This window comes from Chloroflexota bacterium, assembly GCA_026710945.1.
Lineage (GTDB): Bacteria > Chloroflexota > UBA11872 > VXOZ01 > VXOZ01 > VXOZ01.
In genome coordinates, this window is record JAPOQA010000013.1 from 1 (window position 1) to 57671 (window position 57671).

General features: G+C 59.1%; 40 protein-coding genes (1 of these 40 running past the window's edge). 21 read left to right on the plus strand and 19 right to left on the minus strand.

Translation table 11 applies throughout. The features are described 5' to 3' along the window. Window positions 1-433: 433 nt before the first annotated feature. The 3 genes from OXE05_01520 to OXE05_01530 all read left to right on the plus strand — a co-directional run bounded on the left by OXE05_01520 (window position 434) and on the right by OXE05_01530 (window position 6099). Window positions 434-1708: a DegT/DnrJ/EryC1/StrS family aminotransferase gene (locus tag OXE05_01520; GenBank protein MCY4435995.1), complete on the plus strand. Its 1275-nt coding sequence runs from the start codon at window positions 434-436 to the stop codon at window positions 1706-1708. 171 nt (window positions 1709-1879) lie between these two features. Continuing rightward, a complete protein-coding gene (locus OXE05_01525; protein ID MCY4435996.1) occupies window positions 1880-2854 on the plus strand; it encodes a homocysteine S-methyltransferase family protein in 975 nt (324 codons plus the stop codon). Between the two features lie 794 nt (window positions 2855-3648). Next, a complete protein-coding gene (locus tag OXE05_01530) occupies window positions 3649-6099 on the plus strand; it encodes an FAD-dependent oxidoreductase (protein MCY4435997.1) in 2451 nt (816 codons plus the stop codon). A 416-nt stretch (window positions 6100-6515) separates the two neighbouring features. Here OXE05_01530 and groL read toward each other — a convergent pair whose 3' ends face one another. Beyond that, a complete protein-coding gene (gene groL, locus OXE05_01535) occupies window positions 6516-8147 on the minus strand; it encodes a chaperonin GroEL (protein MCY4435998.1) in 1632 nt (543 codons plus the stop codon). A gap of 368 nt (window positions 8148-8515) precedes the next feature. On the opposite strand from groL, the gene OXE05_01540 reads away from it, so the two are divergent. Then, on the plus strand, window positions 8516-9406 hold the full coding sequence (locus OXE05_01540; GenBank protein ID MCY4435999.1) for an MBL fold metallo-hydrolase: 891 nt from the start codon (window positions 8516-8518) through the stop codon (window positions 9404-9406). Between the two features lie 180 nt (window positions 9407-9586). Then, entirely contained in the window at window positions 9587-10720 is a 1134-nt protein-coding gene (gene solA / locus OXE05_01545; protein ID MCY4436000.1) for an N-methyl-L-tryptophan oxidase, read from the plus strand. Between the two features lie 296 nt (window positions 10721-11016). Here solA and OXE05_01550 read toward each other — a convergent pair whose 3' ends face one another. Next, on the minus strand, window positions 11017-12204 hold the full coding sequence (locus OXE05_01550; GenBank protein MCY4436001.1) for a mandelate racemase/muconate lactonizing enzyme family protein: 1188 nt from the start codon (window positions 12202-12204) through the stop codon (window positions 11017-11019). 399 nt (window positions 12205-12603) lie between these two features. Between OXE05_01550 and OXE05_01555 the strand changes: the two genes are divergently transcribed. Then, window positions 12604-13839, plus strand: coding sequence for a hypothetical protein (locus OXE05_01555; protein ID MCY4436002.1), 1236 nt, complete (start codon window positions 12604-12606; stop codon window positions 13837-13839). A 71-nt stretch (window positions 13840-13910) separates the two neighbouring features. Here OXE05_01555 and OXE05_01560 read toward each other — a convergent pair whose 3' ends face one another. Next, window positions 13911-14276: a cupin domain-containing protein gene (locus OXE05_01560; protein MCY4436003.1), complete on the minus strand. Its 366-nt coding sequence runs from the start codon at window positions 14274-14276 to the stop codon at window positions 13911-13913. A 391-nt stretch (window positions 14277-14667) separates the two neighbouring features. Between OXE05_01560 and OXE05_01565 the strand changes: the two genes are divergently transcribed. The 3 genes from OXE05_01565 (at window position 14668) to OXE05_01575 (ending at window position 17640) form a co-directional block, all read left to right on the plus strand. Further along, on the plus strand, window positions 14668-15981 hold the full coding sequence (locus tag OXE05_01565) for a class I SAM-dependent RNA methyltransferase (protein ID MCY4436004.1): 1314 nt from the start codon (window positions 14668-14670) through the stop codon (window positions 15979-15981). A gap of 398 nt (window positions 15982-16379) precedes the next feature. Then, the gene (gene coaE / locus OXE05_01570) at window positions 16380-17057 is read left to right on the plus strand and encodes a dephospho-CoA kinase (GenBank protein MCY4436005.1); all 678 of its coding nucleotides are present in this window, start codon (window positions 16380-16382) and stop codon (window positions 17055-17057) included. Between the two features lie 4 nt (window positions 17058-17061). Further along, window positions 17062-17640 carry a DUF4126 domain-containing protein gene (locus tag OXE05_01575; protein MCY4436006.1) on the plus strand — a complete coding sequence of 193 codons (579 nt, stop codon included), beginning with the start codon at window positions 17062-17064 and terminating at the stop codon, window positions 17638-17640. Between the two features lie 693 nt (window positions 17641-18333). Here the strand turns inward: OXE05_01575 and OXE05_01580 are convergent. From OXE05_01580 to OXE05_01610, 7 genes are all read right to left on the minus strand, one after another. After that, the gene (locus OXE05_01580) at window positions 18334-20091 is read right to left on the minus strand and encodes a TIGR03663 family protein (GenBank protein ID MCY4436007.1); all 1758 of its coding nucleotides are present in this window, start codon (window positions 20089-20091) and stop codon (window positions 18334-18336) included. Further along, window positions 20081-22471, minus strand: a complete 2391-nt coding sequence (locus tag OXE05_01585) for a DUF2298 domain-containing protein (GenBank protein ID MCY4436008.1) — start codon at window positions 22469-22471, stop codon at window positions 20081-20083. The genes OXE05_01580 and OXE05_01585 overlap by 11 nt, the downstream gene beginning before the upstream one ends. A gap of 46 nt (window positions 22472-22517) precedes the next feature. After that, window positions 22518-23156 (minus strand): ThuA domain-containing protein, encoded by a 639-nt coding sequence (locus OXE05_01590; GenBank protein MCY4436009.1) that lies wholly within the window; start codon window positions 23154-23156, stop codon window positions 22518-22520. 220 nt (window positions 23157-23376) lie between these two features. Then, window positions 23377-24681: an aspartate aminotransferase family protein gene (locus tag OXE05_01595; protein ID MCY4436010.1), complete on the minus strand. Its 1305-nt coding sequence runs from the start codon at window positions 24679-24681 to the stop codon at window positions 23377-23379. 249 nt (window positions 24682-24930) lie between these two features. Then, window positions 24931-26073 carry a cellulase family glycosylhydrolase gene (locus tag OXE05_01600; protein ID MCY4436011.1) on the minus strand — a complete coding sequence of 381 codons (1143 nt, stop codon included), beginning with the start codon at window positions 26071-26073 and terminating at the stop codon, window positions 24931-24933. A gap of 3 nt (window positions 26074-26076) precedes the next feature. Further along, complete coding sequence (locus OXE05_01605) at window positions 26077-26943, minus strand: TIM barrel protein (protein ID MCY4436012.1); 867 nt, start codon at window positions 26941-26943, stop codon at window positions 26077-26079. A 3-nt stretch (window positions 26944-26946) separates the two neighbouring features. After that, window positions 26947-27663 (minus strand): NYN domain-containing protein, encoded by a 717-nt coding sequence (locus tag OXE05_01610; protein ID MCY4436013.1) that lies wholly within the window; start codon window positions 27661-27663, stop codon window positions 26947-26949. A 986-nt stretch (window positions 27664-28649) separates the two neighbouring features. Between OXE05_01610 and sthA the strand changes: the two genes are divergently transcribed. Further along, window positions 28650-30032 (plus strand): Si-specific NAD(P)(+) transhydrogenase, encoded by a 1383-nt coding sequence (sthA, locus tag OXE05_01615; protein MCY4436014.1) that lies wholly within the window; start codon window positions 28650-28652, stop codon window positions 30030-30032. Between the two features lie 145 nt (window positions 30033-30177). On the opposite strand, the gene OXE05_01620 is transcribed toward sthA, so the two are convergent. The 5 genes from OXE05_01620 to OXE05_01640 form a co-directional block, all read right to left on the minus strand. Then, entirely contained in the window at window positions 30178-30477 is a 300-nt protein-coding gene (locus OXE05_01620) for a hypothetical protein (GenBank protein MCY4436015.1), read from the minus strand. Window positions 30478-30484: 7 nt separating this feature from the next. Then, window positions 30485-30682, minus strand: coding sequence for a hypothetical protein (locus tag OXE05_01625; GenBank protein ID MCY4436016.1), 198 nt, complete (start codon window positions 30680-30682; stop codon window positions 30485-30487). Window positions 30683-30700: 18 nt separating this feature from the next. Continuing rightward, window positions 30701-31000 (minus strand): hypothetical protein, encoded by a 300-nt coding sequence (locus OXE05_01630; GenBank protein ID MCY4436017.1) that lies wholly within the window; start codon window positions 30998-31000, stop codon window positions 30701-30703. 140 nt (window positions 31001-31140) lie between these two features. Continuing rightward, window positions 31141-33600, minus strand: coding sequence for a transglutaminaseTgpA domain-containing protein (locus tag OXE05_01635; protein MCY4436018.1), 2460 nt, complete (start codon window positions 33598-33600; stop codon window positions 31141-31143). A gap of 4 nt (window positions 33601-33604) precedes the next feature. Then, on the minus strand, window positions 33605-34915 hold the full coding sequence (locus OXE05_01640; GenBank protein MCY4436019.1) for a DUF58 domain-containing protein: 1311 nt from the start codon (window positions 34913-34915) through the stop codon (window positions 33605-33607). A gap of 406 nt (window positions 34916-35321) precedes the next feature. Between OXE05_01640 and OXE05_01645 the strand changes: the two genes are divergently transcribed. The 3 genes from OXE05_01645 (at window position 35322) to OXE05_01655 (ending at window position 39113) form a co-directional block, all read left to right on the plus strand. Beyond that, window positions 35322-36548 carry a serine hydroxymethyltransferase gene (locus OXE05_01645; protein MCY4436020.1) on the plus strand — a complete coding sequence of 409 codons (1227 nt, stop codon included), beginning with the start codon at window positions 35322-35324 and terminating at the stop codon, window positions 36546-36548. 184 nt (window positions 36549-36732) lie between these two features. Then, window positions 36733-37848, plus strand: coding sequence for a hypothetical protein (locus tag OXE05_01650; protein MCY4436021.1), 1116 nt, complete (start codon window positions 36733-36735; stop codon window positions 37846-37848). Window positions 37849-37892: 44 nt separating this feature from the next. Next, window positions 37893-39113, plus strand: a complete 1221-nt coding sequence (locus OXE05_01655; protein MCY4436022.1) for a phosphotransferase — start codon at window positions 37893-37895, stop codon at window positions 39111-39113. A gap of 41 nt (window positions 39114-39154) precedes the next feature. Here the strand turns inward: OXE05_01655 and OXE05_01660 are convergent, their stop codons facing one another. After that, window positions 39155-39946, minus strand: a complete 792-nt coding sequence (locus OXE05_01660; protein MCY4436023.1) for a creatininase family protein — start codon at window positions 39944-39946, stop codon at window positions 39155-39157. A gap of 215 nt (window positions 39947-40161) precedes the next feature. On the opposite strand from OXE05_01660, the gene OXE05_01665 reads away from it, so the two are divergent. From OXE05_01665 to OXE05_01700, 8 genes are all read left to right on the plus strand, one after another. Next, window positions 40162-41526 (plus strand): hypothetical protein, encoded by a 1365-nt coding sequence (locus OXE05_01665; protein MCY4436024.1) that lies wholly within the window; start codon window positions 40162-40164, stop codon window positions 41524-41526. A 197-nt stretch (window positions 41527-41723) separates the two neighbouring features. Further along, window positions 41724-43274, plus strand: a complete 1551-nt coding sequence (locus OXE05_01670; GenBank protein MCY4436025.1) for a DUF3604 domain-containing protein — start codon at window positions 41724-41726, stop codon at window positions 43272-43274. Window positions 43275-43915: 641 nt separating this feature from the next. Further along, window positions 43916-45730 carry a DUF3604 domain-containing protein gene (locus OXE05_01675; protein MCY4436026.1) on the plus strand — a complete coding sequence of 605 codons (1815 nt, stop codon included), beginning with the start codon at window positions 43916-43918 and terminating at the stop codon, window positions 45728-45730. Between the two features lie 292 nt (window positions 45731-46022). Then, the gene (locus OXE05_01680; GenBank protein ID MCY4436027.1) at window positions 46023-47870 is read left to right on the plus strand and encodes a DUF3604 domain-containing protein; all 1848 of its coding nucleotides are present in this window, start codon (window positions 46023-46025) and stop codon (window positions 47868-47870) included. Window positions 47871-47911: 41 nt separating this feature from the next. Beyond that, entirely contained in the window at window positions 47912-48988 is a 1077-nt protein-coding gene (locus OXE05_01685; protein ID MCY4436028.1) for an endonuclease NucS, read from the plus strand. Window positions 48989-49130: 142 nt separating this feature from the next. After that, on the plus strand, window positions 49131-50240 hold the full coding sequence (locus tag OXE05_01690; protein MCY4436029.1) for a M24 family metallopeptidase: 1110 nt from the start codon (window positions 49131-49133) through the stop codon (window positions 50238-50240). 572 nt (window positions 50241-50812) lie between these two features. Next, complete coding sequence (locus OXE05_01695; protein ID MCY4436030.1) at window positions 50813-52153, plus strand: S8 family serine peptidase; 1341 nt, start codon at window positions 50813-50815, stop codon at window positions 52151-52153. Between the two features lie 283 nt (window positions 52154-52436). Next, window positions 52437-53456: a polysaccharide deacetylase family protein gene (locus tag OXE05_01700; protein MCY4436031.1), complete on the plus strand. Its 1020-nt coding sequence runs from the start codon at window positions 52437-52439 to the stop codon at window positions 53454-53456. 54 nt (window positions 53457-53510) lie between these two features. On the opposite strand, the gene dgoD is transcribed toward OXE05_01700, so the two are convergent. The 3 genes from dgoD to OXE05_01715 form a co-directional block, all read right to left on the minus strand. Further along, window positions 53511-54650 carry a galactonate dehydratase gene (dgoD, locus tag OXE05_01705; GenBank protein ID MCY4436032.1) on the minus strand — a complete coding sequence of 380 codons (1140 nt, stop codon included), beginning with the start codon at window positions 54648-54650 and terminating at the stop codon, window positions 53511-53513. Between the two features lie 94 nt (window positions 54651-54744). Continuing rightward, window positions 54745-55677 carry a phosphotransferase gene (locus OXE05_01710; GenBank protein MCY4436033.1) on the minus strand — a complete coding sequence of 311 codons (933 nt, stop codon included), beginning with the start codon at window positions 55675-55677 and terminating at the stop codon, window positions 54745-54747. A gap of 842 nt (window positions 55678-56519) precedes the next feature. Then, window positions 56520-57671: the 3' portion of a pyridoxal phosphate-dependent aminotransferase gene (locus OXE05_01715; protein ID MCY4436034.1), read on the minus strand. 12 nt of this gene lie beyond the right edge of the window; the window shows 1152 of its 1164 coding nt (coding positions 13-1164); its start codon lies beyond the right edge, outside the window; it ends in the stop codon at window positions 56520-56522.

A 57671-nucleotide genomic window follows, 5' to 3' on the forward strand; every position in this document is an offset into this window, starting at 1 on the left:
CGGCGGCAACAGCCAGGCCTGTTCACGACTAAACGGTCTCAACGGCATCGTCACTACCTCTCTACAAACTATCCCACCACCTCACCTTGCTCCTCTTCACGCCAGTATACATCCGGTAGATCTACTTTTGAGACAGCCTCTGGGGGAGAGGGTTGGGGTGAGGGGGTCTTTTTGCTATGATGGCCCTTTACGCTGGACAGTGTCACGACGTATCAGGGCAGAATCGGTGTGCGTATGGAGAGAATTCAGGAGATCCACCCTCACCCTAGCCCTCTCCCGTCGAGGGAGAGGGAACTATTTCGCTACCGCTTGAGTTGCGCAAAGGTCTCCTCGAGGGAGAGGGAGCTTTCAGACGGTTATGCAAAGGTGTCCTCGAGGGATGTTTTCCTCCTTGCCTGAGCTATAAGAGTGTCTCAAGAAAAGAGAGTGGCCTATGACTGGACAGCTAGCGCTTGACGGCGGCGCGCCGGTGCGCACGACACCGCTACCGGGAGCGTACCCGGGCGCAACTATTATCGGTGAGGAAGAGAAGCGGGCCGTGAATGAGGTCTTGGAGCGGCGCTCGCCGTTTCGCTATTACGGTCCCGACCCGGCGTACAAAGTGAATGAGCTGGAGCAGACGGTTGCATCGCTCATCGGCATTGAGCACGCCGTGGGCGTGACTTCAGGCACGGCGGCGCTGATTGTGGCGCTCCGCGCGCTCGGCGTGGGGCCCGGCGACGAGGTGATCGTGCCTGCCGCCACCTTCTACGGTTGTGTAAACGCCGTGGTCGCGTGCCAGGCAGTGCCGATATTCGCCGACCTGGACGAAACTGTGAGCATTTCCGCCGAAAGTGTCGAGCATGTCATCACACCGCGCACACGGGCCGTGATGGTGGTGCACTGGCGCGGTGCGGCCGCCGATCTGCAGCCGTTACTCGAAGTGGGTAAACGACATGGGGTGGCTATTCTGGAGGACTGCGCCCAGTCGTTTGGCGCGCAGTATCACGGCCGGTTCGTCGGCGGGCTGGGTGACATAAACATCTTCAGCTTCCAGATGAACAAAGTGATCTCTGCCGGTGAGGGCGGCATGGTCGTCACCAATGACCCCGTCCTTCACCAACGCACCATCGCCTGCCAGGACCAGGGCACGCCCCGCAAGAGTGAAGGCGCGGACCTGGCGCCGTTCTTCGGCGAGAACTACCGCATGAGCGAGCTTACCGCGGCGGTGCTCATAGAGCAGGTGCAAAAGCTGGAGCGGCTGCGCGCGCACGTACGCCACCTCGGCGGCATCATCAAAGAGGGTGTGAGCGGCTTGCCAGGCGTACGCGTGAGGCCTTTGGCGGATACCAGGGGTGATACCGGTGTCAGTCCAGGGTTTGTCTTCGATACGGTAGAACTCTGCGCGTGGGCCAGACAGGCGCTCGCGGCGGAAGGTGTGCCGATCAAGTTTCCCTACGGCGGCGTGCCAGTCTACATGCATGAGCCGATTGTGGAAAAACGCATGTGGCACCAGGGCGCGTCGCCGTGGGACCCGCGTCTCTATGCCGGCAGTGTGGACTACGGCCCCGGCCTCTGCCCGCGGGCGGAGGAACTTATGCCGCGTGTTTGTGAATACCATCTCAGCATGGACTGGACGGAACAGGACGCGCGTGACGTTGCCGCCGGACTGCGCAAGGTCATGTCGGCGGTACCGTGCGCGTTACTGGATCCGGCGCGCGTGGCGTAGTTGCCGCGCCCAGCGCCGTTGGTGACATTTCCTCTAGGGTGCGGTTGGAAGGAGTTGCATGCAAAGAGAGCTATGATTGCGCCCCGCCTTGCGTCCTCGTGGGCGCGGCACGGCGGCGAAACTCGTTGCTTGGCGTGGGGAAGATTGACCTAGAAGGGAGAGCCAACGAAAATGGGCATCTTGCAGATGTTGGAGAAAGACGTCGTACTCGGTGATGGCGGCTACATTGTTGAACTTGAGAAGCGTGGCTATGTCATCGCTGGAGCATTCACTCCCGAACTGGCGCTGGAATACCCGAGCGCAATTCGTGAGATGCACGTCGAATTCTTGCGGGCTGGTTCGGAAGTCTTGCAGGTAATGGCATTCTACGGCAGTCGCAGCAAGCTCGAGACCGTGGGCCAGGCCGACCGGACGTTCGAGATCAATCAGAAAACTACACAGATTGCGAAAGACGTGGCCGGTGACAAAGCGCTTGTGGCCGGCGACCTGAGCGCGACGTGGAAGTGGGAAGCGGATAATCCCACCGGCAATGCCGCGATTGCCGGAATATTCGACGAGCAGATTGAGGCGCAAGAAGGCGTAGACTTCTTCATTGGTGAGACCTTCTGGCACTTGGGCGAGGCGTTGCTCTGCCTAGAGCGCATCAAGGCCAAGTCAAACTTGCCCGCCATGATTACCATGTCATTCCGCGCAACAACGGAAACGGACGACGGTTATTCCGCTGCCGACTGCGCGCGCATGCTGGCGGATGCGGGCGCGGAAATCGTCGGCGCGAACTGCATGCGCGATCCGGTGCACACGTATCCCATTCTTGAGGAGATGCGTGTTGCGACCGATGCCTACATTGCCGCCCAGCCGGTGGCGCACCGCACCAGCGACGAGGTGCCGTGGTTTACGGGTACTTCGGCGTTTCCTGACAAGCTGGAGCCGACGCAAATGACGCGCTACGAGATGGCGGACTACGCGGTGAAGGCCAAGGCCATGGGCGTAAACTTCATCGGCGCCTGTTGTGGAACGGTTGCCATGCACGTCCGCGAAATGGCCAAGGTGCTCGGCAAATTTGAAGAGGAAGCGATTTGGCAGCCGGACCCCGACAAGCCCATGAGCGAGACGGAGTTTAACTGGGAACGGCGTCAGGAGAGCTGAGCAGCCGGCCCTGAGAGCAAATGACACTCTAGGCGCCAGGAGGCGGGGGGCAAGCCCCAATGTTGTCGCATTAAACATAGTGGCGCAGAGCACCGCGCCTCATATCCCCGGTAGCGCAGGCACTTCGACAGAGCCTGTACTGAGCGCTTCGACAGGCTCAGCACAGGCCTGCCGAAGTGCTCAGGACAAGTTTGCAACCCCGTGTCACGCACGGGGCAGGCTCTGCGCCATCTTGCCGTAGCGTGGAGCGAGCACACCAGACCGCGGGGCTGGGCACAGGTTACAAACCTGTGCTACCGGTGTTCCTGCCCATCAATGCAAAAATATCAAACCACTAGGCACCAAGAGGCGGGGGACAAGCCCCAATGTTATCGCATTAGACAAAATGGCGCAGAGTACCGCGCCTCATATCCCCGGTAGCGCAGGTTTGCAACCTGCGTTCCTGTAAAGTCAATCCTTTTCGTGCCTGTTTCCCTTTGCTCTGGCGGGGGACAAGCCCCTGCGCTACAGCGGGCCATTGAAGAGCGCTCTTGCAGCGGTGGGTGCGCGCGGGCCGCATTGAGGCCCCTAGGTTCTTGCCCCCTCCGGTTCCCTCTCCTCGGGGAGAGGGCTAGGGTGAGGGGGAACGCCTCTTGCGTGGGCTATACACCAGTGCTGGCCGGGAGCGTCGTGAGGCTGCGCGGCTCGTGCAGCCGCCTGCAGACGCCCTTGGCGTTCATGCAATGAGTAAGAGTTACATCTGTCTGAAACCCCGTTCGATCCGGTAACGCAGAGCTAACAGAGGAGAGCCCACCGTGCAGTCGCATGCGCGTCTTGTCATCATTGGCGCCGGCATTGTGGGGTGCAGCGTCGCCTATCACCTCACGAAGCGCGGCTGGCAAGATATCGTAGTGGTGGATCAGGGGCCGCTGTTCGACACCGGCGGTTCGTCCTCCCATGCCCCCGGCCTCGTGTTCCAAACCAACGCTTCCAAGCTCATGACCACGCTTGCCAAGGAAACGGTTGAACTCTACGGCCGGCTTGAATTGGACGGCGAGCCCTGCTGGTACGGTGTGGGCAGCTTGGAGGTGGCGTTTACTGAGGCGCGCTGGCAGGACCTACACCGCAAGCTGGGCTTTGCCAAGTCATACGGACTAGATGCCAGCCTAATTTCTCCTCAAGAGACGCTCGACCTCGTGCCGTTGCTGAACCCCAGCGTAATCCACGGCGCGTACTTCGTCCCCAGCGACGGTATCGCTAAGCCCGTGCGCGCGGCAGAAGCGATGTCGCGCTATTCAAAAGCGCACGGTGCCGCATTCTATGGAAATACCATGGTCACCAACATCGTGGTTAAGGGCGGGCGCGTGCAAGCGGTGGAGACCACGGCAGGCCGCATTGCTGCCGACCAGGTGCTCATTTGCGCCGGTATCTGGGGGCCGCGTGTCGGGCGTATGGCGGGTGTCTCAATCCCATTGCTGCCAGTGCAGCACCAATACACGCGCACAGCTCCGTTGCCCGCTTTGCAGGGAGAGACTCGCGAGGTCGACCATCCCATCGTGCGGCATCAGGACTACGCCATGTACTTTCGCCAGGAAGGCGACTGCTACGGCATCGGGAATTACAAGCACGAACCCTTGCCGGTGGAGGCGGACGACATTCTCAGCCCCGCGGAAGCAGAGCGCGCCCCAGCCATGATGGACTTTACGCCGGAGCACTTTACGGTCGCGCGACAGGCGGCTGACGAGCTCTTCCCCGCGCTGCGCAATCTTGAGTTAACGGACGCCTTCAACGGCATGTTTTCCTTCACGCCGGACGGCCTGCCCATCCTGGGTGAAGCGCCGCAGGTAGATGGACTATGGATCGCTGAAGCGGTCTGGATTACGCATGGCGGCGGTGTGGGCAGCGTGGTTGCGGAATGGATGGCGGAAGGCATGCCGAGCCTTGATCTGCGGGAGGCGGATTACAGCCGGTTCCCGGCTCACGCGCACACGCCGGCATATGTAAGGGCCCGCGGGGCGCAGCAGTACCGCGAGGTCTACGATATCATCCACCCCCAGCAGCAGCTGGAGACCCCCCGCAACGTGCGGTGCAGTCCGTTCCACCCGCGTTTGGAAGCGCTTGGAGCCGTCTTCTTCGAGAGCGCCGGCTGGGAACGCCCGCAATGGTTTGAGGCCAATAAAGACCTCATTGCGGATGATGCTATGCCGGTAAGAACTGGCTGGGAAGCCCAACACTGGAGCCCCATTCAGGCTGGCGAACACCGTGCGACCCGCGAGCGCGTAGCCATGTATGATCTTACGGCGTTCACGAAGATAGAGGTAAGCGGTCCAGGCGCACTGGACTATCTGCAGTCCATCAGCGCGAACCAGATCGACCGCCCGGTGGGCAAGGTCGTCTACACGGCGATGCTCAACCGGAATGGCGGCATCCAGTGCGATCTCACGCTCACACGTCTCGCAAGAGACCGCTTTCTCGTGCTCACCGGCGGCGCCAGTGGGATACGGGACCTGGCATGGCTGCGCAGCCATGCGCCATCGGACGATTCGGTGACCATAGACGACGTCACGTCGGAGTACTGCGGTATTGGCTTGTGGGGGCCGCGAGCACGCGACGTATTGCAGCAGGTGTGCGCAGACAATGTATCGAACCGCGCATTTCCGTACTTCGCGAGCAAAGCGCTTTCTATCGGTACCGCACCTGCCCGCGCCTTGCGTGTTTCCTATGTCGGCGAACTGGGTTGGGAGATCTATGTCCCTACCGAGTACGGCCTGGGCACGTGGGATGCCCTTTGGGAAGCGGGACAGCACTTTGGCATGATTGCGGCCGGCGGTGGGGCGTTCGACTCGCTGCGCTTGGAGAAGGGATATCGCTTGTGGGGTGCGGACATCCACACGGATTACAATCCATACGAGGCCGGGTTGGGCTGGGCAGTGAAGCTCAATAAAGGTGACTTTATCGGCCGTGAGGCCCTCATGCGCAGCCGGGAAGCGGGCATCGAGCGGCGACTCTGCTGTCTCACTCTGGACGATCCCAGCCACGTGGTCATGGGTAAGGAGCCCATCCTCGATGGCGAGCGTGTGCTTGGTTACGTGACCAGCGCAAATACTGGGTACACCGTTGGCAAGAGCATTGCTTATGGCTATTTGCCAATTGAATGTGCCACTGAGGGAACCAGCCTAACCATAGATTACTTTGGCAGGCGGTACGAGGCTACGGTAACGGAAGAACCATTGTTCGACCCCAGTCACGCCAGGCTGCGAAGCTAGTGGTTCGACAGACTTGAATCGATGGGTGAGAGCGCCGATAGCGGAGGCCCTTAGACAGGCTGAGGGCACGTCTGCAACCCCGTGTCACGCACGGGGCAGGCTCTGCGCCATCTTTTAGTTAATTGGGCGATCGTGCCAATGCGACGAGAAGACCACAGGTTACGGACCTGTGCTACCGTTTGTCCCAAGTATCAGTACAGAGTAGTTGGGCCAGGAGAGTGCATCCTTCCGGTGTGCAGTAATTTTACAATGGAGGATGCCGACCGGATATTGGTTCGTGTTGGGGCAACGGCCTGAGAGTGAATCGGAGCTTGCTGTGAGGCAAGAGACGCCATAACGCCTCCCCAGCGGCAAAACGAAGGGGCTCCCCGATTGGGGAGCCCCTTTGCAATTCTCAGAATTGAGAACAGGTTGCCCTAGTAAGGCATCCCTTCGCCTTCGGCGGGTGCGGGTGCCGGCGGTTCAGGAATGTCAACCACCAGCGCATCCGTGGTCAGTACCATGGCTGCGACCGAAGCCGCGTTCTCGACTGCCGAGCGGGTGACCTTCAACGGGTCGATGATGCCCGACTCGATCATGTCAACATACTCAGCGGTGAGCACGTTGAAGCCAACGTTCTTATTGCGGCGGCTCTTGGCCAAGCGGCGAACCTCTTGGGCAATGACGGAGCCGTCCTGGCCGGCGTTCTGCGCGATGCGCCGGATCGGCGCTTCCAGTGCGCGGCGCATGATCGTCACCGCCACGGCTTCATCGCCGTCGAGCTTTAGGCCGTCCAGCGCGGGCAGAGCGTTGAGCAGTGCAATTCCGCCACCAGGGACGATGCCTTCCTCAACTGCAGCGCGCGTCGCCGAGAGTGCATCCTCGACGCGGTGCTTCTTCTCTTTCAACTCGACTTCGGTGGCCGCGCCCACGTTGATGACGGCCACGCCGCCGGACATCTTGGCTACGCGCTCTTCCAGCTTCTCGCGGTCGTAGTCGCTCGTAGTCTCTTCAACCTGAGCCTTGATCTGGTTGATGCGACCCTTGACTTCCTCAGAGTCACCGTGGCCCTCGACAAACGTCGTGTTGTCCTTATCGGAAACGACGCGACGGGCGCGACCGAGGTCCTCAAGCGCAACTTGGTCGAGGCGTCGACCCAGCTCTTCGGAGATCACCTGGCCGCCGGTGAGGACTGCCATATCCTGCAGCATCTCTTTGCGGCGATCGCCGTAGCCGGGAGCCTTCAGGGCGACGCAGTTCAACACACCGCGCATCTTGTTCACGACGAACATTGCCAGGGCTTCGCCCTCGACATCTTCGGCAATGACTACCAGGTTCTTCTGGCCGGCTTGCACGAATTTCTCAAGTAGCGGCAGCACGTCGTTGCCAGCGCTGAGCTTCTTGTCGGTAATGAAGATGTACGGGTCCTCGATAGAGGCTTCCATGCGGTCGGAGTTGGTTACAAAGTACGGGGAGATGTAGCCCCGGTCGAACTCCATGCCTTCCACGAATTCGACGGAAAAGCCGATTCCGCGACCTTCTTCCACCGTGATGACGCCGTCTTTGCCGACCTTGTCCATCACGTCGCCAATGAGCTCGCCAATTTCGCTATCGGCTGCGGAGATCGAGGCAACTTCGGCAACCTGGGCTCTGCCCGTAACGGGTGTGGCAATGTTCCGAAGCTCGTCGACCACGACGCGGGTGGCGTGCTCCAGGCCGCGCTTCATGATCATGGGGTTGACACCGGCAACCACGTTGCGGTGTCCCTCGGTAATGAGGGTGTGCGCCAGCACGGTCGCGGTCGTGGTGCCGTCACCGGCAATGTCGTTGGTCTTGCTGGCTGCTTCCTTGATGAGTTGGGCGCCGACGTTCTCGAGCCCATCCTCAAGTTCGATTTCCTTGGCGACAGTGACACCGTCGTGGGTAACGACCGGTGCGCCGTACTTCTTGCCCAGTGCTACGTTGCGCCCCTTGGGACCGAGAGTAGACTCGACCGCGTCGGCCACCTTCTCGATGCCGCCCATTAGCGCGCGCCGGGCTTCTTCATTCAGTACTACCTGCTTTGCCATTGGCGTAGAATTCTCCTTCTGCGTGATTTACACCAAATACACCGCGCACTTTGCTACGGTGTTCGCTTAAGTATAGCCTCCTGCTGTTCTTGAAGTCAAGTCAGTGCATGTATTTTCAGACTATGTTCGCGTAGTTGTGAAGCTTCTTGCTGCATTTCCATAACCGTCATTTGTAGCTGAACGTTTAATTCGTGTAATTTTGTGCCGCGCTTGCGCAGGCAGTTGTATTGAGGATTCTTGGGATGACGCATGCCTTAGGGCAGCACCGTGCCGAATCGGGGTATCATTCAGCAGGACGCACGTAGCCAGCGCCAATGAGCGGAGTGTCAAACCGGACACCGTTTCCGGCGCAGAGAGGCAGAGCCGACATGTCACTTCGACTTACCCTGCTTGGCACCGGAACGCCAACCCCCTCCCTGGAACGTGCAGGTTGCAGCTTCCTGGTGGAACGAAGAGGCGATTCGCTGCTATTCGACTGTGGGCCCGCGGCCGTACAGCGTCTCTTAGCGATGGGAGCAGCGCCTGCGAAAATTACCCATGTCTTCTTAACCCATCTGCACTATGACCACTGCATGGATTACGGCTACCTGGTTCTCACGCGCTGGGATCAAGGCGCTGGGCAAATACCCGATCTGAAGGTCTATGGTCCCGAGGGTATCGGGCACATGACACACCTGCTCTTTGGCGAAGAGGGCGCTTTTCAGGCGGATCTCGCCGGCCGCACGCTCCATCCGGGCAGTCACTTGATCTACGAACACCGGGGCGGCGAACTCCCACGCCAGCGCCCCGCGCCGCAGGTGGGGGAGGTGGATGCCGGGGCGCAAATCGATGGAAACGACTGGCAGGTGCAGGTTGCAGACATGGTCCATTGCCAGCCGTACCTCAAGTCGGTGGCGTATCGATTCAATAGCCCTGAGGGATGCATCGTGGTTTCGGGTGACACGGCCCCCAACGCGCAACTCGTGGCACTGGCACGCGGCGCAAACGTGCTCTTGCACATGTGCCACTTTCTGAATGGCGTTGAAACGGACCCGCGCATAACTTCGTCGTGCTCGGGACATCTTGACGCCGCGCGCACGGCAGCTCAAGCAGGTGTTGAGAAACTGGTGCTGATCCACCTGACCGAACAGATTACGCGGCCCGGTATCAGGGAACGCATGATTGCCGAGGCGGCAGAGGTCTTCGGCGGCACGATAATTCTCGGTGAGGACTTGATGGAGATACCGCTGGACCCAATTCGACCTGAGCCAATACTCTAGAGGAAAGACTGCTGCTGCCAGCGCCGGAATTGCACCTATGCACGATGCCGGTGAGTTGGTCGTGTTGAGGGAGTGTGCGAGACGTAGCCTCGTGAACGGCTCCATGAGTACACTGAGAGAGAGGCGCTACGAACGGTGATTTGCTCTTGTATCGACGAAATCGGGCAAGGATGAGAGAGAATGAAGGCAGAGCACTTTGACACAATTGTCGTAGGCGTAGGGGGCATGGGGAGTGCTGCCGTCTACCACTTAGCGCGGCGCGGCGAGCGAGTCCTCGGACTGGAGCAATTCGACATTCCCCACGATATGGGGTCGTCGCACGGCGTAACACGCGTCATTCGGCTCACGTATTTCGAGCACCCTTCATACGTGCCGCTGCTGGCGCGGGCATACGCGCTCTGGCGCGAACTCGAGCAGGCCGGCGACGAGCAGTTGTTGTATATCACGGGCTCTATCGATGCCGGTGCGCCTGACTCGTTCGTTGTCGAGGGTTCGATGAATTCCTGCGAGGAACACGAACTGGCACACGAGGTGCTGACAAGTGCGGAGTTAACGCAACGATTTCCGGGATTCAACCTCCCGCCGGAGATGATGGCCGTGTGGCAGCCGGATGGCGGGTTTCTGCTGCCGGAGCGCTGCATCGTGCACCACGTGCTGCAAGCACAAGCGTTGGGCGGGGAAGTGCGAGCGCGTGAAGCCGTAGTCGATTGGAAGGCAGATCAAGGAAGCGTGACCGTCCGCACCACCCGCGCCACCTACACTGCCAAGCGACTAATCTTCACTGCCGGCGCCTGGAGCCAGTCCCTGCTTGCGCGGCTGGGCCAGAACGCCGTGCCTGAACGCCAGGTCATGGGGTGGTTCCAACCGGCGCAACCGGAGCTGTTCAACCGGGAACGCTTCCCGGTTTTCAACTGTCTTGTGCCGGAAGGGCATTACTACGGCTTCCCAATTCACGGCATTCCAGGATTCAAGATTGGGAAGTACCACCACCTTTTGCAGCAGACCGCGCCGGACGACGTGGACCGCGAATGCCACCTTGAAGATGAGGAAGCACTGCGTGCTTGTACACAGAATTACCTTACCGGGGGCATGGGAGCTACGCTGGCATTGAAGACGTGCATGTTCACCAATACGCCGGATGGACATTTCATCATGGACCATCATCCGGAACATGCCAACGTGGTGATTGCGGCGGGCTTCTCCGGCCACGGCTTCAAGTTCTGCAGCGTGGTGGGAGAGATAGTCGCTGAGATGGCGCTAGACGGCGAGTCGCGGCACGATATTGGGATGTTCGGCCTCAATCGCTTTGACTGAGGAAGCACGGCTCTCGGTCAGGAAGGCATTGGGAAACTCTGGAGTGCGGGAGAAATTGGCCCGGAGCGGTTACGGTTTCCCCTCAGCCCGGCCCTCTCCCCAGGGAGAGGGAGTCCTATCGCCTGCTGCTCGGATTGCTCATTGGTCTCCACGGACAAAGGAGGCACTCTTGCCGCAAAGCCTGAGTGTCATTCAGTTCTCAGCAGGGCAGAAACATCCGCAAGTTCCAACGCTTTTGCCAGATCCGCTGCAACTATTGAAGATGCTCGAGTTTTGAACAAGCCTGCGCGAGTATCTTATTGCGGTCCGTATTGAGTAACCACTGCCTCGTCTACCTCGATACCCAGACCCGGCCGTTGTGGAATCAACACCGCCCCGTCATCCTCCAGGGTGAAGGGTTCACGCAGCAGCGTATCGCGCAAGGGGTTGGGATTGCGATCAAACTCCAGCATCGGTTCATTGAGGGCAGGCAACGGATTCGCCGAATGCGGGCTGGGCGGCAAAGACGCGATGAAATGCAGCGCGGCGGCCAGGGCGATACCGGACCCCCAGACGTGCGGATATACCTGAACGTCGAATGTGCCGGCGAGGGTAGCAATCTTGACGGCTTCCGAAATACCGCCCGTCCCACAGATGTCGGGTTGCGCGATGTCTATACAGCCATCAAGGATGAGGTCGCGGAAGCTGAATCGCGTGTGCTCGCACTCTCCGCCCGCGATGGCAAGGTCGAGGGTCTCGGCGACCTGGCGGTACCCCCTGCGGTCTTCGGGAATAACCGGTTCTTCAAACCACAGGGTATCTTCTTCCTCTAAACCACGGCCCACCTTGATGGCGATGTGCGGCGGATAGGCATGGTTGGCGTCCACCATGTAGGGAAAGCGTTCACCGCTGGGGGCACAGGCATCGAGCGCGCGCCGCGCAGCCTTAACGCGGGCAAGGTCTTCGGCCACCGAGAGCAAGCCGACTTTGATCTTGAGTGCGCGAAAGCCCGTGGCGGCGTGCCGCTCGACTTCCGCCGCCAAAGCTCCGGTATCGGCCCAATTTTCCGGGCCACCCTTGTAGTAGCCACCGGTTGCATATGCCTTCACCCGGTCGCGATACGCGCCGCCAAGCAGGGCATGAATTGGCTGCTCCAGCGCTTGGCCCGCAATGTCCCAGCACGCGATGTCCACGCCACTGATTGCTTCTACGGCGGTCCCCTGTCGTCCCCAATCGCGAATGTGCGCGTAAAGTTTCTCCCAGATGACGTCCATGTGCAATGGATTCATGCCCATAATACGGGGTGTAAGGACGTGGTCGATCATGGCAGCTACCGGTTCCGGCGCGCCCCAGAGGCCTGCTTCTCCCCAACCGACCAGACCGGCGTCCGTCTCGATGCGCACGAGGCAACTACTGCGTTCGGAAAAGGACTCTTGAGAGGCGTAGAAGCCTTGATCGCCAAGTGGACTCTTCAGCACGTAGCTGCGAACGTCAATAATTCTCATAGGTTCTTTACCTCGAAGACTGTGTTGAGATTAGCTTCATTATACCGACTTTCAATAGTTATCCGGCATACGTCCGCTGCGATGCCTCTTTGATACGGATGACGGATGTTTCCGGATAGGGCAGTATCAGATTCGAGAAGCCATCTTTGATTGACGCGCCTACGTTACAATATGGGAGGACATGAGAGCAATCGATTCGTGCGGTGGGAGTGGCGGCAGACTCAAGTTTCCACCGAGGTTCGGACCGCGCGGAGCGGCTTGCATGTGTGAGTGGCATTCGGCAGGTGCGGTTGTGGCAGGGCCAAGGGGAAGAGTCGCAGGTTGCAAACCTGCGCTACTGGAGGGAACAAGAAGCAGAGCCATGGATACACTCTGGGGCAAGATGCATAGGAGATTGTTGTGGCGATAATGCGTGATCCTCTCACAGTCGCGCGCTCGATCGGCGACCGCTTTGTTTCCTGGCAAGGCACCATCGGGCGGCCTGACCCGGAAAAGTGCCCGTTCGTCACGACCGGTGGCAGCTTCGGTCCCACGCATGCCCACTCGCCGCCGTACTTGGCGCAAGCACTCTATCGACTCTATGAGCGCACCAACGAAGTGTGTTACAAAGAAGCGGCAGACCGCTATGCGGTCTTTTCTTTCAGCTTCATGCGCGATCCGGTACCCCCGGTGGCCGACCGGCAGCGCAATCTGCGGCTGAGCCAGAGGATGGAGCGGGATCCCACGAGCGTCGGCGATCCGCGCACTGTGAATAACCTCTTCAGTCGCTCTTGGATGCAGGGTGTCGGCCTGTGGTGCTACGGTGAGTTTCGTACTCACAACCCGCATGAGGTCTGTTTTGACGCCCGCGCCGACTCGTTATTTGACTACTTGCAGCAACACCGGACTGACCGGGGCCACGCGTACAACATCGGATACCCGCCATCTAATTGCCAGGACCCCGCCATCACCGACGGCGCCTTCACCGACGACTTGCGGTGGGTCGGCATGGGGCTGGTGCACTACTACGAGCAGACTAAGCGAGATGACGTGCTGGCTTCGGCGGTGCGCTTGGCGGACTACTATCTCCGTCTCCACGAGCCGGGATCGCCGGACGGCGCTTTTGTCGATGGACTGGGTACCTGGTGCATTGGGCCGTGGCCGACGGAGATTGCCGCCGAGCACTTTCCCAGCGTACGGATGGATGAGACCGGCTGGGGTTTCTCGGCGTGGGGAGCGGTGGAATTCCTCTCGCGATTGCACACGTGTCTGCCGGTAGACCATCCGCGCGAGGCCGTGATGCGCGACCGCTGCACCCGCTCGGTGGAGTGGCAGTTCTCCTGTCAGTTTCCGGATGGCGCCGTCGGCATGCACATGCAGGACGACCATTGGTTGGGCATGACTGCGGCGGCAATAATGGCCTACGATCACATTCGCGCGGTTGGCTGGATGGACGAAGGCCTTGAAGAGCGTCTGGCCCCAAAGATTGCGGCTGCCAAGGAGTGGCTGCTCGCGAACGCGACGGAGGAGTTTATCGACCAGGGCGGATATCGCAAAATAACAGGCAGAACGACGCCCCACCCGCCTGAAAACTTGGCCTGGTTGCTTGGTTGGACGGTTGAAGCGCTGCTGCGGATTGAGGCTGAAGCACTTTGAGACGTGGACGCAAGGTACAAGAACAGGAGCCGGTGGAGTTCACGCTTACCGGGATAGTGCGCTACAGCGTATTACAACTCTCCTGCCGGTGCGCCCCAGATCAGGAGCAGCTTCAGCGTTTCGTCGCCGGTGTTGCGGAAACCGTGGTCAACCCCGGGAGGAGCCATGACGGCGTCTCCCGGCCGGACCGTCAGTTCTTGTCCATTCATCCACATGACGCCCTGACCCTCGATGAAGTAGTAAAACTCCTCCAGCGCGTCGTCGCCGTCGTGGCTATGGGATCCCTCACTCGCGCCCGGCGGCAGTTCCCATATCTCGACGCGGACGGGCAGCCGCGCGGTGTCCCGGAAGAATCTCCGGCGCGTGATCACACCGTCCCCGTCGTGGATGGCGGGCGTGTCCATCACGTCCGCCGATTCGCTCTGCTTCCATGCCATCCCGCAACCTCCGAGCCTAATGGTTTGGGGTACAGTATAGCGCTCTCCATGCCGCGCCACACGGCGTGAGAGACCTGGGGGGTTCGATGCCGGAGAGGGTCGAAGGATTGGCAATGAGGACGCGGTACCGGTCGCTGCTGATCGCAAAGCAACTATGGTTGGCCTAGTCTGCCTGAACGACGCCGTTGTCAAATTCAATATCGATGAATGCGCTGCTCTCCTGGTTTAATTAGTTTAGTTCTGTAGGGAAGTTCCGATGATCGGCCTGGCACGTAGCGACTTCGTAGTGAAACCGGGTGAATGGCGGCGCTCGCAACAAGACCGACTATTATTCGTCAACCCACGGCTCGCATGGGGCCGTTAGAGAGGGTGCATTAAGAAATGGAAATCAATGAGTCGCGGTCGTAAGATTCGGGAACGCGAACCGGTGGAAGTGACGCTCACCGGTATGGCGCATCGTGGCCCGGCGGTGGGCCGCATCGACGGCAAAGTAGTCTTTGCATTCTATGGTATACCCGGGGAGCGCGTGAAAGTACAACTGGAACGGAGGCGCAAGAAGTATCTGCAGGCGCACGTGGTAGAAGTGCTTGACCCTTCGCCGGATAGAGTCGAACCGATCTGTACGTACTATGGGTCCTGTGGCGGCTGCCAGTGGCAACACATGGACTACGCGGCGCAGGTGCGCCTCAAGCAGCAGGTGGTAGAAGAGCACTTCGCCCGGATTGGTAAGCAGCCGGTTGCTATAGACGCTGTGCACAGGCCTCAGAATCCGTGGGAGTATCGTTACGGCTGCGAAATCGCCCTTTCGCGGGAAGCGGGCTTTCGGCAGCGCGGCAGCCGGCGCGTCGTCGAGGTCGAACATTGTGCAATCAGCCATCCACTCATCTCCAAGTTGCTGGCAACGCTCAACGAGATGATCCGTGACGGCAGGATTCCCGATCTATGGGGAAAGAACTGGGTGGAGACCCGCGTCATTCCTCAAGGTGGCGCCGCAAAGTTAGCGCTGATCCTGGAAGGCGTGCGCAATGTTGACCTGGATGCGGAACCGGAACTCGGCGCTGTGCTGGACGCCCTCACCACAATTCCGGAGGCTATGAGCGTCTCCTATCGGACTCCAAGCGGTGCAGTGGAACCCTTTGCCGGACCGGCCATGGTGGGTATTGAGATCATGGGAAAGACGATTCAATTTCCGCCCGGCGCTTTCTTTCAAGCAAGTGTAGAGATGTTGCCTCTTGCCATCTCCCGCATGCGGACTTTGGCGGCAGTCCAACAAAGTGAGACCGTGCTCGATCTCTACTGCGGGGTCGGGATATTCGGTCTTTTCATGGCGGCAGACGCCCGGCACGTCATTGGTATCGAAGTGGACAAGCAAGCCATCGAAGCGGCCCGGCAAACTGCACGGCATTGGAGGTTGCAGAACATCGACTTTAGGGGCTTGCCTGCCGAAAAGGTAACGGAAGACTTGCCGGACGTTGATGTTGCCATTGTTGATCCGCCGCGCACCGGCATGGATCCCCGTGTGCTCCATGCAGTGGCCGGCAGCGCCCCGAGCCGGATAGTTTATTTGTCGTGCGAACCGTCCACGCTCGCGCGTGACACAGCGCTCTTGCATGAAGAGGGATACCGCGTCGCACGATTGGAGCTTTTTGATTTCTTTCCGCAAACGTACCATATTGAAAGCCTGGCACTTTTTCGGCGTCACTAGAACTCATCTCATCAATACATCGCTCCGCGTACACTTGCCCTTCGACAGGCTCAGAGCCTGCCCCGTACTCGATACGGGGGCAAACGGAAAAGGTAAATCCCGTTCGTGCTGAGGGCTACGCGAAGCCTGCTGCGCGAAGCCCTTGTCGAAGCACAATGCGGGTTATCGAGTCGACTCATGAGATAGTTTCTAGATTCCTCGGTATGTCTGCTAGAGTGTAGCGCGGGGGCTTGTCCCCCGCTCGGGATGTTGTGCGCTGGTGCGGAGTGGATGCCTTCTCGCATGACAGGGAAGGCCAGTCTGCTGGATCGTCAAGACTAGCCAGCGAGGAGGCCGGACGAGAAGTAGCGCGGCGTACGGTTTAGTGGGTAGTATGTGCGCTTGAGGAGGACGTCTCCATGCCGGGTGGCCTGCAGGACACGGACAGGCAACGGCAATCGCCAGTGATCGGCATTACAGGCAACATCGGTACCGGCAAAAGCACAGTCACAAAGATCCTTGCCGAGCAGGGTGTGTACGTAATCGACGCCGACCACGTCGTGCATGCGCTTTACGCCGACCCGCACAGTGCCCTTGTGGAGGCCGTCGCCGATGAGTTTGGTGGGAGCGTCCTGGCGCAAGATGGTACGCTTGATCGCACGGCCCTGGCGAGAGTAGTATTCGAGGACTCTGCGGCGCGAGGTACGCTTGAGTCGCTCGTTCACCCGGCGGTCGTGGCCGAAGTGCAAGAGGAACTGGACGGGAAGTCGCCACAAACGCCTTGCGCCATTGAGGCCATCAAGCTGATAGAAAGCGATTTGGTTACGATGTTGGACGCAGTGTGGATTGTCGAGGCCACGCCTGAATTGCAGCGAGCGCGTCTCCGGGCCAAAGGTATGCCTCGCGGCGAAGCGCAACGTCGTTTAGACGTTCAGTCTACGTCTGAGGAGAAGATCGCTCACCTGAGACGGAAGCGCGGCGCGACATTCCCGGTCATGAGCATTAAGAATACGGGATCACTCGCCGAATTAGCTTCAAACGTGCAAAAGGCGTGGGAAGCCACACAATCAATGTTTCGCGCTACCGAGGAGTCGTAACAGCATGCCTTGGACTGCACTCGGTCTTACGTTTGCTGCCGGCCAGAACCCGTATGCAGCTCTGTTTCTTCTGGCGGTGTTGGCTCGGTCCGACAACGTAGACATTCTGCTGCATGCTCCCTTCGCATTCCTATCCCACACTGCCACTATTGGCGTCCTGTTCGTGCTTGCCGGGGTACAGGTGTTTGCCGACAAGCATCCGCGCTGGAGGCGTACGGAAGCACTGACCGGCTTGGTCGCCCGACCGCTCAGCGCAGCCATGATCGTGCTTAGCCTCATCGGCTCGACGGATACTGGCGTGTTGCTTTGGGTGGTGGTGGCAATTGTAGTTGCTCACGCCAGTCACTTTTTCCGCGTCCGCTTACGCCGCCAGCTTGCCGACAAAATGGCGGGGATGGGGTATTTTCTCGCAAGCCTTTCGTTGGATAGTGCCGCACTGATTACGGGACTGCTTGCCATTCTCGCGCCGGTCGTCGGCGCGGTGTTGGGCGCGTCTGTATTCGCCAGCTCGGCAGTGCTTTCCCTGCGAATGCAATTCAATGCGGGTGAATCTGGCCAGCCGAAACTCCCGAACCAGTCCTAACAAGCTGCTACATGCCGGCGCCCCCTTTTTTTGGCGCGCCACCTGGGTGCCTTACCTATGAAGGAACAACCTCTGACGTAGACGCGATAGAGTTGGGGGCATTCAGAAGGGCTTCCCACAGCCGCATGTACGCGGTTCCACAATCCGCTCTGCTGGAGACCGGCGCAACGTCCTCAAAGCTGAGAAAGAGTTCCCCTTTACGCCGGGAGTAAGCAAGGGTGAGGGTGAGTTCACGGCAATCCAGCCCATACTCACCGGTTTCGCGCAGTTAACGCACAGGTCTCCTCAGGGAAGGGAAACTGAATTGGCAAGAATACCCTCTCCCCAGGAAGCTTTCTCATAAGTCGACTCAATAAGCCTAACCGTGCTTCGACAAGGGCTTCGCGCAGCACTCAGCACGAACGGATTATTGCCTGTTACGTTCGCCCTGAGCCTGTCGAAGGGCAAGTCTACACGGAGCGATGTATTTCTGAGACGGTCTCCCAGGGAGAGAGTAATCCTTTCGCCTCCGGCCGAAGTTACGCAAAGCCTGCTCTGAGCTTGCCGAGGAGCTTGGCCCGTGCCCCTGAGATACGGGAGTTTCCGGTGGAAGAGGGTGAGGCTTTTCCCTGTTCACGATACGGGGTGAGGGGAAACACTCGAAATCCAGGCCATTCTCATGCACCAGGATGACGGAAAGCCTTTCTGTGAAGTCTAGAGCAGTTGTACCAGATCGCCCCGTACGAAGAAATAGAAGTCCTGCGAGCCGATGGGTTTGGGCATTTTGCGGCTTACCAGCCACGCCGTGAAGTTTCTGCGGGTCGTGTCATTGGTGATGAAGTCCAGTATGAACGTCGGGCGTAATTCCCGGTACAGGTCTTCGGGGAACCACCACCGCAATTTATAGCGGAACGGTACGTAGTTGCTGAGGTGTTCGCGCGCGTTTTCGACCTCGCTGGCAGTCACGATCACGAATGCCGCCTCGCCCGGATCGCCGATCTTGGATATGTAGCCTACGTTTCTATAGTCGCGGAGATACCACGCAAACGGCCAGGAATCTTCATTGTCTACAATGCCAACGATTTCAGTATTGGTTGTGAGCTTGCGAGACATCTGCTCAATCTGCGCTGCCACGAATGGTACATCTGGGGTCGTCTGCACGTACACCAGCAAGTCGCGCGGCGTATCGCCATGCGCAAATGCCAGTGGCAGGCCGGTATGCAAGGCGTAGACGCCAATGAGGAGAAAGAGGGTGAGAGCAACACGATGCCGGCGTATACCATTGGGCTCGGCGAACTTCTGTCCCAGGAATCGTGAGACCAACAAGATACCTGGCAGCGAAAGGTGCAGCACGAGCCAGGGCATGCGCTCGCCGGCAAGGGAATAGAGCACGACTGCTCCCACGAACCAGAAGCAAAGGAAGCGATCAGTCAGGCTCCCTCGGCGCGTGAGAAACCAGAGCGCCGGCAGCGCAAACACCGCCACGATGAGTTCATAAAGGGGCACCTGCATGAAGTAGTACCAAATAGGTTGGTTGCCCCGGCTCACGTCTTGTTGAGCCAGCCAGTACTCAAGCGCCTTGATTACGCCGCTTGCAAAGTCCTGGGGATGGGTGTAGAACGCGGTAAAGAAGGTAACGAACACCAAGAGAAACGTCACAATTCCGGCAATAAGCAGCCGCCAATCGCTCCACAGATCGGCGAGCGCGCTCTTCACTGATTCATGGCTGGGCAGGCGTCCGGCAAGACCGGGCGTAAACTGCTCTTGCAAGAAGCGGACCACGATGAAGGCTGCAAAGATTGCCACCGTAATGTAGGTGTTTTCCTTGGTGGCCAATGAGAGCGCCACCGCGCTTGCTCCCAGATAGATGTACTCTCGGTGTCTGGTATGCAGCCACCCAAAGAGCGCCAGCAGGATGAGCATCGTCCATGCCACCACGTAGATGTCATTGCGCGCGAATCGTGAAAAGTAGAGCAACGGTGGCGAAATTGCCAGGAGTACCGCGGCGAGCACCATGCCGCCCCGTCCCAGGTAAGGCTTAAGGGGGAAGACCAGCAGCACGGAGATCACGCCAAAGAGTGCCGGTCCAAAGCGCGCTACGGCGTCGCTAACGCCAAAGAGGAAGAACATGAAGGCGGTGAAGTAAAACTGGAACGGTCCGTGCAACACCGGATTGTAGCGATAATCGAATGAGCGGTAGATGTCCCACGCAAAGCGGGCATGCATGCTCTCGTCATGGTGCAAGGCGCGCGTGCCCAGATCCCAAAAGCGAGTGAATACGACAAACACCAGCACCGCAAGAAAAACGAGCAATTGCCAGCGGCAGAGTCCGAAGGGGGTTTCGGCGCGCAGCCACGTCGCGATGGCCGGCCAATCGGCTACCACCGGGTCCGCAGGAGGACGTGACTTGCGCGATCGAGACGTGCTCGGTTTCGCTTGCGCCCCGGTTGGGGCTGCTTTCTTAGTTGACATTGGCTTTCAGCACATACACGTCGCCGCTCTGAAACACGACGGGGAACCAGTTGAGAAGGTGATCCACGTCCTGGCCGTACAATTGCCGCTCCCAGTCACCTACGAAGATATAGTCAGCGTCATATTTGCGCAAGAGCGCCTCCGCACCATCTCTTGGCGCGGTCACGTAGAACAGCTGGAGATCGTTCTCACGTTCGAGAACAAGCTTGAAGTCATTGCGCCAGAGGTTCTCGTGCTGCCGCCACCCTAGCACCGTCTGCAATCCCGTAAACGCCGCTACCCGGCTGTACAGACTATATTCCTGGCCGGAAGCTTCTACTACCACGCTATCTGACGCGGCATTCTCCTGCAACCACGCTATTGCCGCCACTTCGTCGGCATGATCGCGGGCATAGAACTTGGTGCCGTCCAAAGTCGGCGGCTCGCGTTGAAATGACGCAAAGATAGGCGCAGTAAGGGCGCTGTAATAGAAACCGCTGAGCACGAGCAATATCGTGACGGCGCGAAATGCCCAACTCAACGGACGTTGCCTCTCCCGCAGCCAGATTCTCGCATAGTAGATCGCGAAAGCCATTACCGGCGCGAGAAGAGTCCAGACTTGAAAGTAGAGCTTGAAGACGGTGTTCATGCGCATGTTCGGCGGGCCGTAGAAATCCTTTACATAAAGTATCTCGCTCGTCAAGACGAGGAGTGCGGCTAGTCCGATCATACCCAGCACCAGGGGCAACGGGTCACTGTAGTCACGCCACCAGAGTAGAATGCCGATCCCTGCCACGAGGCTCAGGGCAATGATTGCCAAAGCAGCCGTATCGAAGAGCCGCGCGAGCAGCAGCGTTATGGCGACCCAACCAAGGATCCAAAGCGCGTAAGGTGGATAGAACTCCCTGCGTGCCTTGGGTTCCGGTGCGGGGGTGGGGGGCTGCTGCGAGCCACTGTCTGCACGGCGGCGCTGCTGTCGTGCCTTCCGCCCTCGCGGTTGGGACTTACGTGCTGAGGATTCCGGCATGATGCGACGCAAAGTGGTCTGAATGCCAGTTATCGTCAGGAGCACGCCTATAGGCACCAGGAAGATGCCAAACAAGGTGAAGAACTGGCCGACGTCTGACCGGTAGGGCACCAGGCCGATTCCCTGCGCAGGCGGATCAAAGGTGAGGTAGAACGGTGCATAGAGCACCACGGCCAAAACACCGGTGGCGCCTACCCAAATGAGCGCGTTTCTCCACTGCGTCCACTCGCCTCTTACGCGAAGCGAAAGAAGCACGAACGCTGTTAGCAGTACAAAATAGGTGGGAAAGTCCCACGAATTCAGGAAGTATAAACCGCCGAAGATGATTGCACTGAGCACGACACGGCTGACTCTCGCGACGGTAAGCACCGCCAAGATGGATTTCCAATCTGGAGGGAATGACAGGGGCACAGGCGGGTAGTCAGGTCTTGCATACCACGTGAGCGCCGTGAAGACGGCGAGCAGGGCGAAGGGCAGCGCCATGACGTGCGGATGCATGTCGCCCAAGATGAAGCTGAATGCCGGGAACTCATTGATCGTGTAGTCAAGCAGCGTATCGCCTTCCACGCGTTGGACCACACGGGTGGCATTCCAGCCAATGCCGAACCAAAACCCTTGACGGAGTATTTCCGGCTCGGTTAAGGCTTTCCAGATAGTGAAGAGATTTCCGATGAAGAGGAGCAGGAATACGGCAAAGAGACCGGTGAGCGTTCCTTTGCGCGGCTCGACGATCCCACCTGCGGCTTGGAAAAACTTAACCAGGCTGTAGCCAATGCCGTAGGCACCCAGTCCACTCAGGGCAAAGAAGAGCGCCAGCGCCAAATTATAGGTGATCGCTGAGGGAATAAAGGTGAGTCGGGTGAGAAACGCCACCATGAGGTAGCCGAAGTAGTAGTAGTTGATGGTAAGTCCCGCGGCCCAGGCATCGTGGGGAGGGAAAGAGGTCGATTGGAGGATGCTATTCACCATCATGAAGTCCATGAACTTCTCGGTGCCCATGAGTTCGGGGGCATATTGACGCAGTACCGCGTATCCACACAGGAGTACGAAGAACAGGACTTCTGCGACATACAACTGATGCCCAACGGCCTCACGTACGTCTTGCCAGCGCCAATGGGAGCGGCGCACAATGACCGCCGAAAGTGCGCTGAGGAGGACGAGGACGACGATGAGCGCCCACAGTGTATTCGGTAAGATGCGCAGCGACATCAGAAGCCAACCGACGAAGCCGAAGAGAAGAATGCCAAGGGTCTTTGCGAACGGGTATCCGCCCATTGGCATGTGTCGGAAGAGCAGCCAGGTAAGAGGAAATGTCACCAGGCAGATGACTTGCACCGCAAGCCACCAAAGCAGTATGTACCCTAAGGTTGTCACCGGTGTTGCTTTACTCTCCCCAGTGGAGGCAGGAATTGCTTGCTGATTACAATGCGCCGGCTACCCAGGCCACACCGCGCCGCAAGAGTGTTGACGCGCCCGGATACTGCAAAGCAGCTCGATCGTGTCCCAAGAGAAGTGTGCACACGCGCGTTTGAGGGTGTTCGACCACCCACAGGAGAGGCTGCACGTTCCCATTCAGCGTGGCGTGGGCAAGAAGATGCGCCTCAGGCGTCAGTTGTATGTTGGCGTAGAGTTCGTCACGCACGGCAAAGTCCACCATGCGGGCCGTAATAGGGTGGGCGGAGTCGTCGATTTGCACGGGGAATGGGCCATAGGGCGGATGGTAGAAATCGGGCGAGGGTGAGCCGCCGATAAGTCGCGTGTAGTCTTCCCAGCCGCGAAAGCTCAAGACACCCGCGTGCAGGACCAGCAACCCTTTTCCCCGCGACAACGCCTTGCGAAACGCCGCTTCTCTGGCTTGCGGCCAGCGCGCATCCTTTGTGTTGAGATAAAGCAAGATCGCATCGTAGGCGTCGACGGCAGAAGTTTCGAGGATGCTGGCGTCCTCAGTCAACGTAACCTTGACCTCGCCAGTCATCTCTAGGTGGTCTGCAACATACGCGGCTACGTCCCTCGGCTGATGCGCCGGGTTAGTTCCGCCAAGGAGCAGGATGTGCTTCATCGCTGTGCACCAGTTCCCAGGTTGATATTTGCGGCCGTACGGGCTCCTTATTCCATCTTATATCGTTTGCGGGAGTCTGTGTGGGCGTAAGGTCGTACGGCGTATGTTCTGGGCCGGGACAGGCGTGAATCAACCTGGATGGAACACGAGTGCAAGGGCAGCAACCCACGTAGCTACGTGACAGCATTCGTCTCCGGTGTGTTGGACCGCTCGCCGCTCACTATGTGGTGAGCACTGCGGCAGACTCTTCCACAGCCGACAGGGCACTATCGAGAATGTCGAGGGCGCGATCGGCTTGCGCCAGCGTGATTATGAGAGGCGGCTGGAAGCGCAAGACGTTCCCATAGAATCCGCCGCAACCAATGAGGAGGCCCGCTCTCCGGCATTCTTCTTGGACTTGCTTTGCCTCGTCCGGCGCGGGATTCTTGGTTTCGCGGTCGGTCACGAGTTCGAGCCCGATCATGAGCCCCTTGCCCCGGACATCGCCAATCAGGGGATGGTCGTCGCGAAACGTCGCAAGAGCGTCCAGCACGTGTCGTCCAACATACTCTGCGTGCGCGGGCAGGTCTTCGCGTTCCAGGAAATCGATAGTTGCTATAGCTGCCGCCGCCGATACGAGGTTGCCGCCAAATGTGCTGAAGTGGTCGCCGGGCAAGAATGATTCGCCGATTTCCCGCCGGGTCGTAAAGGCGCTGAGCGGAAAACCATTGGCTATGCCTTTGGCCGAGGTGAGTATGTCCGGCTCAACACCAATGTCTTCGCTGGCAAACATCGATCCTGTGCGTCCAAAGCTAGTCTGAACTTCGTCGGCGATGAAGAGGGCATCGTTCTGCTCGACGATGCGCTTTGCTTTTGGAAAGTACTCAGGCGGCGGCACGATAATGCCGGCTTCTCCCATCACCGGCTCCGCAATCATGGCGGCGACATTGCCGGTGGTCTGGGTCTCGAATACCCGTTCGACTTCGTCGGCGCAAGCCACGTTGCAGGAAGGGTAGGTGAGGTGGAGCGGGCAGCGATAGCAGTACGGCGCCGGTGCGATAGCCACACCCGATGTCAGCGGTCCGGCGCGGCGTTTGCGGCGGGCGTTGCCGCCGAGGCTAAGCGTGCCAAGGGTGCGGCCATGGAATGAGTATTGCAGGGAAATAAACTCGGTGCGGTCGGTATATGTCTTGGCGATGCGGAGCGCGCCTTCAACGGCTTCAGCGCCGCTGTTGCCAAAGAAGGACTGCTCCAGCCGACCCGGTGTAAGTTCTGCCAGCTTTTCTGCGAGATCGGCCACCGCGGGAGCATAGTAGAGGTAGCTCCCCACGTGCACGTGGCGGTCCATGGCGCTCTTGGCGGCGGCGAGGACCTCGGGATTGCTGTGCCCGGCATTCACCACGGAGTAGCCTGCGAATCCATCCAAATACGTTGTACCGTCCGCGGCTGTAATCGTCGCCCCTTGGGCATGGGAGACCTCAACGGGCGGCATCGCGGGTGCGTGGCTTGTGACGACGTATTTTTCGTACTTCTGTTTGGTGTCCATGGCTCTTTTCCCTACGCTACGCAGGCAATCTGTCTGCTTCTCCAGTCTTACGGCTATTGCTGCTAGTATAGCGTACCGGGTGAGAAGCAACAGTGGACACAATCAGATTCTCTCGCATACCTGGTGGAGTCGCAAACTGAGGGGGTACAAACTGACGCCTGTCGTATGCGTCGTCGCGCTCTGCCGGCAGACTGTCAGCGACATCGATTTGTGGCAGGCAAGGCCCCGGGAAGCCAAGCCAAAGTGAGGTTACTTGATCTTCTTGGAGTTGTCTTTCACCTCATTGTAGACCAGTCTTGGGGTGAATTCCGGGTCAACCATGCGGAAGTAGTATTCAGATGAAGTGGGAGGAATGTCGCCTACCTGCCGCAGGTACCAGATGCAGAAGACGCCGGCCCACGGCCAGTTAGAGCGACCGTACTTTACGCCTTCAACGGTCCACGCCGCCTGTTCTTCCTCCTCGACGCGCCGCCAGATCAGCTTTTCGTCGGCCATGTCAGGAGGAGAAGCATTCCAGCCGTATTCATTGAACCAGACCGCTTTGCCTTCGTCTCCGTTTCGCACCATTATTTCACGCAAGAGCTCGACGCGGCGGAAATTGAGGACATTGGGGTCGGGCAACGCGGTTGGGGGAAACTCGAGCCCATAGGCGTTCGCCGACATTATATCGAAATAGTCGGCGGCACCGTGTTGATACATCTCTTCCAGGTAGTCTAGCTCGACCATGGCGCGTGGGGATCGTTCCAGGGTGATGGCCAGCGGGGCTGTTAGTACCTTAATGGAGGAGTCTACCTCTTTAATGCGTTGGTATCCGGTGCGAAGAAGGTCCACGTAGCCTTTAGGGTCCGGGGGGCTGCCCCATTCATGCGCGAGGTTGGGTTCGTTCCAGAGCTGATAGTGGGAAATGCGCCCTTTGTAGTGGTCTGCCAGTTCGGCAAGAAAGTCGCCAAAGTCAGCAAAGTTTGCCGGAGGAGCTTCTGACGGCTGGCCGTCCGCTCGCGCCCAAAGTGGGCTGCGGTCGATGCGGACGATCAGTTTTATACCAAACTGCTCCGCAAGATCCACAATCTCATCAAACTTTTGCCACGTCGGCTTTTGCCACGTCCGATCGAAGAAGTCGCCCTTCTGGCTCTGCTCGATCTCTCTCCAGGGGAATTGCTGCTTGATCCACACGATGCCGGCATCTCGAGCCATCTCGAGGGTCTTCTCTTTCTTCCAGGTCTCAACCTCTTTGTGGAGAAATGCGTTGGCGCCCCATGGATTGACTTGTGCTTCTGGAATCGTACGCACGATATCCGGTTCATCCTCACCGCGAAACGGGCCGCACGCGGCCGCACCCAAGATGGCCGCACTTGTCGCCAAGAGGTTTCTACGTCGCATTTGTCCCGCCATGCCTCACTTTCCTTGCGCGGCAGCAGTTGCCGCCATGTAGTCGTACGTAATGTCCAGCGCCTCACAGGGATCAGTGGTGTCAGCCTGCAAGTCAAGCGTATACCACCGGCAGACTTCTGCAAGAAGCAGCGGGCGCAGCACATTGGAGAGAGAGACGCATCCCTGCCCCGGCGGCACAAAGAGCCCCGCGGCTGCCGCACTTGGCAGGCTGCGCAATCCAATGTGGATGTCGTTTGTCAGCTGTTCGTCGAGGTCTCGCACGTAGCAATACGTAATCCGCGCTCCATGGCGCTTGATGATCTCCAGGGCATCAATCTCCATAAGGGCGAGGTGGCCCAAGTCAAGAGCCAGGCTAATGAGTTCCGGCTCGGTATCTTCAAGAAATCGCTCCATCTCGTCTTCGGTCTCGATGAAGGAAGCAAGTCGTGGACGAAACGCTACCTGCACGCCGACAGAGCGAATCATATCAGCCACACTCTGTACCGTGTCGACGAGGGATGCATGCTCACTATCTGAAAGTGAGTCGAAGCGAATTGCGTTCGGCCAACCGGCGGTGGACATGCGCTCATTGGAGCCTGGGACGGAAAGAATGCAGAATTCCGGTTCCAGGGCGGCAAGTCCATCGAGCAATTGCGGCAAGGCCGGGCGATGCGTAGACGCAATGGCGCGGTCGTACCAGGGTTGGTGCAGCGTTAGCGCCGACAGCACGACTCCGGACTCTGCTAGTCGGTCTTGAGTTGCCAGCAGTGCCGGCAACCGCGAACCTCTCTGCTCCAAGCCCGTGAACTGAGCAGCGTTGCATGCCTCTGCAATTTCCTCGGCCGGCGCTTCTTTCCAAAGCCCTGGCGCGCAGCTAAGCGGAGGACCCACTGCTCACTTCCCCTCATCGTGTGGCCGCGGGTAGTAGTGGCCGCCTTTCCGGTCGGAGGCTTCTTCCGGCGTTTCACTTGGTGTGCTGTAGGAGACGTAGGAGTCAGAACCGTCGTGCGCCAGCGTCGAGGGCACAGTGCTTTCAGGTGCGGGTGTGCGCGTACCGTTCGGTGGCACGGCCATCTGAATATCTGGTGCCAGCTCAGACAATTCCGTAAAAGTATCCGCAACGTCAATGAGCGCAATTGCCGTCATTTCTGCTAGTCCAACGACTTCGACACGCACTCCCTTGAACTGAACTGCTTCCACCAGCCGGACAAAGTCTCCGTCACCTGAAACGAGTACCGCCGTATCGATGTGCGGCGCAATCATGAGCATGTCGATAGCGAGTTCCACGTCGAGATTTGCCTTGACGGTACCGTCAGGGAAGCGGCGAAGGTGTTTGGTAACTACCCGAAAACCGTGGCGCTTCATCCATGTCAAATACCCTTGGGACTCGGGATTTTGAGGATCTACGCCCGCATAGGCGAAGGAACGCAACAAACGCCGGCGCTTTGTCAGAACGTCCACCATACGCGTGTAGTCGACGCGGATGCTTAGTTTGCGGGCCGCAAAATACAGGTTTCCTAGGTCAATGAAGAGGGCCACTTTCTCGAAATAGGGCGGAAACCCAAGTTGTTCCGAATCGACAGCAGGACGGTCGACGTGGTTTACGTTCATAGGAAGCACCTCATACTACAAAAACGTTGACTGGGCCTATTCTGATTTGTACACAGCAGAGAGAATGTGAGTGGTGGGCGGTAATGTACTTCGCAACGATGTGCAATCACTGGAAATGAGATAGCAATTGGGAATTAGACGTAAAGGCCGGACATGGAGGGTAGGACAATAGTTCAGAAGGTCAAGTCACATGGCGGGAAGGACAAATGGAATAGTAGTCTCCCTAAGCACTCACCAAGGCTGTCCAAAACTGCGGCAATCCCTATGCAAATCAATTTTCGCTACAATTCGAATCACAATTGCCGATGCTTTGGCAAGCCGCAGTTTGAGAGAATGCTGGTAGCTCAAATAACAAGAGCACAAATCTACGGTAGTTAATCTGGGAATCCTGGGAAGGTAGCGATGCAACGGACGCAAAAAAGCGGAGATTGGGTGCGGAAGAACAGTGCAAAGCCGAGGAAATCAGAGCGAACGAGGTGTTTCTGCTCCAAAATAGTATAGCAGGGCCGAGATGCAATGGCTAGTCGGATGACGTTCATCTCGGTACTTCAGTATCCCGACCGACTCTTTCTGACGGGTGAGGCGGTGACTACAGGCAAGATTCTCTCTTGCCGCCAGTGTGCGTCCCGGTATTCACCGTCAGCGTTCTCACTATAGGGCCGCACGATTGAAGGATGTGCCTGAAATGGTCTCGTCCCCGTGGTGAGTCCTAGAGTTGCCGGGCCGGTAGCCGGCCGGTACTTTACCAAACGGTTAATTGTTGCGGTGCTACCGCTGCAGGGGCTGCGCCTCACCATTAAGAAGGTATACTTAGAGTAAGGCGCACTGCGGTCAATCGAGGTGATTCTTGTAGGCTGCGACTGACCGAGGCAATGGGCACAAGCACATGCTGCTGGCGCGATGAGGGCCTTCTATCGTACGGAAGCGGTCAGCGGCCCGATCCACTGAGGTGACATAGGTATGCACTTGCATAGAGAGTTTATTGCATGCGAAAAGTAGACCTGGTCGTCATCGGCACCGGTCCTGCCGGCCACCGCGCCGCTATTCAAGCTGCGAAGCTTGGCAAGTCGGTGGTTGCCATCGAGCGCCGGCGCTTTGTGGGTGGCAACTTGGTTAATGCTGGCTCGATCCCGAGCAAGACCCTGCGGCAGGCAGTGCTCTATCTCACCGGCTTCTTTGAGCGAAATATCTATGGAATCACGTACACGGTCAAGGAAAACATCACGATTGCCGATTTGATGTTTCGCTGTGAGCACGTCATTAAGAATGAGACCGACGTATTAGAGTTGCAGCTCTCTCGCAACGGTGTGACTCCTCTCTACGGAGATGCCGAATTTACCGGTCCGCACCATGTCACCATTGCCTTGGAAGACGGAAAGGCGGAAGAAATCGAAGCGGGCCACGTCATCATCGCAACAGGGAGTCGTCCGGCGCACTCCGCCATGGTGCCCTTCAACGGCCGAACAATTATCGATACCGATGGCGTGTATATGCTTCAGGAACTCCCTAAACGTCTCGCAATCGTCGGTGCGGGCGTCATTGGAGTCGAGTATGCGTGTATCTTTGCGGCGCTAGGCATAGATGTGACCCTCGTCGAGCAACGCGATGAGATGCTTGACTTTATCGATGAAGAGATTCGAGAAGCGCTTTCCTACCACATGCGGGAAGCGGGAATTACGTTCCGATTTCGCGAAGAGGTGGCAGGAGTGAGCGATGAGGGACACCGCATTGTCGCCCGCACCCGCAGCCGCAAGACGATTATGGCCGACCACCTTCTCTATGCTGGGGGCCGCCAGGGGAACACGGATACACTCAACTTGGCCGCCGCCGGCCTGGAGGCGGACAAGCGGGGACGGCTGCAAGTCAACGATCAGTTTCAAACCGAAGTGCCCCACATCTATGCCTGCGGCGACGTGATTGGATTTCCGGCCTTGGCGGCATCTTCTATGGAACAAGGCAGGCTGGCTGCCCGCCACGCATTTGGTGAAGGCGGCTCCTTTAATTCAAACCTCTTCCCGTATGGGATATATACGATTCCGGAAACTTCAATGGTCGGACAGACCGAGAAAGAGCTGAGCGAGGCCGGGATCCCCTATGAGATTGGAGTGGCCAGGTATCGCGAAATTGCTCGCGGGCAAATCATCGGCGATCCAAATGGTCTGGTAAAGCTCCTTATTCACGCCGACGACAGGACCATACTCGGTGTCCATCTGCTCGGCACCGGCGCTTCGGAATTAGTCCATATCGGACAGACGGCGATGGCCCTTGGCGGCACGCTCGACTTCTTTGTGGACAATGTCTTCAACTATCCCACGCTCGCCGAGTGCTACAAAGTGGCAGCGCTCGATGCCTACAATAAACTCGCTTAAAGCACTCTACCACGCGACAATAAGCGGTTGCTGCCAAGCAGCGGCAGCGCGCGCCTGCACGGCCAGACCATGGCTGAGGTAGCGTGATCGAGCGGTGTGACAATGCGCGGTGCCAGGTGCAGTAGGGCGATGCGACTATCGGGCCTTAGCGATGAGGTAAGGGCACATTCTTTGCTAAGCTCCGCAGGAAGGCGCGCGCGCCGGCATGGGCCGCGTGAAGGCGCACCACGGGCTTCACAAGCCGCTCTCGTGAAATCTCATCGGTGTGTGCTGCAATACTGGCCGCATGAGCCTGACCACTGTGCAGCACGTCACGCAGGGCAGTGTTGGACCGGCGTACAATGCCCGCGAGAATGAGAGTTAAGGCCAAGAAGAGTACGGTGCCGATTAGCGCTTCGATGACAAGGATGAGGACCGCTATATCGCGCCAGTGTGCCAGCGTCATGCTTTCTTCACTGCTTCGCTTCCTCGAAGCGGGCGAGGAGCTCCTGTTCGGTGTCTTGCGCCGCCTGCGCGGCTTCGGTTCTGGCTACTTCAATCTGGCGGCGAATGCTCTCTCTGAATGTCTCTCCATTGCTCGGAGCCAATAGACCGCCAACTACCATGCCAAGGGAAATTCCCATCGCAAATCCGACCGTAAACCCTAGCATTAACTTGTGCTCCTTGTGCTATCTCTTCCTTACACGTGTTACGGCATCCACTAGCGTGCGTGTGAACCGCAGTATGCCAATGGTCCTGCCTGCGGCCTTGGCAGTGGGCCTCACAACGGCTTCGCTTACAAACTGTGTCGTCCCTTTTACCGTATTGCTGGTCTCGGTAAGAGATCGGAGCAGCGGCCTAATCTCGTCCTGAATAGTGCCGGCAAGTCGTACTACCGACAGTACCAAAAAGAGGACTGAAAACGCCATGAGTGCTGACACGAGGGCGAGCACAATGACCGCAATGTCGCGAATTTCGCTAAGACCCAAGTCCGCTATCCTTTCTCGTCATTGTGATTCTGAAAGACGAAAGATTGATACTTCTATAGTATATGCTCACCTCTGGCAATAACGCATGCGCCACGTGCAACGTCCGGCGTGGCGTCCACGCGCTCTGTACTTATGCGATGCTACTGATGAGTACTGCTTGCAGAAGCGCTGACGGGCGTTCTCTTGCGCAAGAAGGGAATGAGCCGCTTTGCCCCCAAGCGTAGTCCTCGGCGATAGAGCCGCCAACGGAGCCGCCTCCAGGCCTTGACCGCCGTGTTCTTCTGCGTTGATGAGATGCCTTGCCCGCTATAGAGCGACTCCGCATACGTCGCGCAGATCGCCCGTACCGCACCATCAGGAAAGCGCTTATCAGAAATCGCGTGCACGTCGTTGAGCAACCGAAAACCGTATTCATGGGGGGTAAGCGCCGTAGAGCCGGGTATACCTGCGAGCTTGCCGGCGCGCACAAGCTTCCGGTAGACGTGCCGCACCATTTGGTGGGGTTTCATGCGCCGCTCTTGCACAAAACTGTAGGTGAACCAGCCTGCGACGATAGCGGCCAAAACCAATAGTAGCGGGCGGAGATCGGGCAGATTGGGGACTTCCACCCCGAGTATGCTGGTTCCCGGTACACTCCCGCCAAGCACGGTGGCCGCGCCGGTAACCAGGAAGTCCTCATCACCGAGCTCGTCGTAGAATTCGTCGAGTTCAGGGTTTGCCGAGCCGCTGATCTCAGATGCGAGAATGCCGCGGTCAATAGGCGTCTGGTTGGGGCTGGGCTCGAAGGGAATCCAACCAAGGCCCGCGAAATACACTTCCGGCCACGTATGCGCCTGTTTTTCGGTCACGACGAATCTTCGTTGCGCCACGTCGTATCGGCCGGTGGCGAATCCCACGGCCAGGCGGGCAGGAACGCCCACCGTGCGCAGCATGACCACCATGGTGCTGGCATAGTAGTCCGCATAACCGCGCTTAGCCTCGAAGAGGAAATAGTCAACCGCATCCTTGTCCGCAGGCGGTGGCGGAATGGCAATCGAATAGGGTATTCGCCGCAGGAACAGCTCGATCGCCAGGGCCTTCTCGTATTGTGATTCCTTCCCGCGCACAACGGTCTTCGTCAAGTCCACCACGCGCTGAGGCAACCTTGGCGATTGCATATACCGGCGGATTTCCGCGGGGACCTCGCCCTGGGCGTTGAGGAGTTGGTCTTCTGTGGCCGTAGTAACCAGGCTCTCCAGGGTATACTCCAGGTCGGGCACCGCAACGCGTCGCGCACGCAGTAGGTCATAGTCGAGCGGTATGTCCGTGGACGCTACCTGCACACGGTACGGAATACTTATGCTTGTAGGAAAGTCCGGCGCAAAGACGATGTCGCTCGGGCTATCCACAATGCGGAACGCGAAAGTTGCCGGCCGACGATAGCTCACGGGAGGCGGTGGAATAGGCTCTTCATTCGCTCTCCGGTCGAGCAGCGTCCCGCTGGTGTTGTACCAGGTATAGCCGGTATAGGCATCGAACGTCGCGCCGCGCCAGTAGCCGTTGAAGTTTCTTTCGTCTGTTGTCACATACATGCGGTACGGTTGGCTGAATCGCCTTGGCCCGCTAAAGAGACGATTGTCGGAGCCCAAGATGAGACCTACGCCGGTAGGATTCTGAATGCCTGAGAATAGACGCTTTGTGGTGTTGTCAATCTCCGACCACTCACCGCCGAAAACTGTCCAGAACGTCTCTGATATCGGATTGCTGCCCACTCGCGGGGCCATGGTCGCCATGAACGTAATCGCGGTTGTCAGAATCACGCTCGCAATCAAGACGTCCAGTCCTACTTCCGTGGCGTAGTCGAGCTTGCGTGACTCCCATCGTTTGTGAAGCGCGTGAAGATTCAAGCGCACCATGAGCAGGAGCGTCGCGGCGAGAAACAGGACGAAGGGCCAACGCCCCTGGCCGGAGTAGGCCAAATTGATGACCATTGCAACGCCGGGTACGATTGCCGCAATGAGCACGTCGTTGTGCCGGAAGAAACCCCACGTCGCCACGAACCCAATTGCCCATCCGACGAGTGTGATCCAGAAAACGAACACACCGTTGTCCTCAGAGTAGGTGCCTCTGATACCTGCCTGCGTCCAATCGACTAAGCGAACGCCAAAGTCACTGGCATTGGTAACAAAGGTGGATGCCGCATCCACCGGAGGAATCGGTTGCGGCACTCCGCGACCGCCAAGCAGACCGCCCAACGCGCCAAGGATCCACGTGAGCGTATTCAGGAGCAGCGCGAAGGCGTCTTGGAAAATGCGGTCGACCGGCGGCAGGGCTTCACTCACGAGCAAGAAGCAATAGACAAGGCCGATGGCAGCGCCAATTAGCCAGCCCTTGCGGGTTCGCCACGATGTGTGGGCGGCAAGAAAGCCCACGGCCAGGCCGATTGTGGCGGTGGAAAAGATGGCTTCAGTGCCTGTTGCCCAGCCGGACTGATGGATGGCCCAGGAACTTACCAGAACCATGGCAGCCAAGAGCAGGAGGGTTAGCCAGTTCTGGAGCAAGGTTTCAAGCAAGCTCGGCTTGTCATCAGACGACGTGTCGGAGTAAACGAAGTTCGCCATACTGCTAGCCTGCGCTCAGACCATGGACTCGGCCCGTTGCGGTGGTTTCCACTGTTTGTGCGCGGCGCCGGATATCCTCGTCGCCCTTTTCCAAGGCGATTGTGCGGAACTCCTGCCCCTGCTCAATTTCAATATACGAGATCCCGGCGGCGCCAAGCGCACTCTGCAATGGAGCACTTGGCTTGGCGCTGCCGAAAGTTTCCGGCACCAGATGGAGCACTGTGGGTCGTATACCTCTGCGGGACACATTAACCAGGATTGGCGCCAACTCGGGGTCGGTGCTTGGCGTAATGACGATAAGGCTCATGCTGCCCCGGATTTGCGGTGCGACTTCAGACAACACCTCTCCTACCTTGGCGGTGCCTCGGGCACGAATGACCGCCAGTATCTCCATGATGCGCCACATGTGCTGGCTGCCCTTATTCGCGCGCAAGACCCGTTGCTCGTCGCCGTAGGTAATTAGGCCAATCGACTTCTGCTCACGTATCAAGCGGTACACCAATGCGGCGGCGAGCTTAACGGTATATTCCTCCGTAGACTCATCTTCTTCACCTGCCTGAACCGACCTATCCAGGTCGAGCAAGATCCAGGTGCTGCCGCCCGGTTCCATATCGAATTCCTTCGTCTGTAGGCGGCCGCGTCGGGCAGTGGTGGGCCAATGAATGATGTGCAAGGCGTCTCCGGGCACGTATTCACGGACACTGGCGGCATCGGTGGTGAGGTGCAAGGCGCGCCGCAAGGAGCGTGATTCTCCCGTCTGGCGTCCCGTCGGCAGGGCAAGCCCCGGCACCTCGGTTATAGGCGGGTAGACGAGAAATGTCGCTTCATCCGGCAGCACCTTGGTGGCGCGAAAGATGCCGAACGGGTCGCCCGTAAACACGCGCAGAGGTCCCAGACGATAGAGTCCGCGGCGGCTGCACACAGCGCGCGACTTCCATTCCCGGTGCTCGCGGGGTCCCAGTCCGGTGACGATGCCGGCCTCGTAACCGGGTACGTCTGAGTGGTCGTTCACTTCCACCCAAAGCACGGGCAGCGCACCGTAATTATCTACGCGAAACGTCTCCACAATCTCATCGCCGAGCGTCGCCCACTTGGAGAGAAGATGGCGCTCCACGGTTAGGTTGCGGATATTCCGGGTCGTCCAGAAATAGCTCAGGGCAATGAGGCCGAGCATGGCGTAGAGGAAGGAATAGAGCACGTTGATGCCGGAGATTAGCGCAAGCAGCAAGATGGCGGCGGTCAGCACGAAGATGAGCGGCCGCTCCAGTTCTACCTGTACCGTCCCTCGCTCTGACTGACGTTCAGCCTCTTGCATCCAGCACCGCCTTATTCCCATGCCGGCAGCGTTTCACGCCCTTCACCTCACTATACCCCAACTCTTGGCAGGTCGCATGACCTGCACAGGCAATTCTTGCCAATGAAGGTTCCAGGGATCCCACTGCTGCGTTCGACCATGTTTGCGCCTTCGCGGTTGCCGGCGAATTTGGTACGCAAGGTGGTCTGTAGGGAGTGGCCCTGTGCTACGATTAAGGCAGGATCATGGAGCGCAGACGTTGCCCCATTTACGTACATTCGTAGTGTGTGGAGTACTGGCCGTCATGACAAATGATTACTAGAAAGGAAACCCAGACGTGGCCAACTTCGTCGCAGACGCCGACTTCGTAGCAAACGCCGACTTCGTCGCAGACGCCGTACAAGAGGATCTCGCCGGACTAGAGTCAATCGCCCGGCAAGACCCGGCAGTCTACCAATGGATTGTGAAAGAGCGCCAACGCCAGGAAGACCACCTGGAACTCATCGCTTCCGAGAATTACACGAGCGTAGCGGTTCGCGAGGCGTGCGGCTCTATTCTTACGAACAAGTACGCTGAAGGCTATCCGGGACGGCGCTATTACGGCGGCTGCGAATTCGTGGATGAGATCGAGCAACTGGCAATCGATCGCGCAAAGGCGCTCTTCGGCGCGGAACACGCCAACGTGCAGCCATATTCCGGTTCCAATCCCAATGCCGCGGTCTACCTTGCCATGCTGGAGCCCGGCGATACGGTCATGGGCATGTCCCTAGCCCAAGGCGGGCACCTCACTCACGGGCACCCCAAGAACTTTTCCGGACTCGTCTATAAATTCGTCCCCTATGGGGTGAATCTGGATACGGAGCTCATCGATTACGCCGAGGTGGAGCGCATTGCCCACGAGTGCCAGCCGCGCTTAATCGTCGGTGGGGCTACGGCTTACTCGCGCATCATTGACTTCGCCCGCTTGAGAGAAATTGCAGACTCCGTCGGCGCGCTCTTCATGGTAGACATGGCGCACATTGCCGGTCTCGTCGCCACCGGCCTCCATCCCAGCCCGGTGCCCCACGCGCATTTCGTAACCTCGTCCACCCACAAGACGCTGCGTGGGCCTCGCGGCGGCATAATCCTCTGCCAGGAGGAGTTTGCCAAGAAGGTGGATAGCGCGATATTTCCCGGCCTGCAAGGCGGCCCATTCATGCACATCATGGCAGGCAAAGCGGTAGCATTGGCGGAGGCGATGACGCCGGAATTCAGGGCGTATAGCGAGTCCGTCCTAGAAAACGCAGACGCGCTTGCCACGACTCTCAGGGAGCACGGCCTGCGCGTTGTCTCCGATGGCACGGATAACCACCTCATGGTCGTGGACTTTGGCAAAGAGGGACCCTCCGGCAAGGTGGTGGAGGCTGCTCTGGCCAAGGCCAACATCACCGTAAACAAGAACACGGTACCGCGCGAGACTCGCTCGGCGTTTGTGACCAGTGGCATTCGCATTGGGTCGCCGGCGGTTACGTCGCGCGGCATGGGCGTGCCGGAAATGCAGCGCATCGGGACCGGCATGGCAGAGGTAGTCCACAATCGCAAGGACGCGGCCACGTTGCAGCGAGTACAGCGGGACGTGCTCGATCTCTGTGACGCGTTCCCCGCGCCGGCGTAAGCATACAGCACCTAGTTCAAGGCACATTACTGTCAGTTCCGGAGACTGTATCCTAGTTCATATACGTTTATAGATTTGACAGTCAAGACTCTTTCATTTAGGGTATGTTGAAGGTAGGGAGTCACGCCTGCGAAAGGCTGCATGAATTGTGCAGCTTTGTTCGCTGCCTGGATGGGAGATCCCGGTGAAGTACCTTCAGGTCCCAATAAGCGTCCTCGTCTTTGCTGTCCTGGTTTTTGCCGCACTTTCTCCGGCCTTGGAAGTGCAGGCGGAGGTCACGCTGCCTCCCGGCACTGTCGTTTCCCTGCAGGGCACTCCCCACCTTTGGTTTGCTGATGATGAAGGTGTCCTGCATTGGGGCGGCGATACACGCGCCCTTTCCGGGCGTCTCATAGACTGGAATAAGCGCGTAGAGGTCAGCTTAGAAGAGCTCCAGGTCTTGGATGTCGGCGATCCATGGCTTTCCACCGGATTGCTGAAAGATGGCGATCCCATCTATCTGGTTAAGTGGGAAACGGAGTGGACGGACCCACAATTACTGCACATACAGTCTTTGAACGATGTGGAACTCTTCGGCATAGACAGCGGTAATTATGGAGAATTCGTGCTTGATCCGCCAACGTGGGAGGGCACGTACGGTCTGTCGGCGGATAGTCTTGTGCGCTTGGCGCTCGAGCCAGCCACAACTCCCTCAAGTCCGGCCCCGGGAACAGGTCCCACGGCTCCCGATAGTAGGGAGGCAATTCTTCTACGTTTGGTCAACAAGATTGAAGATGATGACGACGATGACGACTTGGACGACGACACTGAAACCGCAACGGCAACCGCAACAGCGACAGGAACAGGCGATCAAACGGCGACAGCGACGGCGACCGCGACCGACGACGGTACCTCAGTAACGCATACCGAAACGGACGATACGCCTGAGAGTCAGAATGTAGCGACCATTACTGCAACAGACACGGCAACAGCGACGGGGACAGGCGATCAAACGGCGACGGCGACGGCGACCGCGACGGGAACCGGTGATCTGACCGCTACGGCAACAGCCACGGCGACAGACGACGGCACCTCTGCAACTCAAACTGGTACCGACGACACGCCTCCCGGCCAGAATGTCTCCACAACGACTGCGACCGACACGGCAACGGCGACTGCCACAGGCAACCAGACAGCAACCGCCACGGCGACGGCTACGGATGACGGTACTTCAGTGACGGTCACCGATACTGACTCAACCGACGATACCCCAATCGAGAGCGGCTCGGAAGATGTCGATAGTGATGATGACAGCGACTAGCCGCGAAACACCGGGAGTCTGCCGCACATTGAAGCGGGCATGACGTGTCGAGCTTGCTTACCGCTCCGCCCTTGTCTCCGCAGGTGGCATTCCCGGACGATCAGCGCCTGAGCGACTTTCCTAGCCTCTTTGATGGAGATTGGGTCTGGCGCACGTACTGTTCCAGGCTTGGTGAGCCGGAGGAGATACCGCAGCGGCTGCGCTTGCGCCAACTGAGCTACAATCCCAGACGGAGCGTAACGGCCACCTACGTCGCTGAGTGGCCCTGGGACGAATTCGTCACCCAGCAGCAGTTCGCTATCGAGCTCATCCGCGACCGGCCGCCGCGGTTCTTTTGCTACCCCGATGACCCCTCCCTGCCCGGCCTTGCGGAGGCAGCCTCTCCACTGGCGGCCAGCCGCTTGCTCAGCCGGTATGTGCTCGCGACGTCAGTACAGCGCGTGCGGTTGGATCTTGTGCGCTACAGACCTGGCGGACATGCCGTATTGCGTCAAAAGCATGGCCGCGTGCGCTTCTACGTGCGGGTTATGCGGCCCGGCCGTGTGCCGCGACTTATGGCTGCTGCAGAGCTCGTTGGGCAGACCGGATTTGTGCTGCCCCGTTTGGCAGGCTGCTGGGCCGAAGGTGGCGTCGTGTGGCTGGCCGAAATACCGGGCAAGAATGTGCGCCGCCTCATCCGCAGAGGAGAAGACGTAGACCTCAATCCAATTCTTGACAGTCTTGAGCAGCTATGGGAAACCCCTCCAGCGGCCGGCGACGCCCGCCCGTTGAACCTCCACGGAGCCTACCGTCGCGCCAGGCGCGTCTTCCGGCAGGTACTGCGAGATCACGCCGCAATCCGCCTCAAGCTGCAGGATGCAACCGCAGTGCTGGACGACTTTGCCAGAGCGTGGCAACCTTCATCCGTCGCTCACAATGACTTCTATGACGACCAGATGATTCGTGTTTTCGACGGCAGACTTGCACTCGTAGACTTTGAGGAAACCGGATTAGGCGATCCAATGATCGACGTGGGCAATTTTCTCGCCCACATGCGTTGGACGGCACGGTTTGGGCGCGAAGGGGAGTCGAAGGCGAGCGGCGCTTATTACCAGGCCTTTCGCTCCGCAGCGTTGCAACGTTTTGGCTGGGAAGAGCGGGATCTCAATCTGCGTGAGGCCGTTTGTATCTTCCGGGTCTGCACCAACCCCGTGCGCCACCTTGCCCCGGACTGGCCGCAGCGACTGGATGCCGGCCTGTCGCTGGTGAATGAAGTGCTGTCTTAGCCGGTACCCGTGGTGGGTTGCAATCAGTCTGGTATTGGCTTTCAGTGGTGGTCCACTCTTGGACCGTACTGCAAGCCGCGAATGTCTTCCACAACCTCGATGATGGCCTGGCTCACCGTCTCCAGAATGCGCTCGCCTTTCCAGGCCGCGCCGAGGGTAGGATCGCCGCCGGTGCCGTCTGCCGACATCTTGCTGAGGTGGTCCACGTATTTCACCGGCGAGCCGCCCATCAGGTCGCGGTAGTGCCATTTGGTGCGGATTCTGTAGTCGGCTTGCGCCTTGTCCATTTGCACGCGTGCCGGATCGAGCGCCAAGTAGATTGAGGTCTCAAATTCGCCGGCGTGATCCATGCCGCCGGGATACTCAGATTCCCGCCATTCTTCAACTTCTTCCTTTGCAAGGTCCCAATAGGATACGAGAGCGCACGCGGCGTCGGAGTGCAGTGTGGCGAGGCGCGCGGCGACTTGCAGCAGTGGGTCGTTTGAGGCGTGTCCGTTTACAAAGAGGATGATTGGAAAGCGATGGCGCGCAAAGCTCACCGCCACGTCGTAGCAATAGTCGATGAAGTGCTGCGCCTGGACTGAGATAGTGCCGGGAAAGTCCATATTGTGCTCGTTGAAGCCGTAGTGGATCGGCGGCGCGCAGAGGAGTTTGCTAGAAGCGGCTTGTGCCGCGCGCTCGCAGACGGCGAGCGCCGCGACGTTATCAGTGTCTATCGGTAAATGCGGACCGTGCTGTTCGATGGCCGCTACGGGCAACAAGACGGCCTTTTGCTCCCGCGCTGCCTGTCGCACTTCCGGCCAGGTGAGCTTTGCGTAGCGCCATTCCGCCATGACTTTCCTTTTCGTCGGCGTTCCACGGAGGACTGCATCCGTCCATCTAGTATAGACAAACGGAGTCATGGCGACATCCGCAGGGGCGGGTCGCGAACCGCCCCTACCATGCGGAGTCTTTGCCGCTCCGTAGGGTGTGGTTGCACTCAAACCAAATTGGGACTAGAGTTTGAGTGAGAGTCTGGGACGTGTTCGTGAAGTATAAGGAGAGGAATATGCGAGATAAAATTCTCAGACGGACGTTCCTCGGTGGTGTAGGCGCGACGGCGGCAGGTGCGTTGTTTGTCGCCTGTGGCCAGGCGGCCCCGATGGAATCCGCAGATGCGCCGGCGGAAGAGGAAGCGCCGAAAGCAGAGGAAGCACAACCCGCACCGGCAGAGGCTGTCGAGCTAGAGGTGTGGACGACCGCCCGGTGGGACCTTTCACAGGGCCTGGGCCTGGAGGTCAAGCAAGAGATCGAGGCCCTGGTCGAGGGTCTTACGGTCAAAGACCTCATCCCGGAAGGCAACCGCTTCACCATCTTAATTGCCGCGCAAGCAGCGAATGCGTCTCCTGACATCGGTCAGGTGGGCGTCTGGCAGAACCAGCAGGTGGCGGCCGGCGGCATCGTCGATAGCCTGGAACAGTATTACGCCCAATCGCCGGTCATCAATAAGGATGACATCTGGCCGTCCTTGCGCATCGACATGGACCACAAAGGCCAGGTGTGGAGCATGCCTTTCGGCCCGGACGTGCGCTTCTTCTACATCCACGACAATCTCTACCTGGATGCGGGCCTCGATCCGGAGAACCCGCCGGTGACGTGGACGGACATAGAGGATGTAATCTCCAAGTCATTCAAGGGCGGCAATACCATTGAGCAGGTGGCGTGGGGTCCGTTGTGGGCTAACCGTCACGTGTGGATGGTGCCCATGTGGCAGCTTGGTGGCGAGAACATTAACGAAGACGCCACCAAGATCACCCTCAATACCGAGGAAGGCCGCGAAGGCATGGCGTGGCTGAAGAAGGTGCACGACATGCAGGGCGGCTACGACGCTTTGCAGGAGTTCAAGGGCGATGAGAATGCCCGGGCACACTTCTACGGCAGCCGTTTGGCAAACCTCTACGATACCGGCTCCATCCGGTTTGAGAGCATCGCCAAGGAAGCGCCGGACCTTGAGTATCACTGGGGTCACTGGCCCAAGCCCGCCGACGGCTTCAACCGCACGTACGGCGGCTGCCATACGTGGGTGCTGCCCGTGGGCGCTACGCACAAAGACCTTGGCTGGACGTTCATGGAGCACTTCGGCGTAGATGACGTGAATATCCGCTGGGCCAAGCACTTCGACCGCCTCCCAATTCGCGTTGACACGTCGTACAGTGAGGCCTACCACGGCGGCGATCCGTTCGTCATCCATCAGGTTGACGTCATGGAAGGCCGACGCTTTGTGGTCTCTGCCCCCGGCGCGAACGAGATGCTCGGCATCATGAGCGGCGGCGTGCCCGACATGCTCACCGGCAAGACCACCATCGAGGAAGGCTTGCGCAACACTGAGGCACAAGCGCAGACGGTCCTCGACGAGTGGCTGGCGCGCGAGTAAGAAACTACACTAGGCGGTCTTGCGCAGGCGTTGCGGCGCTGGCGCGACCGCTCTGACGGTGGAAATGGAGCACCCAATACCTCGCCAAGCGGCGGGAGTGCTGGGTGCTCTGTTATTCTTGTCAGCAGCCTGTAGGAGAAGATTCTTGTGAGGCACGATTTCAATTTTGGCATTTGGATCAGGTGAGGAGTGAAATAGTGACCGCCGCAGAATTCGACCCCAACCTCATTCGGCTGCCGCTGGACTACCAGGGAACACCGGAGCTAGCGGAAATCCGCGTGACCGTGCCCAGCATAGTGCCGCCGGACGTGAGCAACGGCGAATTCGCGATCGGCCTTGAGTTGCGGGATAGGTGGGGGTTCCACCTGCCGCAGCAGAGCGCCCACCTGGTACTTTCCATAGAGGGAGCAAGCGGTGAGGTCCCGGCAGATGTGCCTATGTTGCCGGAGTACGACAGCCATCATGCTGTGCGGGGTGCGGTTGCGGAGAAAGATCGGGTCTTTCGCGTGCGCGCGCGAGATCGCGAGACCGGCATCGAAGCCGTCAGCAATCCGGCCTGGGCGCCTGCGTTCATGTACAAAGGCGACCACAAGCTCTACTGGGGCGACCTGCACTGTCACCGTCTGGAGAATCCCAGCCGCAAGCGCACCGATCCCCTCCTGTGGAGCTACGGGCCTGCCACTGTAGATGAAGTGTACAGATTTGCCCGCGACGTGGTGCACTTGGACTTCACGGCGCTGACCGACCACGACTACGCGCTAAGCACGGACGAATGGCGCGAAATACAAGAAGGCGCGGAGTACTTCAACCAACCGGAGCGATTCGTAACGCTGCTGGGTTACGAGTGGTCGTGGAACCGGGGTCCGGACGCCGACTGCGGCCACCGCAACGTGATCTTCCGCCACGGCGACATGCCGCTCATCTCCAGCAACTGGAAGGGCTCCAATACTCCCCAAGACCTCTTCAACGTCTTCAGAAGCCTTTCCCGAACCGGCAGGGACATTCTTTCGATACCCCATCACCCCGCCCGCCTGGGCAATCGCATCTGGCACAATTGGGAGACCATGGACCCGGAGTTCGAGCGTCTGATGGAAGTTTACAGCCATTGGGGCAGCAGCGAGCACGAGGGCGAGCCCTACGCCCTCAAGGGGAGGAATGAACGGACGCAATGGGACGAGCCTCAAGCGGAGTATCCTCCTTTCGAGGCCACTGGACATTTCTTGCAGGATGGGCTGCGGCAAGGATTTCGGTTTGGCTTCGTGGGAGGCAGCGAGAGTCACGACGGCCGTCCCACGAGCAGCGTGCAGATTGCACACTTGCCCATTAAGCTGACGACCTTCAACCACCACGCCGGCATGACGGGTCTCTGGTCGCGCCGCCGCGAGCGCGACGCCATGTTCAGTTCGCTCTGGAACCGCCGCGCCATTGGCACCACCGGTGTGCGCATTTACCTAGACTTCAGTGTGGACAACCAGCCCATGGGCGAGACGATCAGTGTGCAAACGCCGCCCAAACAGATGCGCGTGCGCGTGCACGGCACCGCGCCGCTTGCCAAGGTTGTCGTGGTCAAGAACAATCACGACTGGCATGTGGTTGAGAAGCCCGGCTGGGAGTGCGTCTTCTCGTTGGATGACATGGAAATGCCCCAAGACCGTGCCGACTGGTACTACGTGCGGGTAACGCAGGAAGACGGCGAGATGGCGTGGTCGAGCCCCATTTGGATTGAGGACGCCCGCCGCGTCTTCTAAGCAATTTACGCAGCTTGCCCTCTGAACGTTGGCGATATTCATTCAGGTGGATGGGAATTCCGTCGTTTGTATGTTGAATGAGTCCTACAGATGAGCGAAGGTGCGAGGGTAGCGCGAGGGACGCGTCGTCCTTAATTCCGGCGCAAGCCGGAATCCATCTTCACTTTCCCTCAACCACACTTCACCACTGAATCTTCAGCCCTCATGCTCACGCACAGGAGCGGGGGACAAGCCCCCGCGCTACGGCGGAAGCGGAGAACATCGGCCATTCCCGTGTAAACGCGCCCCCGTGCGGGGACGCGGAATCCATCTTCTCCGTTTCATGCTGTGCCTGCACGTTTTCAAGCGTGGGCTTGCAGTCCTGCGTAGGGGCGGTTCGCGAACCGCCCCTACAACTTGTGTGGCCTGAGCAAGGCCATGGTGATTCCCGTGATAACGGGAATCCATCTTCTCCGTCTTATGCTGTTCCTGCATGCTTCGTAAGCGTGGCGATGCAATCCTGCGTAAGGGCGGTTCGCGAACCGCCCCTACAACTGGCAATATGCAAAAGCGCCCTGCGGCATGCTGTGATACGATACCGCAGGGCAATAGCGCCGAATTCAAGGGAATTCAAGCAGTTGGATGAAAGGTGGCGGTGAGTAATGTCTGCGAGTGCCAACGGACGGTTTCAGGTTAGTGCGGAAGGACTGCTGCAGGTTGCGGAGACTGTGGCTCTGAAGTTGCACTACACGCCTCCTGCTGGCGGCATGCAGTCCGGTGGCAACCTCTGGTTTTTCTACGACATCCGTCAGTTTGGCGATCGCAGGCACGCATTTGAAGCATCGGGCGGCATCACTGTCGAGGGGCCGGCTGGAACTTCCTGGGAAGCAGAGGCGCTCGTCAACGGCGGCACGGTGCGGACGTTTGATATTCATCCTCCAGCACCCGAATTCCTCCATGCGGTGCACGTGAGGTGCGCTAGCGGTTCGGTCGCGGCAGGCGAGCAGATTGCCGTAGAGCTGCGCAGCGTACCCGAGGGCTTCCTATTACCGGTAAATGCCATCGACTCCTTCCGCTTCTGGTTGGTGGAAGACTTGGCTGGAGAACTTGAGCTATACCATCCCGACCGCGAAAAATATCACTACTTTCTACCGCGTGAGACGAAACTCTCGGTTTTGGAGAGTAACCCGCTCACGATTACTGCCGCCGAACCGGCTGTGCTCCAAGTGACCACTCCCTCTCTTGCCGCGGGACAAGCAACGACCCGGGTCGTCGTTACGGATAGGTTTGGCAATCCTGTCCACGACCCGGAAGGTGAAGTTGCCCTGCGTACCGGCAGTGGTGAGACAACTGCTGCACTCAATTCTTTCAGCGCTGAGGGTACGGTGCAGGTGCAGGGTCCTGCCGATCGTGTAACGGCGGCATACGGGGACATCCAGGCCGTGAGCAATCCGGTGCGCGTTGACAAAGACACCGAGCCGTACACGCTCTATTGGGGAGACCCCCACGGCATGCTCTTCAACCAGCGCCCGATTGTCGAGCACTTCGCATGGGGCAAGGACGTAAACGATCTCGACTTCGCAGGGGGCCAGCTCTTTTCCTACAGCATCTGCATAAGCGAGAAATGGGAAGAATTGCAGGACGCATGGAAGAAGTATGATCTACCGGGCGAATTCGTCGCCTTGCCGTCGGCGGAATTCGCCACCGGTCCCGACGGCAGTCACCGTCACGGCTTCTTCCCCGCGCCTGAGGGCCAGCCGCCGGTCTTCTGTGAGGACCGCCCCGCGGCCAACGACCCCAAACTGCACGCCCGGTACCATCCCGATACCGTTTACTGCAACGACTATCAAGAGTTCTATCGGGAAATGAAACGGCGGGGCGCGCTCATTCACGGTCACTTTCACACCCACTTCTACGTGCAGGAACACCTGGCCGAGATCTACCAGAAGCAGCAGACAGACGGTGTTACGGAAGAGGAAAAGATAAACCAATTCCTGATGCGGGGCGTCAGGCTCGGCATTGTCAGCGGAAGCGACACGCACGACAACCGGCCCGCGAACCCCTATAAGGAACCGGGGCCGTCCGGCCCGGCCGGACTGACGGGAGTGTGGGCGGAGCGGCTGGATAGGCCCACACTGTTCGATGCGCTCTTCAACCGGCGCTGCTACGCCACCACCGGCGTGCGCATCATCGTGGACTTCCGTGTGAACGACAGTTGGATAGGCTCCACGGTAAAGTCCGACGGCTTTGGCTTTACTGCCGACGTCGTCGGGACTGAAGACATCGAGCAGATTGACCTGGTGGTAAACGGAGACACGGCCAAGAGCTACACACCCAATCGGCAGCACGTGCAGTTGGAGGACGAGGTACCATTGCGGTTTTCGCCGGTTGGCGCCAACTACTGCTACTTGCGTGTGCGGCAAGTGGACGGCAACCGCGCATGGACGAGCCCGGTCTGGTTGGAGACCCTGGCCTAGGCGGCCTGGAGAGATGGACAGGTGGGCTTGGGTGCTATCCCGTGGCGGGCAGACGAGCGGAGTAGCAAGAGGAGAGGTTTCTCCCGGGCACTGCGCAATGAGCGCATCATCCAAGCAGGTGGGCAGTGGTAGGGGGCAGTACGCTACGGCGCGAGGACTCCGCGTCCGATTGCGAGGTCGCCGTGCCCGCTCGTGTGCGGGCTGCCGGGACGCACGCTGGTGGTACGATACCGTAGCATGGGGATACTGTTAAGCCGTCACTTCAAGCGGTAGAGCCCAAGGAGCGGAGACGATGTCTTTGGGGCAGAGCGGGCGCTTCCGGGTCAGTGTGGACGGCCCGCTGCGAGTTGCTGAAACAGTCACGCTGCAGCTTCACTACTCGCCGCCGGCGGGCGGCCTGCAAGCGGGTGGGAATCTCTGGTTCTTCTTCGACATTCGCCAGCTTGACGAGTGGGTGCTCAACTTCACTTGGCCGGACTCAATTACGGTGCAAGGTCCGGCGGGATCGGCCTGGGAGGCCGAGGCGCTCGTTAATGGCGGCGTGGTGCGGACGTTTGATATTCATGCTCCGGTGCCTGAATTCCTCCACGTGGTGCACGTGACATGCGTTGCGGGCGCAGTGATGGAGGCAGAGCGTGTTACGGTGCAACTGCGCACTGCCCCTGACGGCTTCCTGCTCCCCCGCAATGCCATCGACGCCTTCCGCTTCTGGCTGGTCGAGGACCCGTCCGGTGAGCTTACGTTTTACCACCCGGAACGCGACAAACACCACTACTTCCTGCCGCGTGACGCGGAACTCTCCTTACTGGAGAGTCATCCCCTCACCATCAAGGAGGCTGAACCGGCGGCGCTGCAAGTAACCACGCCTTCGCATACCACGGGGCAAGCGGCCACGCGCGTCGTCGTCACCGATAGGTTTGGCAATCCGGTACGCGATGCCCAGGGAGAGGTGACCTTACGGTCCGGCAATGGCGAAACAACGGTTACGCTCAGCTCGTTTAGCGCCGCAGGGACGATTCCCGTGCGGGGGCCGGTTGACTGTGTTACGGCGTCGTATCGGGGCATCGAGGCGGTGAGCAACCCGGTGCGGGTGGCAGAGGAGCCGCCGCCCCTCTCGCTCTATTGGGGCGATCCCCACGGCATGCTCTTCAGCCAGCGCCCCATTGTCGATCACTTTGCCTGGGGCAAAGATGTGAATGACCTCGACTTTGCCGGCGGCCAGTTGTTCTCCTACAGTATTTCTATTGAAGAAACGTGGGAAAAGCTCCAGGATGCGTGGCAACAGTACGACCTGCCCGGGGAGTTCGTCGCGCTGCCTTCGGCGGAATTCGGCACCACTCCCGACGGGAGTCACCGCCATGCGTTCTTCCCGGAGATTGCGGGACAGCCGCCGGTGTTCTGCGAAGATCGGCCTGCGGCGCACGATCCGAAACTCCAGGCGCGTTTTCACCCGGATACGGTCTTCTGCAAAGACTATCAAGAGTTCTATCGCGAAATGAAGCGCCGGGGCGCGCTAATGCACGGTCACTTCCATACGCACTTCTACGTCCAGGAACATCTGGCGGAGATATTTCAGAAGCAGAGAACGGACGGCGAGGTGGAAGAGGAGAAGATCAACCAGTACCTGATGCAAGGCGTGAAGCTCGGCTTCGTGAGCGGGAGCGATACCCACGACAGCCGACCCGCCAATCCCTACCGGGAACCGGGCCCGCTGACCGGTGTGGCCGGGCTCACCGGTGCCTGGGCGGAACGGTTAGACAAACCGTCAATCTTCGACGCGCTCTTCAACCGGCGCTGCTACGCCACCAGCGGCGTGCGCATGATCGTTGATTTTCGCGTGAACGGCGCGCGGATGGGCTCCACAGTGCAGGCGGACCGCTTTGGCTTTACGGCGGACGTGGTGGGTACGGCGGACATCGAACAGATCGACCTGGTTGTGAATGGCGACACGGTCAGAAGCTATGCGCCCCGGCAACAGCACGTGAAGTTGGAGGACGAGGTGCCATTGTGGTACTCACCGATGGATGTCCACTACTGCTACCTGCGCGTGCGGCAGCAGGACGGCAACCGGGCGTGGACGAGCCCGATCTGGCTGGAGCCGTCTGTCACTCGGCGAAAGCCGGTGTCTAGCGGTAGCTAGTAGTGGTAAAGGCTGAATGACCGGAACCAAGAGGAACAGGCATGGAAGAAATCGAGGTATGGGCAATTGAAGGATCTCAGGCAGTGCCTATTGAGCGGGCGGAGATGGACTTGGAGAGCAGTCTGGAGGACACGCTCGTCGCACACCCGGACATGTTGTTGCCTAATCTAAAGCTGGTAGGCCGGCAAACGCCGGTCGGCGACGGGAATCTCGATTTACTCGGCGTAGATGGTGAAGGCAAGCTTGCTGTATTCGAGCTAAAGCGCGGCACGTTATCCCGAGACGCTGTGTCCCAGGTGATAGACTATGCCTCCGCCCTCGAAGCTATGAGCGAAAGTGATCTATCCGGGCTTATTTCCGGTAACTCTGGTCAAGACGGCATTGAAAGGATTGAGGACTTCGTGGAGTGGTATCGGGAAGGGTTCAGGGGATCATTGGACTCTTTACGACCACTGAGTATGTACCTCGTTGGCCTGGGAACTGATGATACCACTAGGCGCATGGTGGACTACCTGTCTGAACATGGCGTGGATGTATCCCTTCTGACTTTCTATGGATTTGCATACTCGGGCAAGACCCTGCTAGCCAAGCAGGTGCAAGCAGCCCCTGTCGTACCACAGCATCCATCACGAGAGGAGCGAATGCGATTGCTTGAGAGTCTCGCAACGGATATGGGCGTAGCCGACCTTATGGCTGCGGCAAGAAATATGTTCTCTAGTTCCTGGGACAAAGTGACTCAGGGGAGGTACTCGTCTCCCCCGTATCCAGAGCCAACAAAGACTGGGATAACTTACTACTTGTCAAAACCAAGTGAATCGGGGACATACTCCTACCCCGCCTTCTCGTCCATCCAATTGGAAAAAGGGAAGCGAGCAATCAAGGTGCGGTTCTACCCGCGTGCTATTGAACTATGCATTGAGAAGTTTAACCAACTGGATCCAGAGAAGATCCCGTTTGAGAAACAACCCCCCCGCCATGCAGCCCCAACGGATCGAGTGAAAGAGGAGATTCTATTCCCCTTGCATTCACTCGACGATTGGGAGGCGCGCAAATCCAAATTAAGTGAACTTACGCGAGCTACCTTTGAGGGTTGGATGGACGAAGAAGAGAGTCAGTAGCCGTTGCAGGGCTAGCCGTGTTCGCGCTTGAAGCTGGGGCGGTTACAAGGTGGGCGGGTTGCGTAGTCCTGCTATTTCTCAAGTGAATCCGTTGTATCCGATGCTGCAGTGACTAACACCATGGATGATTTGAGTCGAGAACATGGCTGACATAGCGCGCATAACACAATCCATGGCAGAGCAGCGGCTCGATGCGCTGGTCACGCTGGGTATGCGCAACTGCGCGTATCTGGCGGGCGCGGTCAGCGAAGGGCCGTGGCTCAATGAGCCGCAGGGGTTGGCGCCGTGGATGACGTGTCTCATTCCCCCCGGCCGGTCGTTTACGTTTGGTGGTCTTCCCCAAGAAGAAGACCTGCCGGTGGAGGGCCTGTCTCCTGACCATACGCGGGCGGCGCGACTAACAGTGCTGGCGGATGAGATGCGCCAGCGTGGACTGGCGCGGGCGCGCATCGGTCTGGACATGGAATTTGCAGCAGTGAGCGATCTGGAGAGGCTCAAGGAACTGCTGCCGGAGGCCACGTTTGTCTCCGCCGATCTGCTGCTTGCCGAGGCGCGGGCGTGCAAGACGCCGGCGGAGATTCGGTGGCTCCGTAAGGCGATAGCCGCCTCGGAGGCCGGGTATCGCGAGATGCTGCGGGAAGTTCGCGTGGGGATTTTGTTTCAAGACCTCGTGACCGTATGGGCCAAAGCGGTGCTGGATAACGGGGCCCTGCCCATCAACACGTCGCCGGTGTCGTGGATGCTGCCCCACACCGGCACAAGTTTGCGGGAGCAACCGAACGCCGCCGTGATTCGTAGCCCCGGTGTCGTTGAAGCGGGTCTGGTTTACCGTGTCGACCTTGCTGCAGTGTCTGTCGGCTATTTCTCCGACCAGAAGTTCAACTTCTGCGTCGGCACGCCGCGCAAGGAAAGCTTGGCAGTTTGGCGGGAGCACCGCGAGCGGCAGCTCTTTATGGAAGACTTCGTGCGCCCCGGCAAGACTAAGCGAGAGGTCTTTGACGCTTGCCAGCGTGAGTTTAGGGGCATTGATGAATATGCCTGGTGGATTCACGGCGTGGGCATGGATAAACATGAAGAACCGTTGATCGGCAGCTTGCTGCCGTCCGCCGTTGACGTGCGGCCGGAAATCTTGTTTGCGGAGAACAACGTGGTCTCGCTGGAGTCCTCGTGGCTCGAGGAGGACATGTACGTGCTTAGGGAAGGTGGATTCGAGCGGTTGGGGACGATCCCGCAGGAAGTGGCTATTGTGTGAGAATGAAGACTGGATTCCGGCTTTCGCCGGAGTGACCATGGTCTTGGTTTGGGCAGAGTTAGGAATGCGAAGTGTGGTCGGCTCTCTAACCGTTTCTTGAGTGTTTGAAAAGGGCTGCAAGTGAGGGTGAGAGGACAGGGAGAGGGGCATCATCCGACATATGTATGTTGAAGATTGCCTATAGATGAGCGGAGGTGAGAGGGCAACACGAGGGGCGCGCCGTCCGTCATTCCCGCGAAAGCGGGAATCCATCTTCTCCTGCTTGCAACCACACTTTACCACCGAGTCTTCAGCCCTTGTGCTCAATCTCAAGAGCGGGGGACAAGCCCCCGCGCTACAAGGAGAAGATCACTTCAATACGTCCTTCCCGCGCATTGCTTGGCTTTGCAACGTTGATCGCGGGGCGGTATCTCGGGTGTGCGTGGTGAAGACTGGATTCCGGCTTTCGCCGGAATGACGGATGAGGGTCGTTACTATCCGGGCATTTGGCCCTGGCGAGAGAAGGCAAGGTCACTATATTTCGCTGATACTGCAAGGAAATCTGTTACCAATAGTCGCTAAAGGAGAGTCACATGGCCATAGCCGAGAAGCAAAGCGGCGTGCTGCCGGAGGGCGTGCGTGAGCCGTACGACTGGGCCCTCGACCAGATGCGAGTCAGAGAGGCCCATGCCATTACGCAGGGCAGTCCTGACGTAATCGTGGCGGTGATAGACCTGGGCTATCGTTTTCATCCCGACCATGAGGGTCACCTGTGGGTCAATCCACGCCCCACGCGGGGCGACGTGCACGGCTGGGACTTTGCCGAGGAAGACGCCACACTTGAATATGAAGGGTCGCGCTCGGACACGATGTATCATCGCGGTCACCACGCGTTTGTCGTGGGCGAAGTAGCCGCGACGGCGCCCAAGTGCCCAATCATGGTACTGCGCGTCGGGTACGAACCGCACCACCAAAAGAGTTGGCCGCGCGCCGTGCGCTATGCGGTCGATCACGGCGCCAAGGTGCTCGTGATGCCCCATGGCTACATCACTCTAGACCACACGGACGGCGTCCCGTTGTTCTACAAGGGCACCGACTTCAGCTATCCCTACGACAATATCGGCCTGATCGAGGCGCTGGACTACGCCTACCAATCTGGCTGCCTGGTTTTCAAAGGCACGGCGGACAACCGCGGTAGGCGGGTAGCAACCGTAAATGCCGGCGTTGACAGCGTCTTTGCCGTCGGTTCGACGAACCGGCATGGTCAAGCGGCGAACATCGCGGCATCGGCAGACTACGTGGAGGCGGCCACGCCCGGCGGCGAACGCAATACGGACGACCCAACGGAATCCGTTTGGGGAACCGGCGGCGACCTCGAATACATTCCCTTCGAGGGCGGGTGCATGGCGTCCGCCTTTGGCGGCGGCGTCGCGGCGCTGGCGTTCTCGCGCTATCCGCACCTTTCCAACGTGGAGATTCGACAGATTCTGCGCAATACGTCGCAGGGATCCGGCTGGGACCCGTTGCTTGGACATGGCATCTTCGATGCCTACGGGGCAGTTTCGCTCACGCCGCAGGAGTTGTCGCCGGGATTGCGGATTGACACGGAGGCATCACGCGTACGCCGGGAAGATGGGCGGCTGCTGGCTGATATCGTAGTGGAGAATACCGGCGCATTCGATGTCGCTCGGATGCTTGCAGTCGCCTTCAATGGCGACCCGAAAACTGCTGCCGACGCCGATGCCACTCGCGAGGAGTCGAACATCCTGATCTGGCGGCAAATTGGGCATTGCATTGCGCCGGTGCCTGGTCTGGAGCGAGTCTCGGTCTCGCTGGAGTTGAAAGACGACACGCAGCCGGAAGAGGTCTGGGTGCAGGTAAACCCGCTGGATCTGGGCATGGCGGGCGTCTACGACTCGGCGCGGATATCTTAGTCTTGGAAGACGCGTAGGACGGCGAAAGCCAATTACTGCACGGCTGCCCGGCCGTCACTCCGGCGGAGGCCGGAGTCCAGGCAGCGTGGGTTGCAGTGAGTTCCGTCCCAAAGCGGGCTCGGGTTTGAATACGTGCGGCATTTGGGCAGCGAGCGCAGGTTGCAAACCTACGCTACCGGAACAAGACCGTCTGTAGCGGCTACTCTCATAGTAGTAACAGCAAGCTATGCTGAGCCTGCGCACGTTGTTAGGGACACGGAATTCATGGCGTGAAGGAGTTGCGATGAGGATTTCGTCCGTAGAGGTGGCCCCCTGGAAAGACGACGCCAGCTTCGTCTACTCGGTGGTCTTTGACGAGGGCACCATCGACTGTTTGGCCAACGCGTTCCCCCTCGCGCAGCAGTACGACATTCCCGGAGACGTGGCGGTGGTGGCCGGGCAACTGGGTGAAAAGCGCCACGTCGAGCGCAGTTCCCTCAACGACTATTTCCACATGGGGCCGGACCACCTTAAGTTTCTTCTGTCGCAGGGTTGGAGCATCAGCAACCACAGCTATTGCCATCCGCCGTTGCGCGAACCGGACAGCATCGATTTTGCACAGGAGATCGTGGAGTCCTACCACATCCTGGAACAGGCGCTGGGACAGCCGGCGCCGATCTTCTCATCGTGGAATAGCTTCGAGGTCTACGACACGGTGCGGGCGTGGGTGCAACGCGTGCCGGGCTATCTCGGTCTGACACGCGCCTCCAACGATGCGGAACACATAAACCAGCCGGACTTCGATCCGTTCAGCATCTGGCGCAACCGCCTGTGCGAGGACGACGCCATAGCATACCTGCCTCCGTGGCTCTCGCGCGGCGGGTTCGAGCCGGAGCGCGTTCAGGGGCAGTGGCTCGTAGATGTCACGCACCTGGTCATGTACAAGACGCCGCAGGGACACAAGTGCATTTCGCCCTACGCTCTGGAAGGGCGTTTCGACCAGATGCGGACGCTGTTTGGAGAAAACATGTGGGCCGCGAATCCGGACGACGTCGTACGCTATGCCTACCTGCGGCGCCACTGCGCACCAGCGGTCACGCAGGATTCGGATACCTATGCCACCATCACGCTGGATTTCCCGCAACTGCCGCTGCAGATTGAGAAGGGTGAGCTGACGTTCCTCGTCTCCTTTGCTGAAGATCCTGGACCCGTGCACATTCAAGGGCCGGATGGCATTGCAAATGTCACTGCGGCCGGTGAAGGGCGTGTGCGCTTCACGTGCCATGTACGTGCAGGCGCTGAAATCGTAGTAGCCAACGGATAGCGGTCCTTATCGGCTGTTCTTCCGAGATAGGCTGCGTACGTTCGCTCCCTTGCTTTACCAGTCTGTGAGTGAACCGTCGTCCCGGTGCAGCCGGGCGTGTTCCCAGTATTGATATGGATACTGTTTTGCTGCCTCGGCGTTGAACTCAATGCCAATCCCAGGCACGTCGGCGGGATAGAGGTGTCCGGCCTCCACACGGCACTGCGTGGGGAAGATGTCGGTCATGGCCGGCGGGACCATGGAAAGTTCCTGAATGCCGAAGTTGGGAATGCACATATCAAGCTGCACGCTGGCGGCGGTGTTTACGGGTCCCAGCGGATTGTGCAGGGCCGAGTCGATGTAATGCACCTCGCTCATGGCGGCGATCTTCTTGCCTTCAGTGATACCGCCGACGAGGCCGAGGTCGGCGCGCATGTAGTCAATTAGCTCATTCTCAATGAGCTCGCGGAACTGCCACTTGGTGATGAGCTGTTCGCCGGTGGCGATAGGAACACTGGTGTGGTGGCGCAGATTGGCGAACGATTGCGGGTTCTCCGAGCGAATGGGGTCTTCGATGAAGAAGGGACGGAGCGGCTCAAGCCGTTTACATAACTGAATCGCCCACGTCGGATTGAGGCGCGTATGCACGTCGAGGGCGATTTCGATTTCATGCCCCACGGTCTCACGCACGGCTTGGAAGGCTTCCACCGCATTGCACACTGCCCGGGCCGGTTCCAAAATGTCGCCCGGATCGGTCGGCAGGCCGAACCGCACCACTTCGAAGCCTTCATCCACGCGCGCTTGCGCGGACTGCGCAAAAGACTCCGGGCTGTCGGTCCCGCCGCCAAAGTGGGCGTAGCAACGCACTTTGTCGCGGGTCTTGCCGCCGAGCAGTTGGTAGGTTGGCACCTCGAGGGCCTTGCCAAGCAAGTCCCAGAGGGCGATGTCGAGGGCCGAAATGGCTGCTGTGAGCACCGGGCCCGCGCGCCAGAAATTACCGCGGAAGTGGTCCTGCCAGATGTGCTCGATGCGCGCGGGGTCCTGGCCGATGAGCAGCGGCCGGTAGTGCTCCACGGCCGCCGCCACGGCCTTGTCCTTGCCGGAGCAGCCGGATTCGCCGATGCCGTACAGGCCGTTCTCTTCCGTTACGGTGACGAACGTGTAGTTGCGCGTGCCGCCACTTACAATATGGGTTTGGACGTCACTGATCTTCATGGTTTGCCTCCACTTCCAACGTGTTTATGCTTAAAGAAACAGGCGGTTTCGGACATAGCCTCTCGTGCCAGGAGACGGGGGACGAGCCCCCGCGCTACTCCTGATGGGGATTGAGCGGCATTGGAGCCGCGCCTTCCAAGTACTCCTGTAGCCGCTCCCACTGGGCGGATATCCAGTTGTGTTCAGGTGGTGACTGGGCGGCGGCCCAGAAGATGAGGGACGCTGCACGCGCGGCCATCAGAGCGGGGAGAGCCGCGCGCTCCACTTCCGAAAGTCTGCGGATCTCCTGGTAACCGTCGAGAAGCGCGACTCGATTTACAGCGTACCTCGGCTTGCCCCACGCCCCTGCCAGCACCACCGCGAGGTCGAAGGCGTAGTGTCCGAAACCGCAGTCGTCAAAGTCGATGAGGGCCGGCCGGTTGCCGTCGAACAGGATGTTGCTGAAGCTCAGATCGCCGTGAACGAGGCCGTATGCAGCGGCGTCTCGGCCGATTGCATCCTCCGCCTGCCGCAGTTCTTGCTTGGCTCGCGCCAGATCACACCTCAGCGTGGCCTCGAGCTCCTGACGATCCCCGGCGAAGATACCGTCGGCGTCACAGCGTGGTCGCGTGAATCCGACCGGCGCCTGCCACCGTTCGGAGAAGAGGTGGAGCTTTGCAAGCATTGCTCCGACAAGCCCGAAGTGTGCCGGTGTCCGCTCGGCATTGGGGATCAGGCCGCCTTCAACCCAGGAGGCCACGGTCACGAAGCATACGCCGGGAGCTTCCCAAGCGTAGTGACCATCCGCCAGACGCAGTGGTCGGGGGCATGGGATCACGCTGTCCGCGGCAACCGCTGCCAGCCAACGCATTTCCGACTCCACTTCCGGGAGCTCACGGCGATCCGGTGCGTAGACGCGCAGGGAGTAAGCCTGGTCACCAACCGCGACGCGGAAGGACGCATTGACGAAGTCTTGCAGCAACTCGATTGAGGCGCCATCGAGGCCATATGCAGTCAAAGCGGCACCAACGATTGCCGGATCAGGCATGCGGGCTTCTGCGCCACAGCAAGCAGATGACGGAGCTCCTTTCCTACTATCAAGGCTTGCTTCCATTCCTCGGAAAACATGTCCCTATGTCCTGGCAAACACCACATTCCGGGGCGGCATAAAATGTATTCACCATCTATTCTGCTGTCAATTTAAGTGATACGTGCATTCTCGCTTAGCGGTGCACTTCCCCGGCCACCTCCATCGGATAGGTGTCGCCGCTGTAGAGACAACCCTGGAGATTGACCCAGACCCCGGCCGCAGCCAGGGTGCCCACAAGAGACACCCCTACGGCGCTGGATTCCTGCGTGCGCGAGAATGACGAGGTAGGTTTTTGTGTCGGGGTGTGGTGAAGCGTGCCCCGGCTCCCTGGACTTCGGCTTCCGCCGCCGTGACGGTATCTCCACTATACTGCTCATTTTCCCATCCAGCATACCTGATGCTGACAATCCCCTCGCTGTGCGCTCTGTGACAACTCGACCCCAGGACGAATGCTCAGCTGAGAGCCACCAGGTGGGTCGACACCTCATGTACTGAGGCGCTACGACGACCTATCGGGGGAAACAGCTATGATCTCCCAACTACTCACCATCCCGGAGCAGACCACTCCTAAATGGTTGACTAGCGTCCTCCTCCAAGGTGGGCAGCTCCCTCACGGCCACATGACCGACGTCCGCAGTCTCCGTCCACCGAGCCAACATCCGCCTGGACGCTCTTCCATTTGCTCGTGCGCTACTCGGCCGATGCGCCGCCATCAGCACGGGAGCACCTGATCTTGAATCTGTCCAAGCGACCGACCGCAAACCTTGGGACGCAGGAGCATTGCTCGTTATGCCATTCGCTTACAATAGCTTTCGCAGCCGTTCGAGGGCTTCCTGCAGCTTTTCGCGGCTGGTGGCGTACGACATGCGCAGGTGGCCGTCGGCGAGGAACGACGACCCCGGCACGGTGGCGACGTGGGCTTCTTCCAAGAGGCGGTCGGCAACCGCCATGTCTTCTTCATCCCCTCTGACTTGCGGGAAAGCGTAGAATGCGCCGCCCGGCAGCGAGCAGGTATAGCCAATTGAACGCAGCCCTTCTACAAGCAATGTGCGACGGGCGCTAAACTCAGTAACCATCTCCCGCACGCAGTCTTGCGGTCCGGTGAGGGCGGCAATGGCGGCCTTTTGGGCGGCAGCTGTCGGATTGCTCGTGATCTGTGTCATCAGGTCGTTGATCGCCTTGACCACCGGTTCCGGCCCGGCCACGTAGCCCAAGCGCCAGCCGGTCATGGCGTACGTCTTCGATACGGTATTCACGGTGATTACGTGGGCTTTCTCGTCCGGTCCCATTGAGGCGGGCGACAGGTGCTCAGTATCGCCGTAAAGAAAGTGCTCGTAGGTCTCGTCCGCGATGAAGTAGATGTCGCGTTCTACACATGCTCTTGCCAGTTTGCGGATCTCCGCAGGGTCAGCCACCTCGCCGGTGGGGTTGCACGGGGAGTTGAGGAGAATGGCCCGGGTCTTGGGAGTGATGCGCTCGAGCAGTGGGTCCGCCGTGATTGCAAAAGGTGAGGGGAGGGACACAGTGACGGGATTTCCCTGCGCCAGTTTGATCTGCTCGAGGAAGGTCGGCCACGTGGGTGCATGGACGATCACCTCATCGCCGGGATCGCAGATCGCGAGAAAGACGTTGCAGACGGCCTGTTTGCCGCCGACGCAGGCAACCACCTCATTCGGGCTGTAGTCCACTCCATTCTCACGAGAGAGCTTCTCGGCAATGGCCTCTTTGAGTTCGGGGATGCCGCCGGCAGGAGTATATTTGTTGAATCCATCCTGAATCGCGGCTATGGCAGCCGCTTTTATGTGTTCCGGCGTATCAAAATCCGGTTCGCCCACAGAGAGATTGATGACATCAATGCCAGACCGCACCATTGCTTTGGCCTTGGCATCCATGGCCATGGTAGGGGATGGGGTCAATTCCAATATTCGGTTGGCTACTGCCTGCGCGGAGCT

Coding starts and splice junctions, on each gene's coding strand:
- OXE05_01595 (MCY4436010.1), bottom strand. CDS start 24,681: ATGGACACCAAACAGAAGTACGAAAAATACGTCGTCACAAGCCACGCA.
- OXE05_01625 (MCY4436016.1), bottom strand. CDS start 30,682: ATGCTAGGGTTTACGGTCGGATTTGCGATGGGAATTTCCCTTGGCATG.
- OXE05_01520 (MCY4435995.1), top strand. CDS start 434: ATGACTGGACAGCTAGCGCTTGACGGCGGCGCGCCGGTGCGCACGACA.
- dgoD (MCY4436032.1), bottom strand. CDS start 54,650: ATGAAGATCAGTGACGTCCAAACCCATATTGTAAGTGGCGGCACGCGC.
- OXE05_01695 (MCY4436030.1), top strand. CDS start 50,813: ATGGCCATAGCCGAGAAGCAAAGCGGCGTGCTGCCGGAGGGCGTGCGT.
- OXE05_01635 (MCY4436018.1), bottom strand. CDS start 33,600: ATGGCGAACTTCGTTTACTCCGACACGTCGTCTGATGACAAGCCGAGC.
- OXE05_01550 (MCY4436001.1), bottom strand. CDS start 12,204: ATGAGAATTATTGACGTTCGCAGCTACGTGCTGAAGAGTCCACTTGGC.
- OXE05_01690 (MCY4436029.1), top strand. CDS start 49,131: ATGGCTGACATAGCGCGCATAACACAATCCATGGCAGAGCAGCGGCTC.
- groL (MCY4435998.1), bottom strand. CDS start 8,147: ATGGCAAAGCAGGTAGTACTGAATGAAGAAGCCCGGCGCGCGCTAATG.
- sthA (MCY4436014.1), top strand. CDS start 28,650: ATGCGAAAAGTAGACCTGGTCGTCATCGGCACCGGTCCTGCCGGCCAC.
- solA (MCY4436000.1), top strand. CDS start 9,587: ATGAAGGCAGAGCACTTTGACACAATTGTCGTAGGCGTAGGGGGCATG.
- OXE05_01575 (MCY4436006.1), top strand. CDS start 17,062: ATGCCTTGGACTGCACTCGGTCTTACGTTTGCTGCCGGCCAGAACCCG.
- OXE05_01665 (MCY4436024.1), top strand. CDS start 40,162: ATGCGAGATAAAATTCTCAGACGGACGTTCCTCGGTGGTGTAGGCGCG.
- OXE05_01580 (MCY4436007.1), bottom strand. CDS start 20,091: ATGTCAACTAAGAAAGCAGCCCCAACCGGGGCGCAAGCGAAACCGAGC.
- OXE05_01640 (MCY4436019.1), bottom strand. CDS start 34,915: ATGCAAGAGGCTGAACGTCAGTCAGAGCGAGGGACGGTACAGGTAGAA.
- OXE05_01710 (MCY4436033.1), bottom strand. CDS start 55,677: ATGCCTGATCCGGCAATCGTTGGTGCCGCTTTGACTGCATATGGCCTC.
- OXE05_01660 (MCY4436023.1), bottom strand. CDS start 39,946: ATGGCGGAATGGCGCTACGCAAAGCTCACCTGGCCGGAAGTGCGACAG.
- OXE05_01680 (MCY4436027.1), top strand. CDS start 46,023: ATGTCTTTGGGGCAGAGCGGGCGCTTCCGGGTCAGTGTGGACGGCCCG.
- OXE05_01560 (MCY4436003.1), bottom strand. CDS start 14,276: ATGGCATGGAAGCAGAGCGAATCGGCGGACGTGATGGACACGCCCGCC.
- OXE05_01620 (MCY4436015.1), bottom strand. CDS start 30,477: ATGACGCTGGCACACTGGCGCGATATAGCGGTCCTCATCCTTGTCATC.
- OXE05_01525 (MCY4435996.1), top strand. CDS start 1,880: ATGGGCATCTTGCAGATGTTGGAGAAAGACGTCGTACTCGGTGATGGC.
- OXE05_01685 (MCY4436028.1), top strand. CDS start 47,912: ATGGAAGAAATCGAGGTATGGGCAATTGAAGGATCTCAGGCAGTGCCT.
- OXE05_01675 (MCY4436026.1), top strand. CDS start 43,916: ATGTCTGCGAGTGCCAACGGACGGTTTCAGGTTAGTGCGGAAGGACTG.
- OXE05_01540 (MCY4435999.1), top strand. CDS start 8,516: ATGTCACTTCGACTTACCCTGCTTGGCACCGGAACGCCAACCCCCTCC.
- coaE (MCY4436005.1), top strand. CDS start 16,380: ATGCCGGGTGGCCTGCAGGACACGGACAGGCAACGGCAATCGCCAGTG.
- OXE05_01610 (MCY4436013.1), bottom strand. CDS start 27,663: ATGAACGTAAACCACGTCGACCGTCCTGCTGTCGATTCGGAACAACTT.
- OXE05_01590 (MCY4436009.1), bottom strand. CDS start 23,156: ATGAAGCACATCCTGCTCCTTGGCGGAACTAACCCGGCGCATCAGCCG.
- OXE05_01700 (MCY4436031.1), top strand. CDS start 52,437: ATGAGGATTTCGTCCGTAGAGGTGGCCCCCTGGAAAGACGACGCCAGC.
- OXE05_01600 (MCY4436011.1), bottom strand. CDS start 26,073: ATGGCGGGACAAATGCGACGTAGAAACCTCTTGGCGACAAGTGCGGCC.
- OXE05_01565 (MCY4436004.1), top strand. CDS start 14,668: ATGAGTCGCGGTCGTAAGATTCGGGAACGCGAACCGGTGGAAGTGACG.